56 protein-coding genes and 2 pseudogenes (2 of these 58 only partly in view) are annotated in these 56,026 nt (G+C 63.0%); 32 read left to right on the forward strand and 26 right to left on the reverse strand.

What is annotated here, in order from left to right:
- The 4 genes and pseudogenes from FJV77_RS21220 to FJV77_RS21230 form a co-directional block, all read right to left on the reverse strand.
- Window positions 1–46 carry the 5' portion of an aldo/keto reductase gene (locus FJV77_RS21220; protein ID WP_142868584.1) on the reverse strand. The gene continues 944 nt to the left of window position 1, outside the view, so only the first 46 of its 990 coding nucleotides appear in the window; it begins with the start codon at window positions 44–46; its stop codon lies beyond the left edge, outside the window.
- A 2-nt stretch (window positions 47–48) separates the two neighbouring features.
- Window positions 49–162: a hypothetical protein gene (locus tag FJV77_RS33040; RefSeq protein ID WP_348643829.1), complete on the reverse strand. Its 114-nt coding sequence runs from the start codon at window positions 160–162 to the stop codon at window positions 49–51.
- 68 nt (window positions 163–230) lie between these two features.
- A pseudogene (locus tag FJV77_RS33045) lies at window positions 231–383 on the reverse strand (carboxymuconolactone decarboxylase family protein); the annotation flags it as partial.
- Window positions 380–784 carry a cupin domain-containing protein gene (locus FJV77_RS21230; protein ID WP_142868585.1) on the reverse strand — a complete coding sequence of 135 codons (405 nt, stop codon included), beginning with the start codon at window positions 782–784 and terminating at the stop codon, window positions 380–382. The gene FJV77_RS21230 and the pseudogene FJV77_RS33045, both read right to left, overlap by 4 nt.
- 150 nt (window positions 785–934) lie before the next feature.
- On the opposite strand from FJV77_RS21230, the gene FJV77_RS21235 reads away from it, so the two are divergent.
- Together FJV77_RS21235 and FJV77_RS21240 are read left to right on the forward strand one after the other, a co-directional pair.
- Window positions 935–1,828, forward strand: coding sequence for a LysR family transcriptional regulator (locus FJV77_RS21235; RefSeq protein ID WP_142868586.1), 894 nt, complete (start codon window positions 935–937; stop codon window positions 1,826–1,828).
- Window positions 1,829–2,005: 177 nt separating this feature from the next.
- Window positions 2,006–2,434 carry a hypothetical protein gene (locus FJV77_RS21240; RefSeq protein WP_142868587.1) on the forward strand — a complete coding sequence of 143 codons (429 nt, stop codon included), beginning with the start codon at window positions 2,006–2,008 and terminating at the stop codon, window positions 2,432–2,434.
- On the opposite strand, the gene FJV77_RS21245 is transcribed toward FJV77_RS21240, so the two are convergent.
- The 3 genes from FJV77_RS21245 to FJV77_RS21255 form a co-directional block, all read right to left on the reverse strand.
- Window positions 2,385–3,116 carry a DUF2270 domain-containing protein gene (locus FJV77_RS21245; protein WP_142868588.1) on the reverse strand — a complete coding sequence of 244 codons (732 nt, stop codon included), beginning with the start codon at window positions 3,114–3,116 and terminating at the stop codon, window positions 2,385–2,387. The genes FJV77_RS21240 and FJV77_RS21245 overlap by 50 nt on opposite strands.
- 153 nt (window positions 3,117–3,269) lie before the next feature.
- Window positions 3,270–3,500 (reverse strand): hypothetical protein, encoded by a 231-nt coding sequence (locus FJV77_RS21250; RefSeq protein WP_142868589.1) that lies wholly within the window; start codon window positions 3,498–3,500, stop codon window positions 3,270–3,272.
- Between the two features lie 115 nt (window positions 3,501–3,615).
- The gene (locus FJV77_RS21255; RefSeq protein ID WP_142868590.1) at window positions 3,616–3,918 is read right to left on the reverse strand and encodes a hypothetical protein; all 303 of its coding nucleotides are present in this window, start codon (window positions 3,916–3,918) and stop codon (window positions 3,616–3,618) included.
- 302 nt (window positions 3,919–4,220) lie between these two features.
- Between FJV77_RS21255 and FJV77_RS21260 the strand changes: the two genes are divergently transcribed.
- The 8 genes from FJV77_RS21260 to FJV77_RS21295 all read left to right on the forward strand — a co-directional run bounded on the left by FJV77_RS21260 (window position 4,221) and on the right by FJV77_RS21295 (window position 13,757).
- Window positions 4,221–5,363: an AraC family transcriptional regulator gene (locus FJV77_RS21260; protein WP_142868591.1), complete on the forward strand. Its 1,143-nt coding sequence runs from the start codon at window positions 4,221–4,223 to the stop codon at window positions 5,361–5,363.
- Window positions 5,364–5,780: 417 nt separating this feature from the next.
- A complete protein-coding gene (locus tag FJV77_RS21265) occupies window positions 5,781–7,430 on the forward strand; it encodes a bifunctional diguanylate cyclase/phosphodiesterase (protein ID WP_142868650.1) in 1,650 nt (549 codons plus the stop codon).
- Window positions 7,431–7,695: 265 nt separating this feature from the next.
- Entirely contained in the window at window positions 7,696–8,217 is a 522-nt protein-coding gene (locus FJV77_RS21270; RefSeq protein WP_142868592.1) for a ubiquinone biosynthesis methyltransferase UbiE, read from the forward strand.
- Complete coding sequence (locus FJV77_RS21275) at window positions 8,214–9,392, forward strand: class I SAM-dependent methyltransferase (protein WP_142868593.1); 1,179 nt, start codon at window positions 8,214–8,216, stop codon at window positions 9,390–9,392. The genes FJV77_RS21270 and FJV77_RS21275 overlap by 4 nt, the downstream gene beginning before the upstream one ends.
- On the forward strand, window positions 9,389–11,755 hold the full coding sequence (locus FJV77_RS21280) for a SpoIIE family protein phosphatase (protein WP_142868594.1): 2,367 nt from the start codon (window positions 9,389–9,391) through the stop codon (window positions 11,753–11,755). The genes FJV77_RS21275 and FJV77_RS21280 overlap by 4 nt, the downstream gene beginning before the upstream one ends.
- Before the next feature lie 2 nt (window positions 11,756–11,757).
- Window positions 11,758–12,318 carry an ATP-binding protein gene (locus tag FJV77_RS21285; protein ID WP_185970386.1) on the forward strand — a complete coding sequence of 187 codons (561 nt, stop codon included), beginning with the start codon at window positions 11,758–11,760 and terminating at the stop codon, window positions 12,316–12,318.
- 18 nt (window positions 12,319–12,336) lie between these two features.
- A complete protein-coding gene (locus FJV77_RS21290) occupies window positions 12,337–12,675 on the forward strand; it encodes a hypothetical protein (protein WP_142868595.1) in 339 nt (112 codons plus the stop codon).
- A 413-nt stretch (window positions 12,676–13,088) separates the two neighbouring features.
- The gene (locus FJV77_RS21295) at window positions 13,089–13,757 is read left to right on the forward strand and encodes an RNA ligase family protein (protein ID WP_142868596.1); all 669 of its coding nucleotides are present in this window, start codon (window positions 13,089–13,091) and stop codon (window positions 13,755–13,757) included.
- 49 nt (window positions 13,758–13,806) lie between these two features.
- Here FJV77_RS21295 and FJV77_RS21300 read toward each other — a convergent pair whose 3' ends face one another.
- On the reverse strand, window positions 13,807–16,029 hold the full coding sequence (locus FJV77_RS21300; protein ID WP_142868597.1) for a diguanylate cyclase: 2,223 nt from the start codon (window positions 16,027–16,029) through the stop codon (window positions 13,807–13,809).
- 209 nt (window positions 16,030–16,238) lie between these two features.
- Window positions 16,239–16,427, reverse strand: a complete 189-nt coding sequence (locus FJV77_RS21305; RefSeq protein ID WP_142868598.1) for a hypothetical protein — start codon at window positions 16,425–16,427, stop codon at window positions 16,239–16,241.
- Window positions 16,428–16,606: 179 nt separating this feature from the next.
- On the opposite strand from FJV77_RS21305, the gene FJV77_RS21310 reads away from it, so the two are divergent.
- The 3 genes from FJV77_RS21310 (at window position 16,607) to FJV77_RS21320 (ending at window position 19,935) form a co-directional block, all read left to right on the forward strand.
- Complete coding sequence (locus FJV77_RS21310) at window positions 16,607–18,892, forward strand: cation:proton antiporter (protein WP_142868599.1); 2,286 nt, start codon at window positions 16,607–16,609, stop codon at window positions 18,890–18,892.
- Between the two features lie 18 nt (window positions 18,893–18,910).
- Window positions 18,911–19,477 (forward strand): GNAT family N-acetyltransferase, encoded by a 567-nt coding sequence (locus FJV77_RS21315; protein ID WP_142868600.1) that lies wholly within the window; start codon window positions 18,911–18,913, stop codon window positions 19,475–19,477.
- A gap of 155 nt (window positions 19,478–19,632) precedes the next feature.
- Entirely contained in the window at window positions 19,633–19,935 is a 303-nt protein-coding gene (locus FJV77_RS21320) for a DUF1330 domain-containing protein (protein ID WP_142868601.1), read from the forward strand.
- 154 nt (window positions 19,936–20,089) lie between these two features.
- Here FJV77_RS21320 and FJV77_RS21325 read toward each other — a convergent pair whose 3' ends face one another.
- Window positions 20,090–20,719: an ankyrin repeat domain-containing protein gene (locus tag FJV77_RS21325; RefSeq protein WP_246691322.1), complete on the reverse strand. Its 630-nt coding sequence runs from the start codon at window positions 20,717–20,719 to the stop codon at window positions 20,090–20,092.
- Window positions 20,720–20,855: 136 nt separating this feature from the next.
- Window positions 20,856–22,064, reverse strand: a complete 1,209-nt coding sequence (locus FJV77_RS21330) for an MFS transporter (RefSeq protein ID WP_142868603.1) — start codon at window positions 22,062–22,064, stop codon at window positions 20,856–20,858.
- A 246-nt stretch (window positions 22,065–22,310) separates the two neighbouring features.
- On the opposite strand from FJV77_RS21330, the gene FJV77_RS21335 reads away from it, so the two are divergent.
- Entirely contained in the window at window positions 22,311–22,739 is a 429-nt protein-coding gene (locus FJV77_RS21335) for a VOC family protein (RefSeq protein ID WP_142868652.1), read from the forward strand.
- 94 nt (window positions 22,740–22,833) lie between these two features.
- Here FJV77_RS21335 and FJV77_RS21340 read toward each other — a convergent pair whose 3' ends face one another.
- The gene (locus FJV77_RS21340; RefSeq protein WP_142868604.1) at window positions 22,834–23,418 is read right to left on the reverse strand and encodes a dihydrofolate reductase family protein; all 585 of its coding nucleotides are present in this window, start codon (window positions 23,416–23,418) and stop codon (window positions 22,834–22,836) included.
- A gap of 120 nt (window positions 23,419–23,538) precedes the next feature.
- Between FJV77_RS21340 and FJV77_RS21345 the strand changes: the two genes are divergently transcribed.
- A complete protein-coding gene (locus FJV77_RS21345; protein ID WP_142868605.1) occupies window positions 23,539–23,955 on the forward strand; it encodes a helix-turn-helix domain-containing protein in 417 nt (138 codons plus the stop codon).
- A gap of 64 nt (window positions 23,956–24,019) precedes the next feature.
- Here FJV77_RS21345 and FJV77_RS21350 read toward each other — a convergent pair whose 3' ends face one another.
- Window positions 24,020–24,454: an FAD-dependent oxidoreductase gene (locus FJV77_RS21350; RefSeq protein WP_246691323.1), complete on the reverse strand. Its 435-nt coding sequence runs from the start codon at window positions 24,452–24,454 to the stop codon at window positions 24,020–24,022.
- Window positions 24,455–24,504: 50 nt separating this feature from the next.
- On the opposite strand from FJV77_RS21350, the gene FJV77_RS21355 reads away from it, so the two are divergent.
- Together FJV77_RS21355 and FJV77_RS21360 are read left to right on the forward strand one after the other, a co-directional pair.
- Window positions 24,505–24,774: an FCD domain-containing protein gene (locus tag FJV77_RS21355; protein ID WP_246691330.1), complete on the forward strand. Its 270-nt coding sequence runs from the start codon at window positions 24,505–24,507 to the stop codon at window positions 24,772–24,774.
- A gap of 58 nt (window positions 24,775–24,832) precedes the next feature.
- A complete protein-coding gene (locus tag FJV77_RS21360) occupies window positions 24,833–25,936 on the forward strand; it encodes an NAD(P)/FAD-dependent oxidoreductase (protein WP_142868607.1) in 1,104 nt (367 codons plus the stop codon).
- A 26-nt stretch (window positions 25,937–25,962) separates the two neighbouring features.
- Here FJV77_RS21360 and gcvA read toward each other — a convergent pair whose 3' ends face one another.
- Window positions 25,963–26,868, reverse strand: a complete 906-nt coding sequence (gene gcvA, locus FJV77_RS21365) for a transcriptional regulator GcvA (protein ID WP_142868608.1) — start codon at window positions 26,866–26,868, stop codon at window positions 25,963–25,965.
- A 131-nt stretch (window positions 26,869–26,999) separates the two neighbouring features.
- Here gcvA and FJV77_RS21370 point away from each other — a divergent pair, with 131 nt between their 5' ends.
- Window positions 27,000–27,704, forward strand: coding sequence for an SDR family oxidoreductase (locus FJV77_RS21370; RefSeq protein ID WP_142868609.1), 705 nt, complete (start codon window positions 27,000–27,002; stop codon window positions 27,702–27,704).
- Between the two features lie 34 nt (window positions 27,705–27,738).
- On the opposite strand, the gene FJV77_RS21375 is transcribed toward FJV77_RS21370, so the two are convergent.
- The 7 genes from FJV77_RS21375 to FJV77_RS21405 form a co-directional block, all read right to left on the reverse strand.
- Window positions 27,739–28,641, reverse strand: a complete 903-nt coding sequence (locus FJV77_RS21375) for a carbohydrate ABC transporter permease (RefSeq protein WP_246691324.1) — start codon at window positions 28,639–28,641, stop codon at window positions 27,739–27,741.
- A gap of 5 nt (window positions 28,642–28,646) precedes the next feature.
- The gene (locus tag FJV77_RS21380) at window positions 28,647–29,585 is read right to left on the reverse strand and encodes a sugar ABC transporter permease (RefSeq protein WP_142868610.1); all 939 of its coding nucleotides are present in this window, start codon (window positions 29,583–29,585) and stop codon (window positions 28,647–28,649) included.
- A 106-nt stretch (window positions 29,586–29,691) separates the two neighbouring features.
- Window positions 29,692–31,017, reverse strand: coding sequence for an ABC transporter substrate-binding protein (locus tag FJV77_RS21385; RefSeq protein WP_142868611.1), 1,326 nt, complete (start codon window positions 31,015–31,017; stop codon window positions 29,692–29,694).
- 39 nt (window positions 31,018–31,056) lie between these two features.
- Window positions 31,057–32,142, reverse strand: coding sequence for a sn-glycerol-3-phosphate ABC transporter ATP-binding protein UgpC (gene ugpC, locus FJV77_RS21390; RefSeq protein WP_142868612.1), 1,086 nt, complete (start codon window positions 32,140–32,142; stop codon window positions 31,057–31,059).
- 194 nt (window positions 32,143–32,336) lie between these two features.
- The gene (locus FJV77_RS21395; RefSeq protein ID WP_142868613.1) at window positions 32,337–32,927 is read right to left on the reverse strand and encodes a DUF922 domain-containing Zn-dependent protease; all 591 of its coding nucleotides are present in this window, start codon (window positions 32,925–32,927) and stop codon (window positions 32,337–32,339) included.
- Window positions 32,928–33,006: 79 nt separating this feature from the next.
- Window positions 33,007–34,284 carry a D-tagatose-bisphosphate aldolase, class II, non-catalytic subunit gene (locus tag FJV77_RS21400; protein ID WP_142868614.1) on the reverse strand — a complete coding sequence of 426 codons (1,278 nt, stop codon included), beginning with the start codon at window positions 34,282–34,284 and terminating at the stop codon, window positions 33,007–33,009.
- A complete protein-coding gene (locus FJV77_RS21405) occupies window positions 34,281–35,267 on the reverse strand; it encodes a sugar kinase (RefSeq protein ID WP_142868615.1) in 987 nt (328 codons plus the stop codon). The genes FJV77_RS21400 and FJV77_RS21405 overlap by 4 nt, the downstream gene beginning before the upstream one ends.
- Before the next feature lie 229 nt (window positions 35,268–35,496).
- Between FJV77_RS21405 and FJV77_RS21410 the strand changes: the two genes are divergently transcribed.
- Both FJV77_RS21410 and FJV77_RS21415 read left to right on the forward strand, forming a co-directional pair.
- On the forward strand, window positions 35,497–36,126 hold the full coding sequence (locus FJV77_RS21410) for a glutathione S-transferase family protein (protein WP_142868616.1): 630 nt from the start codon (window positions 35,497–35,499) through the stop codon (window positions 36,124–36,126).
- A 148-nt stretch (window positions 36,127–36,274) separates the two neighbouring features.
- Complete coding sequence (locus FJV77_RS21415; RefSeq protein WP_112566670.1) at window positions 36,275–36,523, forward strand: hypothetical protein; 249 nt, start codon at window positions 36,275–36,277, stop codon at window positions 36,521–36,523.
- A 30-nt stretch (window positions 36,524–36,553) separates the two neighbouring features.
- Here FJV77_RS21415 and FJV77_RS21420 read toward each other — a convergent pair whose 3' ends face one another.
- From FJV77_RS21420 to FJV77_RS21440, 5 genes are all read right to left on the reverse strand, one after another.
- Window positions 36,554–37,051, reverse strand: coding sequence for an N-acetyltransferase (locus FJV77_RS21420; protein WP_142868617.1), 498 nt, complete (start codon window positions 37,049–37,051; stop codon window positions 36,554–36,556).
- Between the two features lie 10 nt (window positions 37,052–37,061).
- Entirely contained in the window at window positions 37,062–38,078 is a 1,017-nt protein-coding gene (locus FJV77_RS21425; protein ID WP_142868618.1) for an ABC transporter permease, read from the reverse strand.
- Entirely contained in the window at window positions 38,075–39,640 is a 1,566-nt protein-coding gene (locus tag FJV77_RS21430) for a sugar ABC transporter ATP-binding protein (RefSeq protein ID WP_142868619.1), read from the reverse strand. Before FJV77_RS21430 ends, FJV77_RS21425 begins: the two co-directional genes overlap by 4 nt.
- Window positions 39,641–39,877: 237 nt before the next feature.
- The gene (locus FJV77_RS21435; RefSeq protein WP_142868620.1) at window positions 39,878–40,825 is read right to left on the reverse strand and encodes a substrate-binding domain-containing protein; all 948 of its coding nucleotides are present in this window, start codon (window positions 40,823–40,825) and stop codon (window positions 39,878–39,880) included.
- A 207-nt stretch (window positions 40,826–41,032) separates the two neighbouring features.
- Window positions 41,033–42,040, reverse strand: coding sequence for an aldo/keto reductase (locus tag FJV77_RS21440; RefSeq protein WP_142868621.1), 1,008 nt, complete (start codon window positions 42,038–42,040; stop codon window positions 41,033–41,035).
- Between the two features lie 106 nt (window positions 42,041–42,146).
- Here FJV77_RS21440 and FJV77_RS21445 point away from each other — a divergent pair.
- The 12 genes and pseudogenes from FJV77_RS21445 to FJV77_RS21505 form a co-directional block, all read left to right on the forward strand.
- A pseudogene (locus tag FJV77_RS21445) lies at window positions 42,147–42,548 on the forward strand (AraC family transcriptional regulator); the annotation flags it as partial.
- Between the two features lie 282 nt (window positions 42,549–42,830).
- Window positions 42,831–43,055 carry a hypothetical protein gene (locus FJV77_RS21450; RefSeq protein WP_142868622.1) on the forward strand — a complete coding sequence of 75 codons (225 nt, stop codon included), beginning with the start codon at window positions 42,831–42,833 and terminating at the stop codon, window positions 43,053–43,055.
- A gap of 46 nt (window positions 43,056–43,101) precedes the next feature.
- On the forward strand, window positions 43,102–45,591 hold the full coding sequence (ligD, locus tag FJV77_RS21455) for a DNA ligase D (protein ID WP_142868623.1): 2,490 nt from the start codon (window positions 43,102–43,104) through the stop codon (window positions 45,589–45,591).
- 365 nt (window positions 45,592–45,956) lie between these two features.
- Window positions 45,957–46,877, forward strand: a complete 921-nt coding sequence (locus FJV77_RS21460; RefSeq protein WP_142868624.1) for a Ku protein — start codon at window positions 45,957–45,959, stop codon at window positions 46,875–46,877.
- Window positions 46,874–47,995, forward strand: coding sequence for a tetratricopeptide repeat protein (locus FJV77_RS21465; protein ID WP_142868625.1), 1,122 nt, complete (start codon window positions 46,874–46,876; stop codon window positions 47,993–47,995). The genes FJV77_RS21460 and FJV77_RS21465 overlap by 4 nt, the downstream gene beginning before the upstream one ends.
- Window positions 47,996–48,170: 175 nt before the next feature.
- Window positions 48,171–48,809, forward strand: a complete 639-nt coding sequence (locus FJV77_RS21470; RefSeq protein WP_142868626.1) for an alpha/beta family hydrolase — start codon at window positions 48,171–48,173, stop codon at window positions 48,807–48,809.
- Between the two features lie 270 nt (window positions 48,810–49,079).
- Window positions 49,080–49,850 carry an exodeoxyribonuclease III gene (locus FJV77_RS21480; RefSeq protein ID WP_142868627.1) on the forward strand — a complete coding sequence of 257 codons (771 nt, stop codon included), beginning with the start codon at window positions 49,080–49,082 and terminating at the stop codon, window positions 49,848–49,850.
- Window positions 49,851–49,955: 105 nt separating this feature from the next.
- Window positions 49,956–51,557: a WD40 repeat domain-containing protein gene (locus FJV77_RS21485; protein WP_142868628.1), complete on the forward strand. Its 1,602-nt coding sequence runs from the start codon at window positions 49,956–49,958 to the stop codon at window positions 51,555–51,557.
- 208 nt (window positions 51,558–51,765) lie between these two features.
- Window positions 51,766–53,508 (forward strand): alkaline phosphatase, encoded by a 1,743-nt coding sequence (locus FJV77_RS21490; RefSeq protein ID WP_142868629.1) that lies wholly within the window; start codon window positions 51,766–51,768, stop codon window positions 53,506–53,508.
- 123 nt (window positions 53,509–53,631) lie between these two features.
- The gene (locus FJV77_RS21495; RefSeq protein ID WP_142868630.1) at window positions 53,632–54,090 is read left to right on the forward strand and encodes a hypothetical protein; all 459 of its coding nucleotides are present in this window, start codon (window positions 53,632–53,634) and stop codon (window positions 54,088–54,090) included.
- Window positions 54,091–54,095: 5 nt separating this feature from the next.
- The gene (locus FJV77_RS21500) at window positions 54,096–54,806 is read left to right on the forward strand and encodes an ABC transporter ATP-binding protein (protein ID WP_142868631.1); all 711 of its coding nucleotides are present in this window, start codon (window positions 54,096–54,098) and stop codon (window positions 54,804–54,806) included.
- Window positions 54,807–54,827: 21 nt separating this feature from the next.
- Window positions 54,828–56,026 carry the 5' portion of an ABC transporter permease gene (locus tag FJV77_RS21505; RefSeq protein WP_142868632.1) on the forward strand. Its footprint extends 49 nt past the window's final position, so only the first 1,199 of its 1,248 coding nucleotides appear in the window; it begins with the start codon at window positions 54,828–54,830; its stop codon lies off the right edge, out of view.

Genomic DNA, 56,026 nt, shown 5'->3' on the forward strand with positions numbered 1-56,026 from the left:
TGGCAGAGACTTCGAGACCGCTTGTTCCAAGTGTGCGCTTTTGCATTGTCATTGTCCTTGTTTCTCGGCGTCGGCCTGTTCGAAAACCTTCCGGGCAATACCGATCGCCGTGGCTGCCGTAGGCCAGCCGGCATAGAAGGCGAGATGGGTAATGGTTTCGATGAGTTCGTCGCGGTCACGCCGTTGTCGAGCGCCCGCTTCATGTGGCCCGGCATTTCGTTGATCCGGTAACCTGAAATCAGGCTGGCGACGGTGATGAGGCTGCGGTCACGCGGCGACAGGCCGGGGCGCTTCCAGACGTCGCCGAATAGTACCTCGTCGGTGTATCCGCCGAGGGCAGGGGCGATGTCGGAGAACGGGTTCCTGGGAGATGCGCCGGTCATGATGGCTTGACCTCATATTGTTCGTCGCTGACCTTCTCCAGCCAGTCGACCACCTTGCCGTCCAGCGCTTCGGCGATGGCGATGTGGCTCATCGCCGTGGCTGGTGCCGCGCCATGCCAGTGCTTCTCGCCGGGCGCGAACCAGACGATGTCGCCGGGGCGGATCGCCTCGATCGGCCCGCCCTCGCGCTGCACCAGTCCGGTTCCCGACAGCACGATCAATGTCTGGCCGAGCGGATGCGTGTGCCAGGCGGTGCGAGCGCCGGGCTCGAAGGTCACGGTGGCGCCGCCGACCCGGGCCGGCTCGCTGCCCTTGAACGGTGCGTCGATGCGCACCGATCCGGTAAAATAGTCGGCAGGGCCTTTCGCCGAGGGCTGCGAGCCGCTTCGCTTGATGTCCATGGATTTGTTCCTTCTCGATGCCAGCGGGAGATGGCCGCCGTCTTTGCCCCCGCCTTGGACTGCCCGATTTGTGATGGAGCCTATTTAGGGCCTGCGATTATCCACGATTAGGTGCTATATCCGGCATGAACCTATGAGGAGAGCTCATCAATGCCGCGCGACAATCTGAATGAGCTCACCGCCTTCCTCGCCGTCGCGCGCGAGCGGAGCTTCACCAAAGCTGCGGCCAAGCTCGGCGTCTCGCAATCGGCGCTCAGCCACACGTTGCGCGCGCTGGAAGAGCGGCTCGGCGTGCGGCTTCTGACCCGCACCACGCGCAGTGTGTCGCCGACCGAGGCCGGCGAACGCCTGGTCCGCACGATAGGGCCGAGGCTGGACGAGATCGAAACCGAACTCGCGGCGCTCAGCGAACTGCGCGAAAAACCCGGCGGCAGCATCCGCATCACCGCCGGCGAACATTCGGCGGATGCAATCCTTTGGCCGGCCTTGGCGAAGTTCCTGCCCGATTATCCCGACATCAGGGTCGAAATCATCGTCGACTACGGCCTGACCGATATCGTTGCCGAGCGCTATGATGCCGGTGTGCGGCTTGGCGAACAGGTGGCGCGCGACATGATCGCCGTGCGCATCGGCCCCGACATGCGCATGGCGGTGGTGGGGTCGCCAGCATACTTCGCCACGCGGCCAAAGCCGCGCACGCCGCAGGACCTGACGACCCACAATTGCATCAATCTGCGCCTGCCGACCTATGGCGGACTCTACGCCTGGGAATTCGAAAAGGCCGGACGCGAGTTGAAGGTTCGCGTTGAGGGCCAGTTGGTCTTCAACACGGCGGCACTGCGCCTGAATGCCGTGCTGGCGGGGCTCGGGCTTGCCTATTTGCCCGAGGATCAGGTGGCGGCTCAACTGGCCGACGGTCGGTTGATGCGGGTACTGGCCGACTGGTGCCCGCCCTTTCCCGGCTACCATCTCTATTACCCCAGCCGCCGCCAGGCGACGCCTGCCTTCTCGCTGCTTGTCGATGCGCTGCGCCATCGCGGCTGAGCCACACGCGTCGGCATGCCTTAGGCGAAATAATCGCATCCTTCTCGGGACGCTGCAGCCAAGCCGGTGGGTTAGCGCGGGGTGCCGGGCCGCAACAGGAATTCGAACCCGGCATGTGAACGGATGCCGCGCCTGCAAGGAACGGTATGGGACGTCCGGCCTTACAGGGGGATTCGGATGACGCTAGCCGATCTGTCTTGCCATCTGTTCACCATTTTCAACGGCTTGCGAGTGGTTTCTTACCTGCCGCAGATCGTGCGGGTTGCGCAGGACAAGCATGGCGCGACGGCGATTTCCTACGCGACCTGGCTGTTGTGGACAGCCGCCAATGCCACGACCGGGCTCTATGCCCACATCAATCTCAACGATCCCGCGCTGGCAGCGATCAACTGGCTGAACGCCGCCTGCTGCGCATCGCATTCACCGCACACAAACGTCATCGCGCACGCCCTCGGGTTGAGGAGTCCACAACCCGGCCGAATCGACCGCAATGATGGTCGACAATGTCTGCTGAAGGTCAGCGCAGCAGAACCGGATTGCGCTTTCGCGACTATGTTCAGACATGCACGGTGCCATGCGACAGCTCGCCTTCGTCGCTCGAGATGAGGAAAGCGGCGGCAAGCATGCCGACATAGAGCAACCCGACCATGCATACCACATAGATGCCCGGAACAGCGCCGAGCTGCGCCACGCGCGCGGCATCGAGAAATGACGCACCGAAGCCGATCGGCGATCCTTCGCGCTGCAGGCTGGGCGTTGTGATTTTCAGCACCCAGGCCAGCATCAGGATCGTGTACATAAAAATGTAGTTGCGGCGCAGCCGGCGTACCAAAGCCGCGCGCTGCGAGATCAGAAAGCGTGGCGAACGCAGGCCTTCGCCGACGATGGCCAGCCAATTGGAGGCGTAGTCAGGCTGCGGCGAGAAGATTTGCGCGAAATAATAGCGCTCGAATTGGCGCACCCTGGCCCGGTAGACGTCGAAGAAGCGATAGCGCCGCGCCTCGATCCACAGAAGCAGCGTGATCAACAGCATGGCGAACAACAACACGCCGTGATGGGCGCTGGGTGTCGACAGCGACACAGAGAGCATGGCGGCGACGACGGTGATCGCCCAGTTGCTGGTGCGGTCCAGACGGTCGCGCCAGCCGGCCATGCGGGCGATTTCGGCGCGGTGGAAATGTGACATGGTGGTCGCGAGTTCCGATGAGGTGAGTTTCAGCGCAAACGCATCGGAAACCCGCGGCGCTGCTGCCGCTTCGGCTGGCTTCACAGTCTGGACCTGGGACATCCCTTTGCCATGCGCCTCCCAACGCCATGGCCGGCCGAAACGACGCCGGCCTTTACCCAATAGACGCAACGCGCGGCGGGCTGAAACGTTCCAGCCTGGAGGGGTTTATGCGCTCAGCCAGACCCGCTCGGCTACGCGATCGACTGCGGTGCGCTAATGCCCGCTTCCCGCGACCTTTTGCCGACGAGACCTGACCGCTTCCAGCAGTTCGCACTCGCCGGTGTGAGCATTTCGAAAAATGGCCACAACCATCACCGCCAGGATTTCGGCGTCCGGGTCCAAGGGGTCGAGATGTTCATCCGCGCAGACCTGATCGAACACGCGTTCGCAAACAGCGAGATCGTGAGGGCTGAGGCAGGTGCGATTGAAGTGGCGACGCAGCATCTGGGCGAACCTTTCAGCGCCCGCAGCCCGTTCTGCGGCGGGCTTTTCGCCGACGAATCGCTGAGGCGATGGAATGCTCCAGCGATAATATCGTCGAAGGTATATTGCGGTGAGTTTACTCGTTTCCTGATGATTGAACTGTCAGCAATCCCAAAATTTCTGCACACTCGCGAGCTTTATACTGACCGATGTTCATCAACTGGTAGTAATCCTGCCGCTTGTTTTCCGGGATATGAAAGCCGCGCCTAAAATCGGCCGCCTCCTTAGGAGTTCGAGTGCAGCCGATTTTACTGGCTGTTACTTTCAAACTTGCCAGTGAGCATCCGATCCTGGCTGCAATATCCTTCAACGGCTCGTTGTTAACGTATCCGTCAAGAATTATCTTGCGACGAACTTCGCTGTTGAGTTTTGCGTTCATTTACGGGGTCTCCCCAACTACGCTTCCACAATGCTCAATTCTATATGCAGCGGGCTGAAGAGTGTCGTTAGCGTCGCATCCAGAAACTTATCTGGGAATGCATTTCTTGCGGTTACTCACCGCGATCGCCGGCTCTGTCGACGCGAGTTCCGCTGTAGTTGGCAGGGTTGCGGCTGTGGTCATCGACGGCTGGATCTGGCTGGTCTGTCGATATCGGCCTCAAAGTCTTGCCAGATGCCCGAGGTACACCACATGATTGAGAGGGGCAGGGGGCATACCCGAATCGGATATGGCACCACGCGATGGACGCTAAAAAGCCAGACGAGGCACCTGCGAGGCAGCCGCCGGAGCGTGATCGACGTCGTTGGCCGCGCGAAGCCCAACCTCACAACGAGTCAGCTTCGCCACTCGCGCCGGCGCTCGAGCCTTTGTCCTTTTCAACGCTCGAACTGGCGCCAGAGGATCAATTCGCCGCCTGGCAAGCGCATATGGCTCCGCTTGTCGAGGTCAAGTTGCCGGATGGCAAATCGCCGGACGATGGCTTTCCCGCCGACCACACGGCCTGGAACCTCGGTGGCATGCTGATCGTTCAGCAGCGCGCAGCGGCACACAGTTACATGCGTTCTGCCGCAAAACTCCGGTCTAGTTCCATCGATCACTGGTGCATCGTCTTGCCCCATACTGGCCAGTCATGGACGGAGGTCGATCGTCGCGTTGCAGAAAGCGAACCGGGCAAATTGGAGATCAGATCGCTAGGCTATCCGTTTCGCGGGAGGGCAACGGACTCGGAAAGTCTCGTTCTCTATATGCCGCGTGATTTGTTCGCCGATGCGGCGGCAAGCCTCGACGCGAAGAACAATTCAATTCTTTCCGGCAACTTTGCCAACCTCCTGGTCGGCTACATCAACAGCATAGAGGCAAGACTGCGCAGCCTCACGGCTGACGATCTGCCTCGCATCGTACACGCAACGCGCAGCATGATCATCGCCTGCCTCGGGCCTGCGGCGGAACATGCTGCCGCTGCCGAACAACTGGCGAATGTTGCGCTCATGGAGCGGGCGCGCAGATACGTCCACCAGAATCTGGATGCGGCTCATCTGACACCGGATTCAATGTGCCGGGCGCTCGGCGTCTCGCGCTCCCGTCTCTATCAGTTGTTCGAACCAAGCGGTGGTGTTCTCCATTACATCCAAAGCCGTCGGCTTCTGGCAGCCCATATTGCGCTCAGCGATCCGGTGGACAGCCGGCGAATTGTTGAAATTGCCGAGGCCTTCGGGTTTAGTTCAGCGGCCAATTTCAGCCGGGCATTCAGCAAGGAATTCGGTTACAGCCCCCGCGAAGGCCGCAGCACGGTGGTGTTGCCCCGTCCCGCCCACTCTGTTTCGCGTGCTGAACACGAGAAGGCCTCTTCCTTTGAAGGTTGGCTCAAGGCGCTCGGAAGCTGAGTACGGGGATCGGCGATCTTTGGACGGAGCAGGCTCAAAAAAGGTGTGCCGGGGCGGGGCACGCCGCCGCATGGACCACAATATTTCGTGTCGCGTCCACGCGTCATCAATCATATGGCTAATTCCCACCAATTGCCCATTTATTAACGAACGGTGAATATTCATCATTATCGACAATTTGCCGCCAATCACTGCGGAGCATACATTGCAACTGCGCAGCATTAGGAACTTGTTAAGACTGCCGGTTGAAAGTTTGCCAAGCTTGGTAGTTATGCTATTTCTGGACTGGGGGACGCGAATTTGCACCGCCTATGGAGGTGGCTCTTGCACCCAGAGGCATCAGGCGTCGGCACGCAGAATGAGGGGTCTTCCTCAAGCGATGTTCCACGTGCCGGCGAAGCGCTTCTCGCTGACCTTTTGGCAAACACGACCGAACTTTTGTCGTTCTATGACCGCGACTTCTGTTTGACGCACTACGCAACCAAGCTCAAAGGCGTGTACGGAGGCGCGGTAGCGCCGGGTGCCGCCGTTTGGGAGATCTACCCGAGCTTCCTCGATGCGAGGTACCGCGACCAATTTCTTCGCGTGTTCCACGGCGGCACCCCGGCAAACATCGACTTGCCGCGATCATCGGACGAAGTGCCCTGTTCCGTTTTCGTCTTCGCCACCGCGAATGGTGTGGGAATCATCGAGACAAGGGGGCACGGCGAGCGAAGCGCGGCGGAGGAGCAGGAGCATGTAACTCTCCTCCATCACGCGACGCACGACGTGCTGACAGGACTGCAGAATCGGCGGCGATTCGGCGAGCGGCTACAGCAAGCGCTGGCGGCCATCGGCGAAGCAAAGCCGAAAGCCGCCCTGCTGCAAATCGACCTCGACGATTTCAAGGCGGTCAACGACACGCTCGGCCATGGCGCAGGCGACACGCTTCTTCAACTCGCGGCGGGTCGTATCCGCGACGCGCTACAGGACGGCGAATCCGCATACCGGTATGCCGGGGATGAATTCGCTGTCATCCAATTGGGAAAGGAACAGCCCGCAGAGGCTGAGCGCCTCGCAGGATCGCTGGTCGATGCGTTCAAGCAGCCATTCGTCATCAACGGCATTCCCGTCTTCGTCGGCTCGAGTATCGGAATTGCTTTCGGGCCGGAGCACGGGACCGATGGCGAACAGTTGATGAAAGCCGCCGACATTGCTCTTTACGCGGCCAAGACAGACGGACGCGGCTGCGCTCGAACATTCAACCGCTCGATGCTGCTCTTGCTCGAGCAACGCGAGAATCTGAGACGCAGCCTTCGAACCGCGCTGGAGCGGGGCGAGCTTTATCTGGAGTATCAGCCGCTCATTCGGCCTCCCTCCTCAGTGATCGGTTTCGAAGCTCTGCTGCGGTGGCGGCACCCGGAGGTCGGAATCATTCCGCCCGGCGTGTTCATACCGATCGCCGAGTCGGACGGTCTGATGGACGAGATTGGACGATGGGTGCTCGAGGAAGCCTGTCGCCAGGCATTGACGTGGCCCTCCTCGCTGACGATCGCAGTGAACCTGTCGCCGGCTCAGTTCCTTAGCGGTTCGCTGACGGATACTGTCGCTCAGGTCATCGACGCAGTTGGAATCCGGGCCGACCGACTTGAACTCGAGATAACCGAGACGGTTCTTCTCGAGAAGACGATCGACAATATCGACACGTTAAACACTCTGAACGTCTTGGGAATACGAATATCGCTCGACGATTTTGGAACGTACTACTCATCGTTGAGCTACCTTAAGAACTTTCCCTTCGACACGTTGAAGATAGATCAGTACTTCATTGCGGACCTGGAGACCGATCTCAAAAGCCAGACCATCGTGCGATCGATCATAAATCTGGCGCACGGCCTGGGAATAAGCGTCACCGCGGAGGGGGTCGAGACGTCGGCACAGGCGCGGTGGCTGATCAAGGAGAATTGCGATTGCCTGCAGGGCAATTTCCTGGGACGCCCGCTCGGAGCCGACGCAACCGGCAATTTCATCAAACGGTCCCCGCTGAGGGTGGTGCGAGCGATGGAGGAATCAAATCGGGCGGTTTAGAGTGGTTTGATAGAACCACGGAGCTAAGTATTTGTTTTTACACAAATCCGGGCGGAAAGCCGCTACGCACGTGTCCTGGGATTGCTTTGCACCTTGCACCCTTTGTTAACGGTGAAGTGGAGATTTGTAGAAACGATCGAGGCAGATACCGTTCAACTCTTCGGGTCGGTGCAAGAGTGACTCATCACGGCGCGCGGGGAAATTTTCGTCGCGGAGGCCATCGCCCAACCAGGGCACAACGCTGATGGAACAAGGGAGGATGCCTATGGGACCTGTTCATCATGAGCTTGCTGGCGAGCCGATTTTTGCGCCCATGATCCAGATCGACATGGAAATCAAGGCTTTCGTCTCCGCCTGGAGACACTGTGATTATGTCTCGACATACATGGCCCGGATGATCAGTCAAAACAGATCAGACTCGGTCCGGCATTCAAATCTCTTTTCCTCTGCCCTCAATGAATTGCTGGAAGTCGCCTCTCGTACGCGCCATGCCGGTGGTGACCTGGCATGCAGGGTGTCCCGCCACGGCGCGACGGACAGGATCGAGCTGACGTTCCCATGCGTGCCAGAAGAGCGCCAATTCTACGAAGAAGCTGTATCACACGTCACAGGAACAGAGGCCAGGGAGCGATACCTCAATTCGGTATCTGGGGATCTCGCGCCCAGCCGGGAGGTCGTGCTCCTGGAACTGGCTGTCGACTACAACGCGGCACTCAGGGTGGAGGAAGCCGATGGTGATGCAATCAAGCTTGTCGTGGATCTCCCGCTTGAGGGCCTGCAACATTGAGCCCTTACGACCTCCTCCCGCGCTTCAAGGCGCAATATGACGCCAACAACCAGGAGTTCTCCATAGCCGGGGTGGTCCGGCCTCAGGCAATCGACGAGCTTGGGCCCAGCATAGCATTGCTCCGCGATGCGATCGGCCGTGTGCGCGGCGTTCTCTACCTCAATGTCAGACGCCTGACGCAGATGAACAACGCCGCGTTTCACGCCTTTTCGAGGATCCTCATAGACACCTGCCGCGCTCGGCCCGATCTCAAATTCGTCGTCATCACGTCAAGCGTCGTCGGATGGACCTCGCGAAAATTCGGTCGCTTGAGCGGAATCGAGCCGAACATCACGGTCGAGGAGTATGACAGCGAATTCTATCCGGGACAGGGCTTCCTCGAGGAAGGCGGGTTCGTTCCGATCCTGCGTTCACAGACGAAGATGACCTGGCGCCACGAGCGCGCAATCTTGCCGCGACACGGCATGAGGCAGGGGATCGTCATGGCCGACATCTGTTGCGGGATCGGCGATTTCGCCGTGCTCGTGCAGAAGGAGTTCCAGCCATCGCGGATCGTCGCCCTGGACCACTCCATATCGAGCCTGAACTATGCTCGACAGGTGATGCGGGAGTTCGATATCCGGGGCATCGAATATACCTATGGCGATGCGTCGGAGATGCTGCTCGACGAAGCGCAGTTCGACCTGGTGACCTGCCGGCATTCCCTTCAGATATTCAATCGGCCTGAACTCATCCTCAAGGAGCTCTACCGCATATGCAAGCCGGGCGGGCGAGTCTACATCACCAACGAGAAGAATTCGCATTGCCTCGGCGAGCCGCGCGCCGAAAGCATCCGTTGGACCTACAACGAGGTGGCAAAGCTCTTCGGGCATTTCGAGATGGACGTCGAGCTTGGGCCGAAGAGCCGGCGATACCTGATGGAAGCAGGATTCGAAGACATCCGTGTGGAGACCTTCATGGTCACTAACCTGGACGGCGATCCGCAGGATTTCGCCGATGTCATTGCGGCATGGGCGGATGTCTATGCGGGCGAGATGGCGACCAGGCGCGGCGATGGACCGGAGTTCGTCGCACAGTTCCGGCAGGGTTTCGAGGACCACATTTTCGCTGCGCTCCACCCCAAAGGTTATGCGGGTTGGCCAATCTGGGTCGCATCGGGGCGACGGCCGCAATGAAAGCCGACAATGAGCCTACACCGCGCTTCGGCCTGCGCTCCTTTCGGGCGAAATTCGTGTTGGTCGTTGGCGGCGCCGTTCTGTTCGACCTCCTGCTGAGCGGTGGCCTGGCCCTTTGGAACGTTCAGAAGCTGTCGCGCGACGCAACATCGGAAGTCGGTGAGGGCCTGACGACCGCAAACCAGGAATACATTCGTTCCTATGCCGAATCGACAGCGTTGAGCGTCGATCTGCTGCTCGACCGGGTTCACGGCGACGTCAAGGCGCTGGCTGGCGTATTGCAGGCCCAGATCAACGAACCGACGAGGCAGCAAGAGGTCGGAGCGACGCTTTCGCATGAAGCGCCCGGCTCCGTGAAGGTCGTCTACGACGCGCAGGGCGATTGGGCGCAGAACCTGCCGGGCGCGCCTTCTGTGATCAGTGTCTGGGGCTACCTGCTGGGCGCCGACCACGCTCCGCTGCCGGGCGTTCAGAAGGAAATAGATGACAGTACCGTGATCGATCTCGTCGCGCCGACTCTCATGGCCAGCGGATCGTCCAAACTGCAAATGTACTATATTGGTCCAAAAGAACGGCCGATCTTCAGGACTGTGCCGTATACGAACCAGGCGCAGACCTTCGACAAGCTTTATCCGGGCCACAACAAGGCGGAGTTCTGGGAGTTCTTCTTTCCGGGAATCTATGGTTCATGGCAGCAATGGGCAAGGGATCCGGCGTCGCGTCCGGTCCCTGACGATATCACCCAGACAGCCCCTTACACCGATGCAATCACGGGAAAGCTGATCGTCAGCTTTTTCCACCCGTTGTGGACGCGCGATCGCACCGGCATCGCCGGCACGGCGGGAGCGGACATCACTCTCGATCAACTCGCGGAAGTCGTCGAAAGGGTGAAGATCGCTGAAACCGGGTTCGGCTTCCTCACCATGTCGACTGGCAATGTGGTGGCGATCAATCCGTCGGGCCAGGCGATCATCGGCCTGACTTCATCAAGCGACGCGGGCACGCAGGGCGTCACCGGCCTGGAGCGGTCCCTGCGGGGAAGTACGCAGCCGGCTATCGCATCGCTGCCTCTTGGCCAGAACAATGACGGTGTCATTCAGCATATCATGCTCGACAACAAGGGCGAACGCGTTCCCTACATTGTTGTCCTCAAGCGACTGAAGCCGACCAATCTGTGGAGTTCGGGACCGATCAAGTCCGAAACTATGTCGGTCGGGATCGTCGTTCCCGAACGGGAGATCTACGCGTCCCTGTTTGCCGCGCAGAAGAGCATTTCGCGCGCAACCAATCGTATCCTGCTCTTCCAGATCGGTGCGATCATCGTTTCGCTTCTGATTGTTTTCGCGGCCGTGCTCGGAATTTCGAAGCGGATCACCGCGGGCCTCAGGGCGCTTGCCAGTGCCGCCCAGCGGCTCCAGTCCAAAGACTATTCAGTCCGCGTCAGCATTCCAACGCGCGACGAGGTTGGAGCCGCTGGCATCGCTTTCAACCGCATGGCCGAGCAGATCAGCTTCCACACGGAAAACCTCGAGCAACTCGTCGACGAACGAACCAGAGAGCTCGGCGACGCCAATCAGGAGATTTCCGCTCTCAACGAAAAGCTGCAGGACGAGAACGTCCGTCTCGGCGCCGAGCTCGCGGTTGCCAAGCAGATCCAGTTGATGGTCCTGCCGAAACCATTCGAACTCGAAGCGATTCCGGGGCTGGAGATCGCAGCTTACATGCGGCCGGCCGACGAGGTGGGCGGTGACTATTACGACGTCCTGCAGAACGGATCACGGATCAAGATCGGCATCGGCGACGTGACCGGTCATGGTCTCGAGAGCGGCGTGCTGATGCTGATGGTCCAATCCGTTGCACGCGCGCTGCAGGAGTCCGACGAAGCGGATCCGCACCAGTTTCTGGACCGTCTGAACAGAGCGATCTACAAGAACATCGAGCGGACGAACACCGGCAAGCATCTCTCGCTGGCCTTTCTTGACTTCGAGGATGAGCGGGTAACGCTGTCCGGCCAGCATGAGGACGTTCTCGTCGTGCGTGCGGACGGGGAGGTCGAACGCATCGATACGCTCGATCTGGGTATGCCGGTTGGTCTGGAGAATGACATCTCGAAGTTCGTCGACACGCGTGACATCCAGTTCGAGAGTGGCGACGTGATCGTGCTGCACACCGACGGTGTGACCGAGGCGGAGGATCAGGACAAAAGGCTATTCGGGTTCGAGCGCCTCTGCCAGAGCGCAAAAAAACGTTACGGCGGGAGCGCCGAGGACATCAAGACCGGGATCATCGAGGATCTGATGGCCCATATCGGAGTCCAGAAGATCCATGACGACATCACCCTCGTGATCATCAGGCACACATAGCAATGACAACGCTGTTCGGGACCCCTGACATTGCAATCGGGATGAAGGAGAGCGTCAGTCGCGTTCGGCTGTTCGACGGACCTCTCGACTTGAGTTGGCGTCATTGTGCCACCACCTCGGACTTCATCGCCGATCTTTTCGCGTTGCGCTTCCGGTCGTCGCGCAATGACTACATCGAAGTGCGGCACAGCATAGGATATCTGGTCAACGAGCTAATCGAGAACGCAGTCAAGTTTCGTGCACCGGGCGAGATCGTGATCGAGGCGTCGATGGATTCGGAGTGCTTCAAGCTCAAGGTGTCGAATGACGTCGATGGTAAAGACGCCTCCGAGTTCAAAAACCTCCTGGCGGACATCACGGTTGGCGACCCCAGAGACCTGCTGATACAGCGAATTGAAGCGAATGCCGCGAGCCCCGACGTGTCACGCTCCGGACTCGGATTGCTGACGTTGATGAGCGACTATGGCGCACGCTTGGCCTGGATATTCAGCTCCGCCGACGAAAGCGATCGGATTTGCCTGGAAACCTATGCCTCCATTCCGATCTCGCAAGCGCACAACTAGAAGAAGCGAAGCCAGGCCATGGAAATCAAGACAGACGACTACCGCGTGTGGAACGAAGGAAGCGATATCTTCTTCGACGGCGCAATGCGGCTTGCCAGTTCCGAGGCCGGTGCACCCATCACGGCTTTGGCGACCAGTGTTCTTGCCTCAAGTCCCGCTTCTATTACACTCAATCTGAAGGACCTTCACTTTCTCAACTCTTCCGGCATCAACCTGCTGGCGAAATTTACCATCGAGGTACGCAAGCATCCCGATGTTCGACTCGTCGTGCGTGGAACGCCCGACATACCCTGGCAATCGAAATCATTGCCGAACCTGAAGAAACTGCATCCCGCCCTGGTGCTTTTGATGGACTAATGCATGAGCTCAGAAGTGTGTTGCGGTTCTGGGACAACGACATGCATCAAAACAAAGACTTAAAGCGCGTCGCTTGAATTCGTTTCAGCGCGACGCGCTTTAACGTCTGTTGGTCTTCAGGCCTGAAGACCAACAGACCTTAACTGGGTCGCCCGAATTTGGCCAAGGGACCGCATGAGCCAGTGGCAATCCTGGGCAGCATCGGCCAGTCGGTGCAAGATCGCCGCACCGAGAGCGAGATATGTACGCCAGGATAAGTATCTGGATGCGAAGCTAACGACATTCCGGCCTCGTCCGTAGATGTTCGCGATAGTCCGGCGGGGGCTCGGCACAGGCGGCAGGCGTCCAGATAGCTGGGGTGTCGCTGCCTGTGCCGACAACGCCCCCCGCTACGCGGTCAAAGGTGTCCGTCATTGAGTAAGCGTAGCAAGGTCAGCGGCGGCCGGCTGGAGTTCATTCCGCCGCAGATCCCGACTCTGGTCAAGCAACCGCCCGACGATGAGGGATGGGTTCACGAGGTCAAGTTCGACGGCTACAGGACGCAGCTCATCATCGATCAAGGCGGTGTGCGTCTTTTCAGCAAGAACGGCCATGACTGGACGGCAAAATACTGGCCCATCGCGCTGGCAGTCGAGCTGCCATGCAGGGCTGCCATTCTCGACGGCGAGGTCATTGTAGCCGGTGAGCAGGGCGCTCCCGATTACCCTGCGCTGGAAGCCGCGATCTGGAATGAGCCGAGCCGGCTGGTGTTCGTGGCGTTCGACATCCTCCATCTCGATGGTCGCAATCTTGCCCCCTTGCCCCTGCTGCAGCGCAAGCACGTGTTGTGGCAACTGGTTGAGCCTGGCGCCGGCAAGATCCGGTACAGCGAGCATTTCGACGGCGATGCGCTGGCGATCCTTCGCGCCATCGACAAGGTGGGGCTTGAGGGCATCATCTCGAAGCGCGCCGACAGCCGCTACCGGAGCGGACCGTCGACCACATGGCTGAAGGCCAGATATTTCGAGGAGGGCAATTTCCGAATTGCCGAGCGTCATTCGCCAGCCTGGCACGGCTCCAATGGCCCTGGTGGCCACGCTTGACGGCGAGAGACGGTATATCGGCAGTGCTGATTGCAGCTCGGACCGCCAGTTAGCCCTTGTTGTCCACGCTCGCTTTCGCGGCGGCCGATACCAGCTGGATCGCGGGCCGCTCGCCGGGAGCTGCGCTCTTGGCGACGACGACGCGGTCGCGTCCTTCGCCTTTGGCATCGTAGAGCGCGTGGTCGGCGGCATTGGTGATTTCTGCCCAACCCGACCCATGCTCGGGGTAGGCGGCGACACCGAACGAGACCGTCACGGTGCCCAGCGTGCGGCCGCGATGCGTCAGGTGAAGCAGCCTGATTGCCTGGCGCAGTGCTTCCGCCCGCTCGGCGCCTTCCTCGAGCGAGCATCCCGGCATGACGATGGCGAATTCCTCCCCGCCGTAGCGCGACACCACGTCGCTTTCGCGCGCGTGCTCGATCAATGTGGCGGCGACTTGCTTCAGCACGAGGTCGCCGGCTTCGTGACCGAACGTGTCGTTGAACTGTTTGAAATGATCGACGTCGAGCATGAGGATCGTCAGCGGCTGGGCCGAGCGCTCCATTCTGCGCAGCTCACGGCTGCTCGTTTCCTCGAGATAGCGCCGGTTGAACAGGCCGGTGTTCGGATCGCGGATCGATTGCTGCCGCAACGTCTCGCGCAGGCGCAGATTGGCCAGCGCCAATGCCAGCGTGTCGACGACGCCGCGCAGGATCTGCTGCCTTTCAGCCAGCCATTGCGGCTTCTCGGCTGCGTTCGGTTCGCACAGATGCAGGATGCCGAGCGTCTCGCCTTGCGCCGCCAGCGGCATGCAGACGTAGCCCTTCTTGCCATTCTCGGTGATATGGGCGCAGCGCGGCGTCAGCATGCCCGGGCCGGCGACATGCTCCTGGCCGCGCCGCAGCGCCCAGCAGTCTTCCGGCGCAAATTGCGTGGCGCTCGACCGAACGTCGCCCCAATGCGCCATCTCCTCGACCAGATTGCGCGAGGCGCTGGTCAAATGCACGGTTCCGCTCAAGCCGCCCAGGAACTCGGTCATGGCCGTGCCGACCACTGAGAAAGCTTCGGGGAAGGTCACGCAGGCCTGCAACAGCTCGCCAAGCTTGACCAGGCGGGTGGTGGTTTCCGACTTCTCGTGCAGCTCGCGGTTAAGCACCGCCAGCTGATCGGCACGCTCATTGACGACCCCTTCGGCGCGGCGCAGCTCGCTGATGTCGTTGAGGGTGAGGACCAGACCGCCGTCGGATCGGCTGAGCGGGCTGCAGCTGGCGATAGCCGGCAGATGAGATCCATCGGATTTGGTCAGGCGCACCTCGCGCTGGTGCTGGCGGCCGGTGGCCAAGGCCATTTCGATCGGTGAAGTGCCGGCTGCGAAGGCGCCACCTCTCGGGTCGCGCACCGTCAGCACCGAATCCCATTGCTGCCCGACGATCTTGTCGGCGCGGCGCCCGATCATCGTTGCGGCCGCCGGATTGGCGCTGGCGATGCGGCCGTCGCTGTCCAGCACCGCGATGCCTTCGGCCGCCGTCTCGACGATATCCTCGACATGCGCCCGCGCCGATGCAAGCTGGTCCGCCATGGTGTTGAACCCGTCGGCCAGCTGTCCGAATTCATCCTTGCGGGCATGGCTGATGCGGGTCATGGCATTGCCCTTCGCCAGCGCTTCCATGCCGCCCATCATATCCTTGAGGCCGGAGCCGAAACGGCTGAGCAGCATCCATGCAAACCCCACCGCGACCAGCACGGCCGCCGCCGCGCTGAGACCAACCAGCCAGAGCATGCTGTTGGTGCGCTGTTCGGCTGCATGCAGAACGGGATCATATTCCAGCAGCACGGCGCCGATGATCGTATCCTCGGGATATTCGATCGGCACGGCGAGTATGGCGTTGACTTCCTCCGGGTCGACGAATCTGCGCGGGACGCCGTCTTCCAGCGTCTGGCTGATCTCGTTGCCGGGATCGTGATCGAACTTGTCGCCGACTTGGTGCTCTTCGTCGGCCGCATGGGCGACGACAATCTTGTTGCGGTCGAGGACCAGGAAGTCCCGACGCATGCGGCGGTGCTGGTGCTCCATGAATTGCTTGAGCGCGTCAGGCCGCTCGAACAGCGAAGGCGTCCCGTCGGACGGCTTGAAGACGATGGTGTCGGCCAGTTCGCGCGCGACGTTGGTCGCTTCGGTCAGTCCAAGATATTTGGTCGCGGCGATCTGCGTGAAGATGGCAACGCCGCCAACCAGCCCGATCAAGGCCGCGGCGCTCACCATGCTGAGGATGATCTGGCTTCTAATGCGCATGACACGAATCCGCCGAGGATACCCGCATCCTATGCACTGGATCGAGCCTGTATTCCATTGTCTGTCTTTTATTACCAAATGCTTATCAACGTGCTAACGGCGAGCCCGAACCTTGCCCCGTCGGACGCGATCAAAGACGGGCGATTGCCGGCTCGTCCAGCCGATGGCACGCCGAGGCCGCTCCTACCCGAAGCGGCCTCCTCGTGGGACTACCGCAGCCTTGCCGACCGTGGAAAATCCACCACCTCCGCCACCGGCCGTGTGTACTGGGCCGCAACGATCGCCTCGATCAACAGGTCGAGCGCCGCAAGGGCCTCGCTGCTCGTTTCGTCGTCGCCGCGCAGATAGTGGCCGGCCCGCTCCAGATGCAGCCGGGCGGCGGCAAAGTCGCTTTTCATTAGCTTCTCCTTATTGCCCGCCGTGCGCCGAACATGTGCGACTCGCTTTACCCGAAAGCAAACATCCACAGCCGCCTTTGAATCGAATTGTCGTGACCTCGCCGGATGTGCTTGATGGGAGCGGCGCCCGTGCAACCGATGTCGCATGCAACCGTTATTTCCGGCAGAATGAGGGGTGCATGTCTTTATCGTTCCCGCACAAATGGCGCTGGCTTGTCGTGATCGCGGCGGCGAGCCTGTTGCTCACCCCGGGCGCAGCCTTGCCGGCTGAAAAGACCGGCATGTCCAGCGAAGGCATTTTCGTTCTGGAAATCATCCTGCTGCTGGTCGTCGGGCGCGGCCTCGGCGAGCTGCTCGAACGCATCGGCCAACCGGCCGTCATGGGTCAGCTCATCGGCGGCATCCTGCTCGGACCCTCGCTGCTCGGCTGGCTTTGGCCTGAGGCGGAGCGTCTGGTTTTCTCCGGCGACGCCTCGCAAAAGAGCATGATCAACGCCATCGCCCAGCTCGGCGTGCTGATGCTGCTCCTGCTCACCGGCATGGAGACCGACCTCAGACTGGTGCGCAGGGTCGGCCGCGCCTGCTTCTCCATCTCCGCCGCCGGCGTCGCGATTCCCTTCGTGCTCGGCTTCGCGGCCGCGCAGGCCATGCCGGCGTCGCTGCTCGCCGAGGGCAGCGAGCGCGTCGTCGCCGGCCTCTTCCTCGGCACCGCGCTGTCGATCTCCTCGGTCAAGATCGTCGCAATGGTGGTGCGCGAGATGAACTTCATGCGCCGCGACCTCGGCCAGATCATCGTCTCCTCGGCGATTTTCGAGGACACGATCGGCTGGGTGATCATCGCCATCACAATCGGCATCGCGACCAAGGGCCGCATCGACCTCGGCAGCCTTGCCTTCACGCTTGCGGGCGTCGCCGCCTTCATGGCCTTTTCCTTCACCATCGGCCGCCGCATCGTCTTCGACGCTATCCGCTGGACCAACGACAGTTTCAGCAGCGAATATGCCGTCGTCACCGTCATCCTCGCCATCATGGGCGTGATGGCTTTGATCACCGACCTGATCGGCGTCCACACCGTGCTCGGTGCCTTCGTTGCCGGCATCCTTGTGGGCGAGTCGCCGATTCTGTCGCGCCACATCGAGGGCCAGTTGCGCGGCGTCATCACGGCGCTGTTCATGCCGGTGTTCTTCGGTGTCGCTGGTCTCTCGGCGGACCTCACCGTGCTCCTTGATCGGCAGCTTGCGCTGCTCACCGTGGCGCTGGTTGCCATCGCCAGCTTGGGCAAGTTCGCCGGCGCCTTCATCGGCGCGGAGTTGGCCGGCATGAGCCGCCGCGAGGGCATCGCGGTCGGCTGCGGCATGAACGCGCGCGGCTCGACCGAGGTCATCGTCGCCTCGATCGGCCTTTCGATCGGCGTACTTTCGCACAACCTCTTCACCATGATCGTCACCATGGCCGTCATCACCACCCTAGCGATGCCGCCGACGCTGCGCTGGGCACTTGGTCGCCTGACACTCGGCGAGGCCGAAAAGAAGCGGCTGGAGCGCGAGGAGGTCGACCAGCGCGGCTTCGTCGCCAATCTGGAGCGGCTGCTGGTGGTAGCCGACGAGGGCGTCGTCGGCCGCTTCGCCGCCTACATGGCCGGCGTGATCGGCGCCGGCAAGCCGATGACAGTGTTGCATGCCGGCGGCGAGAACGAGGCCGAGCCGGGAGTGGAACTGGAGGAGATCGAGAAGGGGGCCGAGCACAACCGCGAGGCGGCGAAGGAGGCCGACGAGCGGCCCGCCGCCAGGGCTCCTGTCACCCGCAGGCACGGCAGGCACGTATCGGCCGAGACCGTGGCGAGGGAGGCGCGCAAGGGTTACGGCATGCTGATTGTCGGGCTCGGTCGCGCGCTTGCCGCCAAGGGCAGCTTCACCCGCCGCCTCGATGAGATCGCCGGCGCTTTCGACGGCCCGCTCTGCCTGGTTTTGAAACCCGCCGCCGCCGGCCGGCAGATGCCGAGGCTCGGAGCCGGGGCCGGCCGGATCCTGGTGCCGGTCAACGGCACGTCAGTCGCCCGCCGTGGCGCCGAGCTGGCGCTTGCCATTGCCGCCGTCACCGGCGCGCCGGTCAAGATGCTCTATGTCGCGCGGGTCGGCCGCGACGAGCCGCGCGACACCGTCTCGCATCGTCGCAGGGAGGCGGTGCTGAAGGACATCGTTGCGCTTGCCGACCGCTACGGCGTAGAGGTCGAGACTGCCATCCGCAGCAGGGCCGCCGCCGCCGATGCCATTGCCCGCCAGGCCGGCAGGGGGGTGGCGATGATCGTCATGGGCGTGGCGCGACGGCCTGGCGAGGAATTGCTGTTCGGCGAGACGACCAGCAGCGTGCTGCAACACTGCCGCTGCCCGGTGGTGCTGATCTCCGACGAACGGTTGCCCCGCGACGACGCCGCCCGCGAGGCGCTGCGCTCCGGGACGGGTTGACAAGCCAAGGAGGTCACGATGAGCTTCAGCGCAAAACCCCTCGACGAGACCACATGGCCGCATTTCGCCACGCTGGTCGAGCGGCACAATGGCGTGTGGGGCGGCTGCTGGTGCATGGCCTTCCACGCCAAAGGCGTCGGCGCTGCCGGGAACCGCGCCGAGAAGGAGGCCCGGGTCCGCGAGGGCCATGCACATGCGGCGCTCGTTTTCGACGGCGTGGCCTGTGTAGGCTGGTGCCAGTTCGGGCCGACCCAGGAGCTGCCGCGCATAAAGCACCGGCGCGCCTATGAGGAAGGGCTGACGAGCCTACCGGACTGGCGCATCACCTGCTTCTTCTCCGACAAGGCCTATCGCGGCAAGGGGGTGGCTGCGGCAGCACTTGCCGGCGCGCTCGCCGAGATCGCCCGCCTCGGCGGCGGCACTGTGGAAAGCTATCCCGAAGACGCAGAGGGACGCTCGGTCGCTGGAGCCTTCCTGCACAATGGCACGCTGGCGATGTTTGAACGCCAAGGTTTTCAGCGCGCCCGCAAGATTGGCAAGCATCGCTGGGTGGTCGCAAGGACGGTGGAGGCCGGCGGCGCCTGATAGCTTGGTTCACCAAGCCGTCTCCTCGGATGCGCTTAATATGATTTGATACTAATATGATTGCCGCATCAGTAGCGGCGGGCGCCGATGCCGTTGCTGATGATGTGCAAGGCAATTTGAGAAGGGACGATTGGCACACGGGGAGGACACATGGGATGGCAGCCTATCTTATTGCCGATGTCGATATCACCGACGCGGCCGTATTCGATCAATACAGGCGTGAGGTTCCGGCCACCGAGGAGCGCTACGGCGGCCGCTATCTCGCGCGCGGCGGCGCGACCAAGGTGTTCGAGGGCGACTGGCACCCGCACCGTCTCGTCATCATCGAATTTCCCGACATGGCATCGCTTTCGGCCTGGTATGACTCGCCGGAATACGAGCGCTTGAAGGAGATCCGCTTTCGCAGCGCCAGGACACGCATCCTGGCTGTCGAAGGGATCGCGTTGTCGCCGACCTAATGCATGTCGCCCAGAAGTGTGCTGCGGTTCTGGGACAACGACATGCATCAAAACAAAGACTTGAAGCGCGTCGCTTGAATCCGTTTCAGCGCGACGCGCTTTAGGCCCGTGAGATGTCGCGCTGGGAGAAATGTGGCGGAGCGATCTGACGCGCTTACTTGCCTTCGAAGAAGGCGTGGATCGCTGCTTCCAGTGTCTCGATAAGCTCGGCATTGCGGGTGCTGCCGGCCCAGATCAAGGCATTGAGCCGCATGTCCTTGTTGAGGAAGTTCACCTTCCTCGTTTCCAGCAGATATTGCGCCACGTCGTAGTGCCGCCCCTTGATCGCCTCGATGAGCGCGCTGTTGCGGCCGGTCTTGTCGGCCGCATTGACATCGGCGCCGTGTTCGGCGAGCAGCTTGACGATATCCAGATGCCCGGTCCTTGCCGCCTCGATCAGGGCGGTCCGGCCATAATAGTCGGCGCGCGCGTCGATATCGATGTCGGGATGCTTGACCAGCGCCGTTATGGCGGCGTGGTGTCCCTTGGCCGCGGCGAGGCTGAGCGGCGTGCTCTTCCACTTGTTCCTTGAATTCACGTCGATCTGCGGATGCGAAATCAGCGCTTCGAGCACCGGGCCGCGGGCGTTGTGGGCCGCCAGATGCAACGCCGACCAGCCGCCCTCATCCGTCTGGTTGACGTCAGCCCCCGCCGCCAGCTCGGCGCGGAGGGTCTCGATGTCGCCTTTCTCCGCCGCACCCAACAGGGTCGACCAGCCTCTCGCGTCCTCGGCTTCCAGGCCCACTGCAGCTGCCTCCGTGAACAGACTTGGCTAGGATCGCACGCCGGCCTGGCCGGCGTGCGGTGTCTTCGGCCGGAAGCCTTTCATAATCGCATGCATGGGGCAAACAGATTTCCGCGCCGGGCGGGAACCAGGGATTTCAAGCCGCTTGCAGCTGCTCCCGGCCGGGCTGCGGCGGGAAGGCGATGGCGATGCCGGCGGCACCCAGGCCAACCAGCGCCGAGCCGATGAACAGCCAGGAATAGCTGGCATAGGCATCGAAGATCATGCCGCCGGCGAGCGGCCCGAACGACATGCCGAGGCTGGACAGCAGCGTGGCGGCGCCGAGCACCGTGCCGATGATGCGCGGCCCGAAATAGTCGCGCGCCAGCACGGCATAGAGCGGCATGACGCCGCCATAGGTGGCGCCGAAGATGATGGCCAGGAGATAGAACTGCTCGAGATTGCCGACGGCGAGATAGGCGGCAATCACCACCGCCTGGATGGCGAGGCCCACGATCAGCACCGGCTTGGCGCCCAGCCTGTCGCCGAGCACGCCGTAGAGCACGCGCCCGCCAAGGCCGGCAAGGCCCTCGACGCTGTAGATCGACACGGCGGCCATGGGTGCTACGCCGCACGACATGGCATAGCTCACCATGTGGAAGATCGGTCCCGAATGCGCCGCGCAGCAGGCGAAGAAGGTCATGCCCAGCACCAGGAATTGCGGCGAGCGCAGCGCCTGGCCGACGCTCATTCCGGGATCGGCGGCAGGCGCCGGCGCGCTGCCATCCGCTGCCGCGACGGCCGCCGACGGCTGGCGCACCAGCAACACGGCTGGCAGCAACAACACCCAGGCCATGATGCCGATGTCGAACATCGCCGTGCGCCAGTCATAGGCCGTGATCAGCCAGCGCGCGAAGGGCGAGATGGTCATCGGCGCCACGCCCATGCCGGCCGACACCAGCGACACGGCAAGGCTGCGATGAGTGTCGAACCAGGCGGTGGTCAGCGCGATCATCGGCGCGAAGAAGGCGCTCGCCGCCAGCCCGACGATGACGCCGTAGCTGAGCTGGAAGACGATGAGCGAATTGGCGCGGCTCGCCACCACCAGCGACAGGCCAAGCAGCACCGCGCCGGCAAAGACGACGGGGCGGGCGCCGACGCGATCATAGATGGCGCCCCAGGCGAAGCCGCCGGCGCCCATCACCAAAAAGTTCAGCGTCATGGCGCTCGAAATGCCGGTGCGCGACCAGCCGGTGTCCAGCGCCATCGGCTCGAGAAAGATCGCCAGCGAAAACATCGCGCCGAGCGCCACACAGGTCATCAGCGCCCCCGCCGCGACGATGACCCAACGATAGGAATTGTTCATGGTCTTCTCCTGAATTCGGTTCGATGCGGCGCGACTTTTTCCAGCCTCGTCACGCCGCTTGCGTCCGAAGGACGTTGGCGGGATTTCGAATCCGACAATCCGGTTGCATTTTTTATCCGGTTTGTGCGGAAGTCTACCGGATGTCGTGAAGGTAGGCGGCGCAAGGACTGCGCGTCGCCGACAAAATGCGCTGCCGAATTGACGAGCCGCTCTGCGGCGCTAGGTTTGTGGTCTCGTGAACGGGAGATATCGCTCATGGAGCTGCATCGCGGCCGCCTCATCGACCACATTCAGCTGGTGGTCAGGGATCTCAAGGCTAGCCGGCGCTTCTATGAAGCGGTGTTCAAGGTGCTTGGTGTTCCGATCGGTGGCGAGGCCGAGGACTATTTCTGGGCCGACGAATTGTTCATATCCAGTCTCGACAGCCGGGCGGCGAGGGGGCAACTGACCGGGCGCCATCATCTGGCCTTCCAGGCCAGGGACAACGCCATGGTCGATGCCTTCTACAAGGCGGGCCTCGATGCCGGTGGCACCGACAATGGTGCGCCGGGCGAGCGGCCCTACCATCCCGGCTACTACGCAGCCTTTCTGCTCGACCCCGACGGCAACAACATCGAGGCGGTGTTTCATGGACAGGCGAAGCGGAGTGCTGCCTCGGTCGAGATCAATTTCTAGAGCAGTTCCCAGGAAAGCACCAGCGGTTCTCCGCCCGGAATTCTCTTGAAAACAAGGAGTTGCAGCGGTTCACAGATTCAAACCTTGAACCAGATCAAGCCGGGGCGTAGCGGTTGACCACCATGCCGCAGGCATAGGCTTTCGTGCCGAGCAGGCGCAGTTTTCTGAAGCCGCCCTGGTCAAATATCCGCTCGCCGTCGCCGAGCGCTGCCGGATTGATGAACAGCTGGAGTTCGTCGACCAGCCCCGCCGCAATCAGCGCCGAGGCAAAGCCGGCGCCGCCGAACACGGCCATGTCGCTGCCGCCCTCGGCTTTCAGTGCCTTGACCTCGCGCGGCAGGTCGCCGCTGGCCAGCGCCGTGCGCTCCCACCGCGATGCCGTGAGCTTGTCGCTCAGCACCACCTTGCGCGCCTCAACGATGCGTTGCGCAAAGGCGTAGAAGGGATCGCGCGGATAGTTCTTGGCGGCATTGCCCCAATGGGTGAGGTAACCCTCTTCGGCCATTTTGCGGCTGAGCAGGATGGTGTCGATGCCGGCGAACACGGCGTTGAAATCCTGCTTCAACTCGTCGTCCCACGGGCAGTTGCCGCCCCATTCCCAGAGCTGCCAGTGCTCGTCGCCGGCCGCGCCGACAAAACCGTCGACCGACATCTGCATTTGCAGGATCAGCTTTCTCATCGTCTCTCTCCTCATTCGACCTGGGTGGCGTCCAGGTGGAAAATGGTTTACTTTTGAAATCATTGACGCAAGGGAAAAATGATGTCAATAGTAAAGTGATTTAAAAATGGAACCATAGTAATGTCGACCAGGGAAAGATCCGGTTGCCCCATCAGCCTGTCGCTCGAGCTGCTTGGCGACCGCTGGACGCTGCTGATCGTCCGCGACCTTGTTTTCGCCGGGAAGACGCACTTCAGGGAGTTCTTGCAGTCCGACGAGGGCATCTCGTCGCGCACGCTGGCCGAGAGGCTGCAGACCTTGCAGGATGAGGGCATTGTCACCAAAAGCGACGACCCCACCCACAAGCTCAAGGCGATCTACCGGCTGACCGAGGCCGGCATCGATCTGTTGCCGGTGCTGGCGACGCTCGGCGCCTGGGGGAGCAAATACCGCAACGCCGATAACGAACTGGCCAGGATCGCCGACGAGCTGGCCGCAGGCGGCGAGGTTGCCCTTGAGCAGATGAAGAAGAAGCTGCGCGCCGAGCATATCGGCTAGGGCGCAACGCTGGCTTCCTCTTCGCGATGATGGCCCGGATACATCGACACGAGGTCGCCCAGCCTCATCCTTCCCATCCCGCAAATCGCTGCGGCCTGAGCCAAGTCTGCTTCGGATTGCCGTCGCCTGAAAGCACGGCCTCTGCCAGCCAGCGCGCGGTGGCGGGGGCGGCGTGCATGCCGATCGAGCCCATGCCGCCATGCACGTACAGCCCCTCGATCGCGGTCCGGCCGGCAACGGGCAGCCCGTCCGACAGCATCGGGCGGTTGCCGGGATAGACATTCATTACCCGGGGCGGGCCGAGACCGGGCAGCATGCGCAGCGTGCGCGCCGCGATGCGGGCGGCCATGTCGGTGTTGCGCACCAGATCGCGAAAGGCCGGCTGCAGCGAGGCGCCGAGCCTGGCGTCGCCGCCGCGCATCGGGTTGAGGCAGATAGCTTCCACCGCGGGCTGGTCGTCGCGCTGTGTAGCGACATCGGTGAGACCCGACAGGCTCATGCGCCGCCGCCCGCATCGACGCCGAGCCCGATGTCGCCCGTTGGGGAGCGCTGAACCGGACCTTCCATCAGGCGCTCTACAGCGGCTGCGGCAACGCCCGGCTGCTCGGCCTGATCGAAGCGCACCACAATGCCGCCGACCGTTATGTCCGCATGCTCCTGTCCAGCCTCGACTATCGCGGTGTCTCGCAGGCCGAACACCGCGAACTGCTCGCCGCCTGCCGCAAGCGCGATGCGGCGGAAGCCGTGCGCGTGCTGAAGAAACATCTCTGCGACGGCATGGAGACGCTGGCCAAGGCGGGGATATTGCGGAACAGGTGACTTGTCCCTCCTGCGTCTCTGCGCATAGCCTCAGCCAGCCCGGCGGGAGGAGAATCGCTTGGACACGACTGTCGTGATTGTCGGTGCCGGCCCCGCCGGCCTAGCGGTCGGCGCCTGCCTGAAGCGGGTAGGGGTGGATTTCGTTATCCTCGAAAAAGCCGCGGAGGTGGCGCCCGCCTGGCGGCATCACTATCGGCGGCTGCATCTGCATACGGTCAAGTCGTTCTCCTCGCTGCCGTTCTTGCCATTCCCGAAGCGCTATCCGCGCTACGTGCCGCGCGAACTGGTGGTTCGTTACCTCGACGACTACACCAGAAAATTCGACCTCCGCCCGCGCTTCGGCGTGACGGTGAAAGCCATTCGTCGCGACGACAGCGGTTTTCTGGTCGAGACGGGATCGGAGAGCCTGATGGCGCGTCATGTCGTCGTCGCCAGCGGCAACAATGCCGAGCCGATCATCCCTCGGCTCGCCGCCATCGAGGCCTTCAAGGGCGAAATTCTGCACAGCGCCGACTATACGCAGGCCGCGCCCTTTGCCGGCCGTTCGGTGCTGATCGTCGGCATGGGCAACACCGGCGCCGAGATCGCATTGGACCTTGCCGAAGGTGGCGCCAAGCCCACCATTTCGGTGCGCAAGGGCGTCCACATCGTGCCGCGCCAGCTGTTCGGCGTGCCGATCCAGATGGTCGGCATCGCCAGCCGGCCAATGCCCCAGGCGCTGAACGACTGGATGTTCCCGATCATTCTCGATTTCGCACTGGGCAAGCTCGAAAAATACGGCATCGTGCGGCCCCAGCAAGGCATCCTGCAGCAGATCGACGAGGTTGGCCGCATCCCGGTGATCGATGTCGGCACGGTGGACGCGATCACCAACGGCGCCATCAAGATCGCGCCCGACATAGCGCGCTTCACCGAACACGGCGCTGCGTTCGCCGACGGCAGGCAGCAAGCGTTCGACGCCGTCATCCTCGCCACCGGCTACCGCCCGGGCTACGAGAAATTCATTCCGGCCGAGCTGCAACCGGAACGCAGCGGCGTCAACGCTCGCTCCTCGCAACTCGGCCTTTACCTCGTCGGCTTCTACAACCCGGTCACCGGCCTGCTCCGGGAGATCGGCCGCGAGGCGAAGGCGGTAGCGACCGACATTGCGCGCAGAGGCTGAACGCTGAGGCGCTCGATGTGCGGCGCTCACAGCGGAGGCGGCAAAACATCTCCCTCATCCAGCAGCCATTGCCGCACGGCTTGAGTTGGTTCGGGGTGGCGCTGCTTGCGCGGGATCACGACATAAAAATCCTGCGTGCCGCGCATTTCCGCGTGGATCGGCTGCACCAGCCGGCCAGCGGCGATGTCGGCGGCGACGAGAAACCGGCTGGCCAGCGCGATGCCCTGGCCGGCAATGGCGGCGTCGATCGCCAGGCCGGTCTGGTTGAAGCGCATGCGTTTGGCCTCAGTGGCCATCTTCAGGCCAAGCGCCTTTTCCATGAACTCCGGCCACAGATTGTGCGCGTCGTGGAGCAGCACGTGATGCTGGATGTCGGTCGGCGCGATCCCGGTCGTGCCGGTCGGCAGCAGGGAAGGGCTGCAGATGGCGACGATCTCCTGTGGGAACAACAGGTCCACCATCAGTCCGGCGCCGAAGGGCGGGCGGCCTTGCCTGACCGCAATGTCGACGCCGTCGGCCTGGAAACTCGACAGGCTTTCGCTGGCCAGAATGCGCAGATCGACCAGCGGATTGTGCGCCACGAACTCGGGCAGTTTCGGGATCAGCCATTTGGTGGCAAAGCTGGGCGTCACGCTGATCGTCAGCCGCGCGGGTTCGGGCCGCAACAGCAAAGTGGCCTCCGAGATCAGATCGAAGGCGCGGCGGATGTTGGGCACATAGGCGCGGCCTTCGTCGGTCAGCGCCAGGCCGCGCGGCAGACGCTCGAACAGTTTTGCACCGAGATCGGCTTCCAGCCCGCGTATGTGCTGCGCCACCGCCCCTTGCGTCACGTTCAGCTCTTCGGCGGCAATGCGGAAGTTGAGATGACGTGCGGCGGCCTCGAACGCGCGCAGCGCATTCAACGGCGGCAGGCTGAGGAAGGCTTCGGGCATGCAGTAGTTTTTCTACAGCTTGATTTCAGGCTTTCTGGTTCGAACCAGATAGCAAAACCGGTTATAGCATTGCTTAGACCTCGGAAACATGGCTTTCAGAGCCTCGCCAACCTGCGCGAAGGAAAATCAACATGAGTGTAGAAAAAGTGGCAGTGGTCGTGGCCGGTGGCAGCGGCATGGGTGCGGCAGCGGCAAAGCGCCTGGCGGCGGACGGTTTCAAGGTTGCGATCCTGTCGTCCTCCGGCAAGGGCGAGGCGCTCGCCAAGGGGCTTGGCGGGCTCGGTGTCACCGGCTCCAACCAGTCGAATGACGATCTGCAGCGGCTTGTCGACTTGACGCTCGATCGCTACGGCCGCATCGACGTGCTGGTCAACAGCGGCGGCCACGGGCCGCGCGCGCCGATCCTCGATATATCGGACGAGCAATGGCACACCGGCATGGACGTCTATCTGCTCAACGTCATCCGGCCGGTGCGCATCGTGGCGCCGCAGATGGTCAAGCAGAAGGCCGGCGCCATCATCAACATCTCGACGGCCTGGGTGGTCGAGCCGAGCCCGATGTTCCCGACATCCGCCGTGTTCCGCGCCGGCCTTGCCGCCTACACCAAGATCTTCGCCAACACCTACGCCGCGGACAATGTGCGCATGAACAATGTGCTGCCCGGCTGGATCGACAGCCTGCCGGCCACCGAGGAGCGCCGCGACAGCGTGCCGATGCAGCGCTACGGCACCTCGGATGAGATCGCAGCCACCATCGCCTTCCTCGCCTCGGAAGGCGCCGGCTACATCACCGGCCAGAACATTCGTGTCGACGGCGGCATCATCCGCGCCATCTGACGCATCGGCTTGCCTGCCAATGGACCCCGGCGCGTTATTCCTTCACCGCGCCGGTCATCGAGGAAACATAGTGCTCGACGAAGAATGAATAGAGCACGACGACCGGCAGCGAGCCGATCAGCGCGCCCGCCATCAGCGCCCCCCATTCGTAGACGTCGGAGCGCACAAGCTCCGTCAGCACGCCCACCGGTACCGTCTTGTTTTCGGACGACTGGATGAACGTCAAGGCATAGATGAATTCGTTCCATGACAGGGTGAACGCGAATATGCCGGCTGAGATCAGGCCGGGCACCGACAGCGGCAGCACGATCTTGGTGAGAATCTGCCACCGGCTCGCCCCGTCTATCAGCGCGCATTCTTCCAGCTCGAACGGGATGGAGCGGAAGTAGCCCATCAAAAGCCATGTGCAGAAGGGGACCAAGAAGGTCGGGTAGGTAAGGATGAGTGCGAAGGGCGTGTCGTAAAGTCCAAGGTTGAACACCATCACCGACAGCGGAATGAACAGGATCGAGGGCGGTACGAGATAGGCGAGGAAGATGGCGAGGCCGACCTGCCGCGCCCCGGAAAATCGCAGCCGCTCGATCGCATAGGCAGCGAAGACCGACGCCAGCAGCGACAGGAACGTAGCGGCGGTCGAGATGATGATCGTGTTGAGCAGCCAGCCCGGATAGGATGTCTCGAACAAGAGATAGCGGATGTGCTCGAGTGTCGGATGGACCACCCAGAACGGATTGAACTGGGCATAGTCGGTCATTTCGAGATTGGGCTTAACCGCCGTGATCGTCATCCAGTAAAACGGAAACAGCAGCACGATCATGAACACCAGCAACGGCAGATAGACCGTCACCACGCGGCGCGGCACGCTTTGCAGGTAGCCCATGCCGCCTTCGTCGATGTTCGAATGTTTCGTCGTCTTGGTCATGGCTGTCTTGGTCATGACCATCAGTCTCTTCCACCCTGCTGCCATTTGCGGCGTTGCAGGCCGAAATAGCTGAACAGGATCGCCGCCAGCAGGAACGGGATCATGGCAACCGCGATTGCCGCGCCCTCGCCAAGCTGGCCGCCGGAAATGCCGCGCTGGAAGGACAATGTCGCCATCAGATGCGTGGCATTCACTGGCCCGCCACGGGTCAGCACATAGATCAGCTGGAAATCGGTGAAGGTGAACAGCACCGAGAACGTCATGGTGATGGCGATGATCGGCGTCAGCAGCGGCAAAGTCACATAGCGAAACAATTGCCAGCGCGTCGCGCCGTCGAGCGTGGCGGCCTCGTAAAGCGACTGCGGGATCGTCTGCAGGCCGGCAAGCAGCGTGATGGCGACGAAAGGAATGCCGCGCCAGACATTGGCTGCGATGACCGAGGCTCGCGCGTTTGTCGGATCGCCGAGGAAATTGATGCGATGGTCGATCAGCCCCATCTGCTGCAGCGCCCAGGACAGGATGGAGAACTGCGAATCGTAGATCCACCAGAAGGCGATGGCCGACAGGACGGTCGGCACCACCCATGGCAGCAGGACTATCGCGCGGAAGAACGATTTGAACGGCAGGTTTTCGTTGAGGATAAGAGCCAGCCAGAGGCCGAGCACGAACTTCAGGATCGAGGCGCTGATCGTGTAGAGCAAGGTGTTGAAGACGGAGAGCCAGAAGACCTTGTCATTCCACAGATATTGGTAGTTCTCGGTGCCGATGAAGATGCCAGGGCGGCCGATGCGGGCGTCGGTGAAGCCGAGCCAGACGCCGAGCCCGAGCGGATAGGTCAGGAAAACCAGGAGCAGCGCCGCGGCCGGCAGCATGAAGCCGAAGCCAAGGGCATTGCGGCTTTCGGACAGGCGCGAAAAGATCGACGGACGCGGCTGGGCGGCAACGGACGGCACGGCCATGGACGGCTTCCTTAGGAGGTCTCCTTGGTCGGTCCGGGCGGCCGCCAAGCGATTTCAGGAACCGGGCCGGGCAGGCCGATGGCGGCTGCCCGGCTCGGTTGTGCTCTTAGACGCGGTAGTAGCGGTTGGCGCGCTTCTCCGCCTCTTCCATCGCCTCCTGCGGCGTCGCCTGGCCGGTTACGGCCTTGGCAAACATGTCAACCAGGACATAGTCGGCCATGGTCGCCGCCGAGGCATAGCCGAGCGGCCCGGCAAAGCCGTTGGGACGCAGCGTCGCCGAGGCTTTCGCGTAAGCGGCATTGTTCGGGTCGGCGGTCCACACAGGGTTGCTGTCGAAGGCCTTGAGCGTCTGGCAGCAATAGCCCGCCGAGGAGGTGATCCAGTCCGTCATTTGCGGATCCTCGAACATGAACTGCAGATAGGCCTTGGCGGCATTGGGGTAGGGCGTGTAGTCGAAGATGACGGCGGTTGTCACCTGGAACAGTTCGACGGATTTTCCGACAGGACCGATCGGCAGGTTTGTCGTGCGGATGTCCTTGGCGATCTCAGCCAGCTTCGGATCGTTGTCCTTGTTGATCTTGGCCGTGTTGTAGGCGGAAATGCCGTTGGCGATGACACCCAGTTCGCCGGCCAGGAAGGCGCGGTTGTTGTTCACGTCGAGCCAGCTCTCAGTCCCGGGAATGAAGGTCTTGTAGAGCGCCTGCGCGTACTCGATCGCCTTTAGCGTCTCGGGGCTGTTGATGGCCACCTTGCCGCTCTCGTCGACCATCTGGCCGCCATGACTCCACAACAGCCAGTGAGCGTAGTTGTTGCCGTCGCCGACGCCGTGACCGTGTGTGAAGCCGGCCGGATGTCCCTTTGCCTGCAACGCCTTGCAAAGCTCGAGGAAGCCTGCCGTGTCCTTCGGAAACTCCGAGAAGCCAGCCTCCTTCACCCAGCTTTCGCGATAGACGATGGCATTGCCGATCGTGGCCAGAGGAAGGCCGATAAATTTGCCGTCCCGTGTCGCATATTGCTTGGGCCCGTCGTGCCAGCCGCCGTATTTCGAACCCAGATACTCACCCAGTTCCGTCACGTCGTGCAGCTTGTCGGGATACTGGTGCGGGTCGTCGAACCAGACGAACATGAGGTCCGGGCCGGAGCCGACATTGGCGGCAACCGCCGCCTTGGGGCGAATGTCCTCCCAGCTTTCCTTGTCGACGCGAACCTCGACACCTGTCGCCTCGGTGAACCGCTTGGTGTTGGCCAGCCATTGAGTCTCATCGCCGGAGACGAAAGGCGACCAGCGAAGCAGCCGCAGCTTCGCGCCGTCCTCAGGCTTGTACTTCAATCCCTCCTGGGCAAAAGCGGGCGAACCGACGAAGCGGCTTCCCAAGGCTCCCGCCGCAACACCTGCAGTCGTGCGGATTACATCCCGTCTCGTGAATTTCATGGTAGTCTCCTCCGGTTTATTTTCCTTGCAGTGCGGTCCTTACCATCCAGTGCGCGTTTCGAATCGTGTTCCGGTTTTGCCGTCAAACAGATGGATCAAACCAGGTTCGGCGGCGAGCCGTATGGTTTCGCCCGGAGTGAAGGAATGGCGTTCCCGGAAATTCGCGACGATCTCATCACCGCCGGCGGTGCGGCCGATCAACTGTATTTCCGACCCGGTCGGCTCGACCACCACGACGGTGACCGGAATGCCCTGATCGGGCGACAGGCGCAGGTGCTCGGGCCGTATTCCCAGCACCACGGGATGACCATTGGCGACGGCCGGCGCGGCGGCCAACGGCACGGAAATTCCCCCCGGGCCGCGAAAGGACGGGGAGCCGTCGGTTGCGATTTCACCCTTGATCAGGTTCATGGCCGGCGAGCCGATGAAGCTTGCAACGAAGAGATTGTTCGGCCTGTCGTAGAGTTCCAGCGGCGGCCCGATCTGCTCGACGATGCCGTCGTGCATGACGACGATCTTGTCGGCCATGGTCATGGCCTCGATCTGGTCGTGAGTGACATAGACTGTCGTGGTCTTGAGACGCTGGTGCAATTCCTTGATCTCGGCGCGCATCTGCACCCTGAGCTTGGCATCGAGATTGGACAGTGGTTCGTCGAACAGGAAAACCTGCGGATCGCGTACGATCGCCCGGCCCATGGCGACGCGCTGGCGCTGGCCGCCGGAAAGCTGACGTGGATAGCGCATCAGCAATGGCAGCAGCCCCAGAATTTCGGCCGCGCGCTGAACGCCGGCATCGCTTTCTGCTTTCGAAACACCCTTGAGCATGAGCGAGAACGCCATGTTCTCAGCCACGGTCATATGCGGGTAGAGCGCATAGTTCTGGAAGACCATGGCGACGTCGCGCTCTTTTGGCGCAACGTTGTTGACGACACGCTTGCCAATGGCGATCTGGCCGCGCGAAATCTTTTCCAGGCCGGCGATCATCCTGAGAAGGGTCGATTTCCCGCAACCCGACGGCCCGACCAGCGTGACGAACTCGCCGTCATTAATGTTCACACTGACACCATGCAGAACCTCGACGGTCCCGAACGATTTGTAAACGTCGCCGATCGCGACAGACGCCATCGATTTCCTCCCGAACAGCTTCTTGCGACGCCCCGAAGGAAACCGCTCCTCTCCCGCCTCGCGACCGTCTCCCATTCCCCCAATAGGTCGCGCTACAAGCAGACGGTAGCGCTACCAAGCCTGCCTGTAAAGCGGCCACGCGGCCGGTCCTCTTGTCGTTCGAAGGCTCGGCGCAACGACTGGCAGCTCGGCAACTACCCTCCATTCACAAAAGCCAGCACCAGCTTCTGCAAATTGCCACCAGGACCGAATTCGACCTTGTCGAAGTCGCGGCTGGCCTGCCGCTGCGCCAGTGAGATCTGGGCAAGCTGCTGGGTCAGCTCGGTCCGGATCTTGCTGCAGCCGGGATCGTCGGCGACGGTGAGGCCCACGCTGATCGCCTCGATCTTGCGCACCATCTCGACGATGGCTACGCCATGCACTTTTTCATGGGCGGCGAGCCCGGCGGCGAAAATCTCCCAGCTCTTCTGCACGGCAGGCGACAGCGGCGCGGCCGGCTTGGGCAAAGTGTAGGTGATGATGAGTTTCGGCCGCGCCGATTTGAGCACGCAGGCGCCGCCTTGCGGCTTGTAGTCTCTGGTCCAGGTCAGCTTGAAATTGGTGTGTGCAATGACGCGGCCTTTACCCAGCAAAGGACCCGCTTCGCCGATCGACGCGTAGAGTTCAGGGCCGCTCTGGCCTGATATGGCGTAGGTCTCGACCTTCTCGACTGGCTTCCAGTCGGCATGTGCGGGCGAGGCGAGCAGCGAAGCCGCCAGCAGGACGAACAAAACGACTGGTTTCATGCTGATGTCAAAGTGCTGCCAAGGGTTACGCCCTTCGCTCTAGCATTGGGTGCGACGGCTGACAAAGCCGTCGCAGGATTCAACCGCCCCGGCAAGCGGCGTCGTAATCCGCCAGCACCTGGCCGACCGCCGCATGAAAAATCGTCTCGGGATTATCGGCTCGTCCAAGCCCGGCCGACAGCGTCGGCAGGAACTGCCGTATCAGCGTTTCGGGAATAGCCACGTCGGTGAGCGCCTTGCGCAGGCGGTCGACGGCGGCGATGGCGGTGGGGTTGCTCCAGTAGTAGCGGATCCGGTCGCTGTAGCTGTAGTGCCGCTGCAGATAGAGGCTCGCCTTGTCGCCATGATAGTGGCTGTGCCAATGGCCGGGTGCTGCCAGCATCACGCGCTCCATCGTGCGGGCAAGCGGCCGTTCGCCATAGTCGGCAACCATTTCGGAGGCGATCAGGTCGAGACCGTAAAACGCCTCGCGCAGGGCAAATGTCAGGCCCGGGCCGACCTTGAGGATCGGAAAGCCGTTTGCGACGAGTGCTGTCAGCGCCGTGCGGCTCTGATAGTCGGTGGAATGCGCCTCATAGACGAGCGCGGGTTGCTCCTCGAGCAATTCGGTCAGGCCTTTCGATTTTTCCGGCGCATAGGCGACGACATTCTGGCTGCCGAATTCCACGCCCGGCTGTACCACCACGGCGATGACGCGGCCAAAGGCGTCCGTCAGGCCTTCGCGGGCAAAGATGTCGCGATGAATCTCGATCGTGTGGCGCGCCGCTGCCGCTTCAGTAGGCTTCAACTCGCCGATCGCGTGATCGACGCCGCCCGGAGCGGGAACCTCGGCGCCGATAATGTAGATTGGCAATGCGCCACCGCGCGCGAGCGCTGCCTTTTCAGCCGCCTTGGCCAACCGCGCCGCTCTGATAGCGATGGTCTCGTCATCCAGGGCCGCCGGCTCGCCGGCGCAGCCCATCGAGGCGTCGAGATGGATCTTGCTGAAGCCGGCCCAGACGTAAGCCGTGACCATGGCTTCGGCCTTGCTCATCGCCTTTGCGGCCGGCTCCGCACGCCACGGGTTCGGTCCGAGATGGTCGCCGCCAAAGATGATGCGCCGGGGGTCGAGACCTTCCCTGCTGGCGATCTCCAGTACGAAGGCGACGAACAGGTCCGGGGTCATCCCGGTGTAGCCGCCGAACTGGTTGACCTGATTGCAGGTTGCCTCGATCAGCAGGGTGGCTTCCTTGTCCGCGACGGCGCGCCTGATCGCCGTCTGGATCACGACAGGATGGGCCGAGCAGATCGAGGTGATGCCGTAGGGCGATCCGTTTCTGCGCGCGGCGGCGAGACCTGCAAGCGGGTTGGTCTTCATGTCGCTCTCGCGGTCCCGGCGATGAAATCGTCAAGCACGTCGAAGCCGGCGGTGCCTTCCATGGGGCCGCGCCGCGTGACGTTGCGGGCGCCGGCGGCATTGGCATAGAACAGCGCCTTGCCGGGCTCCATGCCCTTGCGCCGGCAGGTCAGATAGGTCGCGCCAAAGCAGTCGCCGGCGCCGGTCGGGTCGACTTCTTCGACCAGGAAGCCGGGACAGTCGATCCTGCTGCCGTCGCTGCCGAAATAAGAAGAGCCGGCAGCGCCGCGCTTGAGCACTATCTCGCCGACACCTCGGGCGATCAATGCCTTCACTGCCTGGCATTCGTCATCGACGCCTGCCGCGGCAAGCAATTCGTCGCCGGAGGGCAGCAGCAGATCGGCATCGTCGACCAGAGCTGTGAATTGCTCGCCGTCGGCACCGTCGATCAGTTCCTTGCGCATATTCGGATCGAAAGAAGTCGAGCCGCCGCGGGCGCGCACCGCTTTCAAGGCATAGGCGACGATCTCCTTCAGTCCGGCCACGGACAAAGTGGACCCCATGACATGCAGATGCCCGGCCCGGTCCGCCAACAGGCGCGCCTCGGCGGTGAGGCGGATTTGCCCGGCGGCGGATTCGGCGATGTTGTAGACGAAGTCCCGGCCGCCGTCGGGCCGGTAGCGCACGAACGCGCTTCCGGTGGGGTAGCGGCCGCTGACATTAACGGCCGAAACATCGACGCCGTCGCGCTTCAGTCTCTCCAGATTGATCGTTCCGAAATCGTCGCGGCCGACGCAGCCGATGAGCCCGGCGCCGCCGCCCAGCCTTGCCACCTGGTCAATGAAGATCGCCGGTGCGCCGCTCGGGTAGGGGCCAACAAGTGTCAGCGGTTCGAGGAAACCCGTGCCCCGGTCGGTCGCCATGATCTCGACCAGGATTTCGCCGGCCACAATCGTTGGCCCCGTGGCCTCGGCGGCGATCTCGCTGCGGCGCGAAAGGCTCATGCTTGCAATTCCTTCTCCTCCCACCCAGACTGGCCACCACCCAGACTGATTGCTTGCCGGCGCAGCTGTCCGGCACAAGCGGTTATCGGGTAAATCGCGCATATGGCGAAGTCAATAAAACTTTACGCGCGTATAATTTATTTTTTCAGCGTGCTCATATGTCAGGATTCGGGTGGCTGATATGGCGGGGCCGTGCAAATCAGGCGGCGACCGCAGCGAAAGGACAGCCATGCTCACGCTTCACGATTATCTGCCGTCGCAAAATGGCTGGAAGGCGAGGGTGCTGCTCGGGCTGTTGAATATCCCGTACGACAGCCGCCTGGTGTCGATCTTCGAGGGTGAGAGCCACACAGACGCCTTCCTGAAGCTCAACCCGGCCGGCGCCGTCCCGGTGCTCGAGCTAGAGGATGGCCGCGCGATTGCTGAATCGAATGCGATCCTCATGTACCTCGCCGAAGGCACGCCGTTTCTGCCGGCCGACCGCTATGTCAATGCCAAGATCATGCAATGGCTGTTCTTCGAACAGTACCATGTCGAGCCGGTCATCGGCTCGCTGCGTTTCTGGACGCTGACCGGAAGGCTGGAGCGGAACCAGGCTATGGTCACGGCCAAGCGCGAGGCCGGGGCCCGCACGCTCGCCGCGCTGGAGCTCAGCCTGACCGGCACGCCGTTCCTTGTCGGCGACACGCTCACCATCGCCGACATCGCCGTCTATGCTTACGGCCATCTGGCCGAAGATTGCGGCTATGCGTTGGCGGATTTTCCGGCGGTCCTCGCCTGGATGGGTCGGGTGGCGGATGCCATCGGTCCCGGCTATCCCGTGCATGTCTACGGCATCGATCCGCATTCGGGTGCCTGACGGCAAAAGCCGCACGTTCACCTTGTCTGGTCGAAAACAAGACCCAGATTCTGCTTTGTCGGCGGTTTTCGAGCTCGCAATCCGCCGGCTGGATGCCGGATCCCGGCGTCATTTCGACGACAGGCCGGCACCTTGCATGGAGGTGACCATGACACGCGACGACATCATTTCGGTGTTGGGCCCGGTAGACGAGGCGGTTATTGCCGACATCGCGCTGACCGACGCCAGCCTTGAAGAGCTGCGCGAGGCCTTCGCCTGGCTCAGTGCCGACGAGGCGCTGGTCAACGAGGGCCGCCCCTTGCCGGGAACGAAGGTGGCGCGGCTGATCGAAATTCTCGATATGCCGGATGACGAGGACGGGCCACGGGCGTTGGCGGCCCAGGGGTTAGGGCAGTAGGGTCCGGCTACCTTATTTCTTCCTATTCCCTCACGCCCTCGACAGCAGCCTGCGCATGATCACTGAGGCATGGCCGCCGACGCCGTGCGCGGCCGGCCGGCGCTCGACCGCTTCGAAGCCGTGCTTGCGGTAGAAGGCGATCGCCCGGTCGTTGCCTTCGATCACTTCCAGCGCAATGCTGGGAATCCCGGCATGGGCGGCGAGTACTGCGTGCAGCAGGTCGGTGGCGAGCCCGCTGCCGAATTTGGCCTTGTCGATATGCAGCCGGTCGAGCAGGACGTCGCCGCGATCGTCCATCGCCGCCATCGCATAGCCGGCGATCGAACCGTCCGGCCGTTCGGCGACGAAGGACATCTTGTTGTCATCCAGCAATTCAGCGGCCAGCCGCGCGGGCGCATGCTTGTCGTCCGAGAGCCGCGCGGTGGTCTCGGGCCCCATGATCGGTGAATAGGTGCGCCGCCAGGATTCGCCCAACAACCGTGACACCGACGGCACGTCTCTTGCGGTCATGGTTCTGATCTGGGTCATCGTCGAACCTTCACCGCCTCACCCGCGACTTCAGCCAACGGTCGAAGGCCACGGCCAGGATCAGGATCAGGCCGATGACGATGCTTTGTGTGTAGGACGAGACATTGTTGAACTGCAGCCCGTTCTGCAGCACACCGATGAGCGCTGCGCCCACCACCGTGCCGCCGACCGAGCCGATGCCGCCGAACAACGAGGTGCCGCCGATGACGACGGCGGAAATCACCGTCAGTTCGTAGCCAATGCCGGCGACGGCTTCGGAGGAATTGAGCCGCGCCGACAGCACGAAGGCCGCCAGCCCGGCAAAGAAGCCGACAATGACATAGACCGAGATCAGGATGCGGTCGACGCGCAGGCCTGACAGCCTTGCCGCCTCGGCATTGCCCCCGACGGCATAGACGGCGCGTCCATAGCGCGTGTAGCGAAGCACGATGTGGCACAGGATCGCGGCCGCCGCGAAGATGATCGCCGGCACCGGCACCGGCCCGATCAGCCCAGTGCCGAACCAGCGCATAGAGGCGTCGAAGCCCGAGATCGGGCCGCCATTGGAGATGGTCAGCGTCAGGCCGCGAAACACCGTCAGCCCGCCCAGCGTGACGACGAAAGGCGGCACTTTCAGCCGGGTGATGGCGAAGCCTTGCACACCACCGGCGAGAGCCCCGACGATGACGGCGGCAAGCAGGGCGGCGAACCAGCCATATCCCTGAGTGCCCGAGGTCGACAGCGACAGCGTATTGGCGGCGCCGCCCTTGGCCACCACCGCCGCCACCATGCCGCAGAAGGCGAGCAACGAGCCGACCGAGAGATCGATGCCGGCGGTGAGGATGACGAAGGTCATGCCGAGCGCGATCAGGCCGGTGATCGAGATCTGCCGCAAGATGTTGAACAAGTTGATCGGGTCGATGAAGCTCGGCTTCAAGACGGTGAAGATGACGATCAGCACCGCCAGGAACATCAGCGGCCCGAAGCTCATCAGGAGCCGCGCGATGTTGATGCCGCTACGCTCGGTCTGTTCGGTGGTGCTGGTCATTGCGTCGCTTCCTGCTTCCGGTCGAGCGCCATCAGTTCCATCAGTTTTTCCTCGGTCGCCTCGATGCCGGGCATCTCGCCGGTGATGCGGCCGCGCCGCATGGTAACGATGCGGTCCGACACCGCCAGCACTTCGGGCAATTCCGACGAGATCATCATGATGGCGATGCCGCGGGCTGCCAATTGCACCAGGATCTGGTGCACCTCAGCCTTGGCGCCGACATCGACGCCGCGCGTCGGCTCGTCGACGATCAGCACCTTTGGGTCGCGCGCCAGCCAGCGGGCAAGGATGACCTTTTGCTGGTTGCCGCCCGACAGGCCCTCGATCGCCTGTTCGGGCGAGGCCATGCGGATCGATAGCGCCTTGCGGTAGCCGGCCAGCGCCTCGCGCTCGCGCCGCTCGGCCATGAAGCCGGCGCCGTTGCTGTAGCGGCTAAGAGAGGCGATGGAGAAATTGTTGAGAATGCCAAGTGCTGCAAAGATCGCCTGGTGCTTGCGGTCCTCCGGCACCAGGCCGATGCCGAGTTTGATGGCATCGGCGGGCGAAGCCGGCGCGATCGGCTGGCCGTCGAGCGCAATCGTGCCGGCAGCGATGCGGTCGGCGCCGAAAATGGCGCGCGCAAGCTCGGTGCGGCCGGAGCCGACGAGGCCGGCGACGCCAAGGATTTCACCGGCCTTCAGATCGAGGTCGACGCCTTCGAGTACGATGGCATGCGGCGCCAGCGGATCGCGCACTGTCCGCAGACGGCGCACCGAGAGCCTGACCGCGCCGGCGACGTCGCGCTGCGTCGGCCGGGCGTAGAGTTCGGAAGCGGCGCGGCCGACCATCTTCTCGATGATTTTAGGAATCTGGATCGGCTGGCCGTCGCGATCGAGATGGCCGGCCAGCCTGCCATCGCGCAGCACGGTCATGCGGTCGCAGATAGCCGACGCCTCTTCCAGCCGATGGGTGACGAACATGATGGCGACGCCATCCTTGCGCAGCCGGTCCATGATCGACATCAGCTTCTGCACCTCGGTCTCGGTCAGCGCCGAGGTCGGCTCGTCCATGATAATGAGGCGGCTTTTCAGCGACAATGCACGGGCGATCTCGACCAGCTGCTGTTCGGCTACCGACAGCGACGACACCGGCGTCGAGGGATCGATGGCGAGGCCGACGCGGGCGATGATCGCGCGCGAGGCGTCCTCCATCTTGCGCCAGCTGACCAGCCCGAGCGGCCCGAGCGGCGCGCGGCCGATAAAGATGTTTTCCGCCACCGTCAGCGTCGGGATCAGGCTGAGTTCCTGGTAGATGGTGACGATGCCATGGCGCTTGGCGTCTTGCGGACTGGAGGGCGCGTAGTCGGCGCCGTCGAAGACGATACGGCCGCTCGACGGCGGCATCACGCCGGACAGGATTTTCAGCAACGTCGACTTGCCGGCGCCGTTCTCGCCGAGCAGGCCAAGGATCTCGCCCGGCCGGACCTCGAGCGAGACGTCGCTGAGCGCGGTAACGCCGGAAAAGTGCTTGGTCACGCCTTCGACGGCAAGGAGCGGGGGCGATGATGCGGTGGGTTCAGCCATGAACAAGGACGGCTCTCCGATTGCGATCGGCAGCGGGACAGCGCCCCCCTCTGTCCTGCCGGACATCTCCCCCACGAGGAGGGAGATTGGCTGCCGCGTCTGCTTTCGCCAATCGCCAGCCTCGCAGAAAAGGCGCTGCCGGCAAAACTGCCAATCTCCCCCCGTGTGGGGGAGATGTCCGGCAGGACAGAGGGGGGCGCGACAAAGCGCGGCCTCCATCCGTCATGCGCCTGGCTCTCACTTCGTCTCGTTCAGCCTCTCGGCCTTGTCGAGATTGTCCTTGCCGATGACGATCGGCGTCAACAGCACCAGCTTTTCCTTCGGCTCGGCCTTGTCCCTGGCGAAGGCGACCGCGATCTGCACGGCGGTGCGCGACTGCTGGCCGGGGAACTGTTCGACCGTGCCGGCGAGCTTGCCGTCACGCACGGCGACGAGTGCTTCCGGCAGCGCGTCAAAACCGTAGATCTTGACGTCGTTGAAGTTGCGCGCAGCACATGCCTCGAGCGCGCCGAGCGCCATGTCGTCATTGGCGCAGATGATCGCATCCGGCTTGCCGTTGGCGGCAAGGCCGGCCTCCGTCACGGACAGCGCTTCGGCGCGGGCGAAATTGGCGGTCTGCTCGAAGATGATCTGGTATTTGTCCTTGAGCGGATCGAGCACGTTATGCACGCCCTTGTTGCGGTCGATCGCCGGACCGGCGCCCGGCTGGCCCTGCAGATGGAACAGCTTGGCGCCGTTCGGGAACGCCGCCACCATGGCCTGCGCCTCGGCCTCGCCGCCCTTGACGTTGTCGGCGCCGACATGGGCCAGAATGCCTTCGACGCCGTCGACGCGGCGGTCGATGGTGACCACAGGAACGCCGGCCTTGACTGCTTCCTCGATCGCCGGCGCCAGCGCGTTGACGTCAAGCGGCGAGATGACGATGGCGTTGACCTTCTGCACCAGTGCCGCCTCGATATCGGCGGTCTGCTTCGGCGCCGAGTTCTGGCCGTCGCTCTCGGTCAGGTTGACGCCTTGCGCCTGCGCCTCCGCCTTGATCTCGTTCAGCATGTGCACGAAGAACGGAAAGCCGAGATTGGGCACCGAACCCAGTATGGTCAGCTTGTCGGCGGCGAAGGCCACGGGTGCGGCCAGCGCCATTGCGCCGGTCGCCACGGTCGACAGCAGAAATTCACGTCTGTTCATCTGGTATCCTCCACAAAGCGCACGACCCCCGAACCGGGAGCGGTTCGGGACCATCTTGCGTCGATTCAAAAATGGAGTGTCCTGAGAGCGCCCAAAGGGACGCGACGGCGCTCCAGCCGGTCCACCGCACGTCTCCTCCGCTCGGCGCCGACGCGGGATGCTAGCCAAGGAAAATCGATTACGCAAGAACGGTTGGGACTGCGCCCCTTACCGATCGATCGTCGTCATCACCCGCTCATTGTAGCGCGGGCCTGCGACCTTGCCCGGCGCAAGCGCCGCGTCGAGCGCAGCCATCTGGGCGGGTTCGAGCCGGATCGCCGCCGCCGCGACATTCACCTCCAGATACTTGCGCCGCTTGGTACCGGGGATCGGCACGATGTCGATGCCGAAATCGTCGCCCTTGCCGAGCACCCAGGCTAGCGCGATTTGCGCAGGCTTTACCCGCTTGGCGCTGGCCACCTCCTGCACCGCGGCGGCTGCGGCGACGTTGGCGTCGAAATTGGCGCCCTGGTAGCGCGGGTCGCCGCGGCGGAAATCGCCTTCGGGATAGTCCTCGGCGCGCTTGACGTCGCCGGCGAGGAAGCCGCGGCCGAGCGGCGCAAATGGCACCAGGCCGATGCCGAGCTTTTTGAGCAACGGGATGATCTCCGGCTCCAGGTTGCGCTCCCAAAGCGAATATTCGCTCTGCAGCGCCGACACCGGGTGCACGGCATGCGCGCGGCCGATGTTGGCGGCACCTGCCTCCGACAGGCCAAAGAAGCGCACCTTGCCCTCGGCGACCAACTGCCCGATCGTGCCGGCGACGTCTTCCATCGGCACCGCCGGATCGACGCGGTGCTGGTAGTAGAGGTCGACATGGTCGGTGCCGAGCCGCTTCAGCGAGCCTTCCAGCGCCTCGCGGATATGCGCCGGCCGGCTGTCGCGCTCCGTGCCGACCTGTCTGCCGTTTTCGATGCGGAAGCCGAATTTTGTGGCGATCGTCACCGCATCGCGGCGGCCCTTCAGCGCCCGCCCGAGCAATTCTTCATTGGCATAGGCGCCGTAGACTTCGGCGGTATCGAGGAAAGTGCAGCCGAGTTCGATGGCGCGGTGCAAGGTGGCAATCGTTTCCGCTTCGTCCGCCGGCCCGTAGGACTGGCTCATGCCCATGCAGCCGAGGCCGATCGCTGAGACCTGCAGCCCCTGGCTGCCGAGTTTGTGGGTTCTCAATGTCATTGTCTGTGATCTCCGGGAGGATAGATGGAGTTATAGGAGCCGCTCGCCCAACTTCCAGAGACGCTCGGCGGATTCCGCATCGATCGCATAGGGCATTCACGCCAGCGAGCCTGACCGCGTCTGGCAACTCAGTGAACTGGCTGCCGCCGCCGCCATGTCGCGCACCAGCTTCGCGCTGCATTTCAAGGCCGTGGCTGGTGTGACGCCGCTCGCCTACCTCACGCAATGGCGCATGCGGCTGGCCGAACGGGCGCTGCGAGGATAATATCGCTGTCTCCAGCATCGCCCGCCGGCTCGGCTACACCTCCGACAGCGCCTTTTCCAACGCCTTCAAGCGCATCACCGGCAGCGCGCCGAAGATCTATCGCAGTAGGGTGAGAGCGCGGCGCGAGTTGGCGGCGGAATCAAGGTAGTGTCTCAGGTTGAAATCAGGGCAAACGCCCTAATTCCTTGGTCGAGTTGTGCAAAAGCCCTATATGCTTGGCGGAAAGCATGGGAGACGACATGATCGCCAATCGCACAACCGCCGAAGATATGGCTCGAACTGTAGGTGTTGACCCGGACACATTCCGCGCAGCGTTGCGGAGCGTGAAGCACCCTCGGAAACGCAACACAGATTGGGAAGTGAAAATTGGCAGCCCATCGTATTCGGGAATGCGCACCGTTCTGGCCAGTCTGATACAGCGGAAGGCTGCCTGACGCCGACAAGCGGTCAAAATTGACAGAGCACCTGATCTCCAGCATCCTTAGGTAGCCGTTATATCCTGCGGCTGTTGTGGATGAGCGTCGCATGGTCAGTCCTACTACCAGCCAGAATTCCAAGCGCGCCGCTGTGCGCAAGGCGCTCGATCGCCACAAGGTCTACATCACCGCACAAAGCTTTTCCGGCGGCGTCTACTCTGCCCGCGTGCTGGTCGATGGCGAAGCCTACTGGGTCGACGAGTTCCGGCTGAGCCAGCTTCAGGGCGGTCTTTCCCCGGCCGAGCTGGAGCTGACGCCGGCCGCCGACGATTGAGCTGCCATCGATTGAGCCGCCGCCGCATCCCGCCTAGCATGCGGACATGACCACCCCGCCCAAGCTCAGAGCTTATCGCGCCAAGCGTGAATTTTCGAAGACGCCGGAACCGGCGGGCGGGCTGGTTTCAGGCGATGGCAACCGCTTCGTCGTCCACAAGCATCACGCCACCGCCGACCATTACGATTTGCGCCTGCAGGTCGGCGGCGTGCTGAAAAGCTGGGCGGTGCCGCGCGGACCCTCGCTCAACCCGGCCGACAAAAGGCTCGCCGTCGAGACCGAGGACCATCCGCTCGAATATATCGACTTCGAAGGCGTCATTCCCGAAGGCGAATATGGCGGCGGGCCGATGATCGTCTGGGACACCGGCATCTGGGCGCCGATGGACGATGTCGACAAGAGTTTGAGGACCGGCGCGTTCAAGTTCCGGCTGGCGGGCGAAAAGCTCAATGGTGGCTGGATGCTGACCCGACTGAAGCCGAAACCCGGCGAGGACGAGAACAAGAAGAACTGGCTGCTGTTCAAGGAGCGCGACCTTGCCGCCGATACCAAGCTCGACATTCTGGAAGCGCGGCCGGAAAGCGTGAAATCCGGCAGGCGCATCGAGGAACTGGTGGCGCCGCCAAAGAAGCCGGCGCGCCTGCCGCCCAGTCCCGGCTCGCTGAAACCCGGCGCACTGCCCGGCGCTGTCAGGGGCGATCCGCCGTCGCGCATCGAGCCGCAGCTCGCAACCCAGGTGCCGAAACCACCGGGCGGGCCGTTGGAGGATACGGGCGAGCTCTGGCTGCACGAAATAAAATTCGACGGCTATCGCACCATGGCGCATATCGTCGATGGCGAGGTCCGGCTGATCACGCGCGGCGGCATCGACTGGACCAAGCGCTATGGCGACCTGCCGCAGGCCTTTTCGCGCCTGCCGCTCAGCCAGGCAATCATCGACGGCGAGATCATGGTGCTGGACGAGAAGGGCATTTCGCGTTTCGCCCTGTTGCAGGATGCGCTGTCGGCGGGTGCGGGCTCCAAATTGCATTTCTACGCCTTCGACCTGCTGCATCTCGACGGCTGGGATCTGCGCAAGGCACCGCTCGCAAGGCGCAAAGCCCTGCTCGCGGAGCTGCTCGCAGGGATGGGCGCCAACTCCGCCATCCAGCTGAGCGATCATGTCGAGGGCGACGGGCAGGGGCTTTACGATCAGGCGACCGAACACGGGCTGGAAGGTATCGTCTCCAAGCGCGCCAACGCGACCTACCAGAGCGGCCGCACCAAGAGCTGGACCAAGGTCAAGGCACTGCAGAAGGGCGATTTCGTCATCGCCGGCTATACCATCTCCGACGCGGCCGAAGGGCTGGCCGCGCTCGGCATGGCCGAATTCGAGGATGGCGAATTGCACTATCGCGGCAAGGTCGGCACCGGCTTCGATGCCGCGACGGCTGCCGAATTGCTGGCCCGGCTGGAGCCGCTGCGCGATGGCGCGACGCCACCCGAGGGCGTGCCGCGCGAAATCATGCGCGAGATGAAATGGGTGCGGCCGCTGCTGTCGGCCCGCATCCACTACGCCAACCGCACGGCGGACAATGCGCTGCGCCACGGCGTGTTTCGCGGCCTGCGCGATGTCGGCTTGTCGACGCCAGTATCGCCGAAGCGCAAGCGGCTGATCGCCGAGGCCGATCTCGCCACCATCTGGGTGACAAATCCGGAGCGGCGGCTGTTCGGCAAGACCGGACCGACCAAGCTCGACATCGCCGTCTATTACGCGCTGGTCGGCGACTTCATGCTGCCGCACATTATGGGCCGGCCGGTGTCGCTGGTGCGCTGCCCGACCGGCCTGCCGAAGGATTGCTTCTTCCAGCGCCACGCCTTCACCGGCATGCCGCCCTCGGTGGTGACGTTCGAGACGGCCAACTCCGAGGGCGAGACCAAATCTTATCTGTCTGTTGAGGGGGCGAAAGGCTATTTGGCGCTGGCGCAGTTCGGCGTCGTCGAGTTCCACACCTGGGGCACGCACCGCGCCAGCCTCGACAAGCCCGACCTGATCGTCTTCGACCTCGATCCGGGCGAGGGCATCGCCTGGCGCGAAGTGGTCGAGGCCGCCATTCACATCAAGGGCGAGCTGGAGAAGCTGGGGCTGGTGCCGTTCGCCAAGACATCCGGCGGCAGCGGCATCCACATCACGGTGCCGGTCACGCAAAAGCAGAATTGGAAAAAGCTGCATCAGGCGACCAGCGCCATCTCCACTTATCTGGCGGCCACCGCGCCCGACACTTTCACCACCACAATGGGCAAGGAAAACCGCAAGCGCCGTATCTTCATCGATTATCACCGCAACGCACGCGGCCACACCTCGGCTGCCCCCTATTCGCTGCGCGCCCGCACCAATCTGCCGGCCTCGACGCCGGTGAGCTGGAGTGACCTGGAGACCATAGATGCGCCGCAGGATCTGAACTATTCCTCGCTACCGGGCCTGTTGGCAACGTCGGGCGATCCCTGGGCGGACATGGAGGATTTCGCAAGGGATTTGCCGGCTTTCAAGATCTAGGTTCCTCGCCCCCACAAAGTGGGGGAGAGGTGTCCGCGAAGCGGACGGAGAGGGGGCTGCGCCAACATTCCAAGGTGGAGGCGTGCCCCCAGAAACACTCAGGTCCGCGCCAATCCCCCTCTCCGTCTCGGCTTCGCCGAGCCACCTCTCCCCCGCCTTCGCGGGGGCGAGGAACCCAAGTGCATCGACGCTTCCGACAATTTGAATTATTCTCCGATGCCGAGCCTCAATCCGTCCCTAAAACATTTCGCTAGGGATTTGCCGGTATGTTTGGGGCCAGTGTAGGATTTTCGCAGCGCCATTCGTCCTCCGGACGAACAGCGCTGTATCGGTGTGTCAGTGCATGGCCGCGTAGGAGAGAGTTCATGGCGCCCAGGGCAAGTTGGAAAGGTTACCTCAAGCTCAGCCTCGTCAGCTGTCCGGTCCGGCTCTATCCGGCAACGACGACCAGCGAGCGCATCACGTTCAATCAGCTGCACAAGAAGACCCACAACCGCATCAACATGAAACCGGTCGACCCCGAACTCGGGCTGGTCGAGCGTTCGGATCTGGTCAAGGGCTACGAGTACGAGGACAAGCAGTACATCATCATCGATGATGCCGACCTCGAAGCGGTGCGCATAGAATCCAACCACACGATGAACATCGAGGCCTTCGTCGACGAAGACGAGGTCGACGTCATCTATCAGGACGCGCCGTACTACATGGCGCCGGATGGCGCCATGGCGGAAGAGACCTTCGCCGTGCTGCGCGAAGCCATGCGCAAATCCGGCAAGCTGGCGATTGCCCGCCTTGTCCTGTCCAGCCGCGAGCGCGTGGTGACGATCGGTTCGCGCGAGAACGGCATGTTCGTCTGCACCTTGAGAAATCCGAACGAAGTGCGTGGCACAGCTGAATATTTCGGCAATATTCCTGCCGGCAAGCCCGACCCCGAAATGCTGCAATTGGCCGAAGCGCTGATCAAGCAGAAGGAAACCACCTTCGACCCGAAGAACTACGAGGACCGCTACGAGATCGCGCTGATGACGATGATCCGCGAGAAGCTCAAAGGCCACAAGCCGATCATTGCGGCGGCCCCTGAGCGCGGCAATGTCATCAACCTGATGGATGCGCTGAAGGCGAGCCTGTCGCAGTCCGCCAAGCCGCCGGCCAAGTCCAAGAGCAAGGCCGACGAAGCCGAAAAGCCTGCCGCCAAGGCAAGTGCTGCCAAGGCTGGGGCGGGCGCTGCCAAGGAAAACCCGTTGAAGGCCAATCTGCTCAAGGCCGTCGGCAAGAGCAAGGGGTGACGGCGCCCACCGGTATAATCCCTGGCGCCGTCTTCGGCACCATCGGCGCGCTGGCGGCATTTCCGCTGCGGCTGGCCGCGCGCGAGGTCGAGCGCCGGCACGGCCAGTTGCGGCGCGGCGTCACCAGGCGCACCAGCCATGTCGTGTTCGGGCGCACGCTGCTTGCCAAGGCCGGCATGGCGAAGGCCGGCGATGCCGAAATCGAGCGCCGTGTCGCGGCCGAACGCGCCGCCGGTCGTGTGGTAATCAGCGAAAACGGCTTTCTGCGCCTGCTCGGCCTGATGAAGGCGCCCGAGGCGTCGTCGCTGTCCAGGCAGTCGCTCATCGACCAGTCGAAACTGTCGGGCGCCGATCTCGACCTGCTCAGCCTGTTCGACGCTTTCGAGCATGATTCAGAACCCTACTCCTTCCGCGACCTGATCCTCGCCCGCAAATATGCCGGGCTGGTCGCCGGCGGCGCTTCATGGGGCGCGATTGCGCGCTCCGTGCACCGCTCCGGCCCGGTCGCCTCGCTCACCGCCAAATCGCTCAATGTCGGCTCGCAACATGGCCGGCCCGATGCGATCTATCTCGAAGGCGGCCAAAGCGAACTCGACGGCCAGCTGCTGTTCGATCTCGGCAGTGCAGCCGGCGACGACACGTTGGAGGACTTGTTCGCCGAGGCTGAAAGCGCGGAAGAGCAGGGCGACCACGAGCAGGCCGCGTCCCTTTACCAGCGCTGCCTCAGCATCGATCCGAGCGACGCCATCGCCGCCTTCAACCGCGCCAACTGCCTGCGCGGCGCCGGCCGTGTCAGCGAGGCCGCACATGACTATGCAAGGGCGATAAAGCTCGACCCGGCCTTCGTCGAGGCGTGGTTCAACCTCGCCGGACTGATGAGTGATCAGGGCAAGGTGGCTTCGGCGCGCCGGCACCTGCAAAAGGCGATCGTGCTCGACAAGAGCTATGCCGATCCGGTGTTCAATCTTGCCCGTCTGGAGTTTGACGCCGGCAATCTGGCCGAAGCCCGGCGGAACTGGGTGCGCTATCTCGAACTCGATGCGGAAAGCGAATGGGCGCGCACGGCGGCCAAGGGGATACAGTTCGTGGATCTGCAGACGGCGCGGACGGCGGGGTGAGTTCTTGCCTTCTCCCCCTGTGGGAGAAGGTGGATCGGCGCGTAGCGCGGAGACGGTTGAGGGGTGCTGGAAGGAATGAGACACTGGCGTTCCCTGAACACCCCTCATCCGACCTCGCTTCGCGAGGCCACCTTCTCCCACAAGGGGAGAAGGTGTCACCAAGGTTAGAGCCCCCATGACCACCTTCCTCTTCGACGGCTACGACACGGCACCCGTCACCATCCTGCTCGCGCACGGCGCCGGCGCGTCGATGGATTCACCTTCGATGACCGCCACGGCCAAGGCTTTGGCCGCCGCCGGCTTCCAGGTCGCGCGCTTCGAATTCCACTATATGGCGGCACGCCGCTACGGCCAGCGCAAGCCGCCGCCGCGCGCCGAGACGGTGAACCCGGAATACATCAAGGCAATCGCCGATCTCAGGGCGAGGGGCGTCACCGGTCCGCTCATCATCGGCGGCAAGTCGATGGGCGGACGCGTCGCCTCAATGGTCGCCGACGAGATGTTTGCCAAGGGCGAAATTTCGGGCCTCGTCTGCCTCGGCTATCCCTTCCATCCGCCGGCAAAACCTGAGCAACTCAGGACAAAGCATCTCGCCGGGCTGAAGACGCCGACACTGATTTTCCAGGGCACGCGCGACGAGTTCGGCACCAGGGAAGAGGTCGCAACCTACGGTCTTTCCAAAGCCATCGAAGTGATCTGGCTGGAGGATGGCGACCACGATCTGAAGCCGCGCAAGAGCATTTCGGGATTTTCCACCGCGGATCATTTGAAGACGCTGGCGGAGACGGTGTGGGATTGGGCGAACAAGCCATAGGGCGGGCACATTGAAGGAATTGTTTGCTTTCGACGTTGGCGCTGCCCCTCATTGTCCTACCGGACATTTCTCCCCGTATAGTGACGGGGAGAAAGAGGCTGTGGCCGATGATTTCGCTAGTCGCCAACCTTGCAGAACAAAAAGCGACATTCGCGATAGTCTCCTTCTCCCCGTCACTATACGGGGAGAAGGTGCCGGCAGGCGGATGAGGGGCGGCGCGAACATTGATTGGTTAGTGGCGTCCACCCAGTTTGTTGCTTTCCGCGCCAGATGAAAATCGCCTCGTTCAACATAAACAACATCAACAGCCGGCTGCAGAACCTGCTGGTCTGGCTGGCGGCGGCCAAACCCGACATCGTCTGCCTGCAGGAGTTGAAGGCGCGCGACATGCAGTTTCCGCGCACAGCGCTGGCCGATGCCGGCTATGGCGCGGTGTGGAAGGGCGAGCCTACCTGGAATGGTGTCGCCATACTGGCGCGAGGATCCGAGCCGGTGCTGACCGCGGACGCGCTACCCGGCGATGACGCCGACAGGCAGAGCCGCTACATCGAGGCGGCCGTCAACGGTGTCGTCATCGCTTGCCTCTACGCGCCCAACGGCAACCCGCAGCCGGGGCCGAAATTCCAGTACAAGCTGGCCTGGCACGAGCGACTGGAGGCGCATGCCGAACAGCTGTTCGACACCGGCCTGCCGGTGGCGCTGGTCGGCGACTACAACATCGTGCCCGAGCCGCGCGACATCTACGCCACCCACTCCTATGACGACAACGCGCTGGTGCAGCCCGAAAGCCGCGCATCCTTCCAGCGCCTGCTCGAGCAGGGCTGGACCGATGCGCTGCGCAAGAAGCATCCGAAGGAAACGCTCTACACATTCTGGGACTATCGCCGCAACCGCTGGCCGCGTGACGCCGGCTTGAGGCTCGACCACATTTTGCTGTCGAAGAAACTGGCGCGCCGCCTCACTGCTGCCGGCATCGATCGCGATGTTCGCGGCGAGGACGGCGCCAGCGACCACGCGCCGGTTTGGGTGGAATTGAAGTAGCAGCGTGATGTCAGCCACTTTCATACTTGGCATTTTGCGTTACGCGTTTCGTTGCTAGTTTCGTGACAGGGGGCCGCACAGCACGCGGCCTGGGGAAGAGAGCCAATGAACAGGGGTGCCGACAGGCTGCTCGCGCTGGTCTTGCTGGTTATCGGCGTCGGTTGCTTCGCCATGCTGGGTCTGGCGCAGGGCGACGCAAGCATCGCGGCATCCTTCGCGTCCATGCGCTCCGTAGCCATTTTCGTGGCAGGCGTGGTCTGCGTGATCGGCGCGCTGTTGTTCTTTGCCGGCCTGTTGCCGGGACGGCCGAACCAGCTGTCCGGAACACCGCTGTTCGGTCGGGCGGCGGAGGTGCAAAACCCTGGCAGGCCGCGGCTGCGGCAAGTTTTCCTGGTTCTGCCGGCGCTTGTCGTTCTGGCGCTGCTGGCCGACCAGTTCGGCCCTTGGCGTGTTGCCGGCCCGGGTGCGGAGGTAGCCGTCCCAAACAAACCCAAAGCCGAGCCGAAGAGTCAGGATATCGCCGGCGTTCCGCCGGACCTGGCGGCGCCGCCAACTCCGCCGAGTTCGCCACCGGTCGCTATCCCGCCTGAGCCAACTCCACCCGTACAGGCAGCCAACCCGCCAGAGCCTCCGGTCCAACCGCCTTCGGCACCTGCACAGCCGCCCGCAGTCGCGCTCGCTCCGGCGACCTCGCCACCGGAAGCAGCTTCGCCACCAGCTCCGGCGTCACCACCTCAGGCCGCACTTCCGTCGCCACCGGAAACCGTGGCGCCCTTGCCGCCGGCCGAACCACCACTGCCGACCGAGCCCGACGGTCACCGCGACGCCGTCGTCTGGCTCGCCGTGTCAGCCGATGGCCGCGACATCATTAGCGCCAGCGCCGACCACATGATCAAGCTGTGGGACATTGCCGGCAAGCGGCTGATCCGCAATCTCGGCGAGCACAAGGACATGGCGCGCACGGCGCTGTTCATGCCCGACGGCGCCACCGCGCTGACCGCCGGCGACGACGGCGAAATCGTGCTGCGAAAGCTCGCCGACGGCACGGTGCTGCATGTCTTCTCGTCGGGCGAAAATGGCGGTGTCCGCAAGCTCGCCGTCAGCCAGGACGGCAAGCGCGCCGTCAGTGGCCACGACACCGGCAACGTCATCGTCTGGGACCTCGTCGACAAATCCGCGCTGCACGTGATGACGGGGCACGACTGGCCGATCAGCACGGTGGCCATCTCGCCCGACGGCACACGCGCGCTGAGCGGCTCCATCGACGGCACGCTGAAACTCTGGGACGTCGAAAGCGGCAAGCAATTGCGCAGCTGGCACGGCCACGAGCAAGGCACCTACGGCGCCGTCTTCACAGCCGACGGCCATCACGTCATCACCGGCAGCGGCGATTACACGATCAAGCTCTGGGATCTCGACACGTTCAAGGAGGTGCGCCGCTTCGAAGGCCACGAAGGCACAGTCTACACGCTGGCGCTGTCGGCCGACGGCAAGCGACTGGCCTCCGGCTCGCTCGACGGCACGGCGCGGCTGTGGGATGTCGACAGCGGCAACCAGACCGCCATGTTCGACAGCCGCACCGGCCCGATCTACGCCGTCGCCTTCGCCCCCGACGGCACGCTGCTGACCGGCGGCTACGACCGCACCATCAGGGACTGGCCGGCCACGGGCGATGGCGAAATCCTTTTCGCCGGCGCGCCGCAGTGAGGATGCTGATTGGGTCGCATATTCCCCGTACAGAAATATGGCCGGCAGACGAGGCGCGCGCCCCATCGGCAGCTTCGTTCAATCCCGAGTCTGAACCGGCCCGGATGACGCAGAAATGTGAGCGCCCCAGGCAAGGTCGTGTCATATAACTTACATCGGCGGCGAATACCAAAAACTGTCTTTTATCAGTCAATTTTGGAGGTCACTTATGCTTCGCTCCCTCATCGCGCTTGCCGTAACGACAAGTCTTTCCAGCGCTGCTGGCGCAACCACGATCTATCCTCTCGACCGCGCCACCATCCTCGCCCAGTCTCCTTTCGACCTGAAGGTCGAATTCGACAAGGTCGTCACCCCCGACCAGGTCACGGTGACGATCAACGGCAAGCCGGCCGAAGAGGTTCTCGGCAAGAAGGTCGAGTTCGTGGAGAAGGAAGAGGGGGTCGATGCCTCCGCGATTCTGATCCGCGCCGCCAGCATCGCCCAACCCGGCGAATACACGATCGAAGCCAAGGCCGGCGATGAAGTCAAATCCGTCAAATGGGAGGTGTTCGGAACCTCGGCGACGCCGCGCGCCAAGAACGTCATCTTCCTGCTGGGCGACGGCCTCTCGGTCGCGCATCGCACCGGCGCGCGGATCATGTCCAAGGGCATGACCGAAGGCAAGGCGAACGGCCGGCTCAACATGGACGATCTCGACCATATGGCCTTTATCGGCACGTCGTCGACCAACGCGATCGCCACCGACAGCGCCAACACCATGTCGGCCTACATGACCGGCCACAAGACGGCGGTGAACGCGCTCGGCGTCTATGCCGACCGCACCAAGCCGAGCCAGGATGACCCGAAGGTCGAGACCATCGCCGAGGCTCTGCGGCGCACCGGCAAGAAGTCGATCGGCGTCGTCTCGACGGCCGAGATCGAGGACGCCACGCCGGCAGCCGTCGTCTCCCATACCCGCAGCCGCAGCGACAAGGCCGACATCGTCGGCATGTTCTACCGGACGCAGCCTGACGTCATCCTCGGCGGCGGTTCGGCCTATTTCCTGCCACAGAGCACGGCCGGATCCAAACGCAAGGACGACACCGACTACATCGCGAAATTCCGCGACGCCGGATACGCCCTTGCCACCGACAAAACCGAACTCGAGGCCGCGTCCAAGACCAACACCGGCAAGATCCTCGGCCTGTTCCATACCGGCAATATGGATGTCACGCTTGACCGCGAGTTCCTCAAGAAGGGCACCGTGGAAACCTTCCCCAATCAGCCGGGTCTCGTCGAAATGACTAATGTCGCGCTCGGTGAGCTTTCTAAGAACCCGGACGGCTTCTTCCTGATGGTCGAAGGCGCCTCGGTCGACAAGATGTCGCATCCGATGGACTGGGAGCGCTCCATGGTCGAGGTCATCGAGTTCGACAAGGCGGTGGGCGTTGCCATGGAATTCGCCAAGACCCATCCCGACACCATGATCGTCGTCACCGGCGACCACACCCACAGCGTGTCGATCGTCGGCACCATCGACGACAACAAGCCGGGCCCCGAGATGCGAGACAAGGTCGGGGTGTATGCCGACGCCGGCTTCCCGAACTACGAGGACAAGAATAGCGACGGCTATCCCGACAGCGTCGATGTCTCGCGCCGTCTGGCGATCTTCGGCGCCAGCTTCCCCGACTACTACGAGACGTTCCGTCCCAAGCTCGACGGTCCGTTCGTGCCGGCGGTGCAGAACGAGAGCAAGCAGTATGTCGCCAACGAGAAGTACAAGGACGTGCCCGGCGCCGTGCTGCGCATCGGCAATTTGCCGAAGAATGCCGAAAGCGCCGTCCATGCCGTCGACGACGTTGTGCTCCAGGCCACGGGTCCGGGCGCGGAAGGCTTCAAGGGCTACATGGAAGAGAGCGACGTCTACCGCGTGCTGGCCGATGCGCTCGGATTGGCGCCGGCGACGAACTGAGCCGCGCGGGCTATGATTGATCCCGGCCGCTCCATTCGTTTCCGCAGGGATCCGGATGGGGCGGTTCGGGACGATGGTTCGGGCGCTGACGGCGCCCGTCTGTCGACAAGGAGGAACAAGACCATGGCGTGCAGACCGATCACCCGCCGCGACGCGCTGCTCGGTTCGGCTGCGGTCGGTTTTTCCTGGGCTTTGCATGGCGCGTCGGCAGCCGCGGCGCCGCTCACCTTCGATGACCTCTACGGCAAGATCGGCGTGCTGGGCATGAGTTTCTCCGACAAGGTCAAGATGCTCGCCGGCCAGGACGTCACCATGCAGGGTTTTATGGCGCCGCCGCTCAAGGCCGAGGCGAAATTCTTCGTCCTGACCGAGATTCCGATGGCGCTGTGCCCGTTCTGCTCATCCGACGTCGACTGGCCCGACAACATCGTCGTCATCTATCTCGACCAGGCGCAAACCTTCGAACAGGCAAACGCTCTCATCGAAGTGGCGGGCAGGCTGGAAACCGGCTCCTGGACCGATCCGGAAACCGGCTTCGTCAGCCTTTTGCGCATCGTCGACGCGCATTTCCAGCGGGCGTAGCGATCATGCTCGGCCTGTCCGTCCGCGATTTGCGGGTCTCCTTCCGCGACCTTGAGAAGCCTGCGCTCACCGTGCCTGCGCTGGACATCCGGCCCGGCGAAAAAGTCGCCGTCACCGGGCCTTCGGGGTCGGGCAAGACGACGTTCATCAACATTGTGACCGGGTTGGAAAGGACACGCCACGGATCGGTGCGCTGGAGCGATACCGAGCTGTCCAGCCTCTCCGAGGCCAGGCGCGATCGCTGGCGTTCGGCCCATGTCGGCCTGGTCATGCAGGAGTTTTATCTCTGCCCCGGCCTGTCGGCGCTGGAAAACGTGCTGCTGCCCGGCAGATTGTCGAGGGTCCGCCCCGTGGCCGAATTGAAGGCGGAAGGACTGCGGCTGCTCGAAAGGGTCGAAATCGAGCGCCCCGGCCAGCCGGTCGAAACCATGTCACGCGGGCAGATGCAAAGGGTCGCCGTTGCCAGGGCGCTGGTGACAAGACCAGCCATTATCGTTGCCGACGAGCCGACCGCCAGCCTTGATGCCGATTCCGGAATTGCGGTGGCGAACCTGTTGCTGCAATTGGCGGGCGAGGCGGGAACCACCCTCATCGTCGCCAGCCACGAGAAACGGCTGATAGAAAGGCTGGATCGGATCATCCGCCTGGAAGCCGGTCAGGTGACGCGCGATACCGGCGCGTCGCAGGAGATGGCCGAGCGCGATGAAGCCTTCTGAGCTGGAAAAAAGGAATAGCCGATGCTCCGCTTCATCGCCGCGGATCTGAGGCGACACTGGATCGGCGTGGCTGCCGTTGCCTTGCTTATCGCGCTGGCGACCGCGCTCGGCGTCGCGGTGACGCTCAGTGAGCGGGCGCTGCGGCTGGGGAGTGCTCAGGCGGCGGATGCGTTCGACCTTGTGATCGGCGCGCCGGGCAGCGAAACCCAGCTGGTGCTGTCCTCTGTGTTTCTCCAGGCGGCGCCGCTGTCGCTGATGCCGGGCGATGTGCTCGCCGGTCTCAGCAGAGATAAGCGGGTGGCTTGGGCGGCACCTGTAGGCTTCGGTGATTTTGTCGAAAACTTTCCGATCGTCGGAACCACGCAAGCACTTGTCGACGGACTGGGTGGCATCTCCGAAGGTCGCACATTTGCGCTGCTTGGCGATGCGCTGATTGGCGCGTCGGTGCCCAAAAGCGTCGGTGCCCGCTTTCACCCCGCGCACGGACAGCTGCATGCGGCGACCGAGATCCACAATGATTTCACCTATACGATTGTCGGGCGCCTCAGCCCCACCGGCACGGCCTGGGATCGGGCGATCATCGTTCCGATCGAGGCGGTCTGGCATATTCATAAACACGAGAACGGACGCGCCGGAATTGCAGCACTTGTCGAAGAGGTTGACGCACAAGACGGTGCCGAGCCGCACGGTTTCGAAGCGCCAATCAACCCCGATGCCGTTCTCGATCCTTCGGCGCCCGGCCTGCCGGCAATCGTGGTGAAACCGCACACCATCGCCGACGCTTACAAGCTGCGCCAGCAACACCGCAGCGACCGTACGCAGGCCGTCTTCCCCGGCGAAGTGCTGACCAGGCTCTACGGAACCCTCGGCGACGCCCGCCGCATCCTTTCCGTGGTGGCCGCCGGCGCGCAATTCCTCGTTGCGGCGGCAATCCTTCTGGTGGTCATCGTCCATGTTCTCCAGCGTAGGCATCAGATCGGCGCTCTTCGCGCCTTCGGAGCGCCGCGCGCGGTGGTGTTCGGGATCGTCTGGGTGGAAACCTTTGTCATCGTCGGCGCCGGCGTTCTGCTCGGGTTCCTCTTCGGCTATCTCGCCGCCCGAACGATCGCGCATACGATGGGCGAAATGAGCGGCTTTTCCATGCCGGTGACGTTCCGCATCGAGGATATGCGCTCAGTGCTGATCCTGCTTGGCGTGGCGGGCCTTGCCGCAGTGGTGCC

Origin of the sequence: Mesorhizobium sp. WSM4306 (assembly GCF_007003975.1) — a bacterium.
GTDB lineage: Bacteria > Pseudomonadota > Alphaproteobacteria > Rhizobiales > Rhizobiaceae > Mesorhizobium.

Coding starts and splice junctions, on each gene's coding strand:
- FJV77_RS21230 (WP_142868585.1), bottom strand. CDS start 784: ATGGACATCAAGCGAAGCGGCTCGCAGCCCTCGGCGAAAGGCCCTGCC.
- FJV77_RS21235 (WP_142868586.1), top strand. CDS start 935: ATGCCGCGCGACAATCTGAATGAGCTCACCGCCTTCCTCGCCGTCGCG.
- FJV77_RS21240 (WP_142868587.1), top strand. CDS start 2,006: ATGACGCTAGCCGATCTGTCTTGCCATCTGTTCACCATTTTCAACGGC.
- FJV77_RS21245 (WP_142868588.1), bottom strand. CDS start 3,116: ATGTCCCAGGTCCAGACTGTGAAGCCAGCCGAAGCGGCAGCAGCGCCG.
- FJV77_RS21250 (WP_142868589.1), bottom strand. CDS start 3,500: ATGCTGCGTCGCCACTTCAATCGCACCTGCCTCAGCCCTCACGATCTC.
- FJV77_RS21255 (WP_142868590.1), bottom strand. CDS start 3,918: ATGAACGCAAAACTCAACAGCGAAGTTCGTCGCAAGATAATTCTTGAC.
- FJV77_RS21260 (WP_142868591.1), top strand. CDS start 4,221: ATGGACGCTAAAAAGCCAGACGAGGCACCTGCGAGGCAGCCGCCGGAG.
- FJV77_RS21270 (WP_142868592.1), top strand. CDS start 7,696: ATGGGACCTGTTCATCATGAGCTTGCTGGCGAGCCGATTTTTGCGCCC.
- FJV77_RS21280 (WP_142868594.1), top strand. CDS start 9,389: ATGAAAGCCGACAATGAGCCTACACCGCGCTTCGGCCTGCGCTCCTTT.
- FJV77_RS21285 (WP_185970386.1), top strand. CDS start 11,758: ATGACAACGCTGTTCGGGACCCCTGACATTGCAATCGGGATGAAGGAG.
- FJV77_RS21290 (WP_142868595.1), top strand. CDS start 12,337: ATGGAAATCAAGACAGACGACTACCGCGTGTGGAACGAAGGAAGCGAT.
- FJV77_RS21300 (WP_142868597.1), bottom strand. CDS start 16,029: ATGCGCATTAGAAGCCAGATCATCCTCAGCATGGTGAGCGCCGCGGCC.
- FJV77_RS21305 (WP_142868598.1), bottom strand. CDS start 16,427: ATGAAAAGCGACTTTGCCGCCGCCCGGCTGCATCTGGAGCGGGCCGGC.
- FJV77_RS21310 (WP_142868599.1), top strand. CDS start 16,607: ATGTCTTTATCGTTCCCGCACAAATGGCGCTGGCTTGTCGTGATCGCG.
- FJV77_RS21315 (WP_142868600.1), top strand. CDS start 18,911: ATGAGCTTCAGCGCAAAACCCCTCGACGAGACCACATGGCCGCATTTC.
- FJV77_RS21320 (WP_142868601.1), top strand. CDS start 19,633: ATGGCAGCCTATCTTATTGCCGATGTCGATATCACCGACGCGGCCGTA.
- FJV77_RS21330 (WP_142868603.1), bottom strand. CDS start 22,064: ATGAACAATTCCTATCGTTGGGTCATCGTCGCGGCGGGGGCGCTGATG.
- FJV77_RS21340 (WP_142868604.1), bottom strand. CDS start 23,418: ATGAGAAAGCTGATCCTGCAAATGCAGATGTCGGTCGACGGTTTTGTC.
- FJV77_RS21345 (WP_142868605.1), top strand. CDS start 23,539: ATGTCGACCAGGGAAAGATCCGGTTGCCCCATCAGCCTGTCGCTCGAG.
- FJV77_RS21350 (WP_246691323.1), bottom strand. CDS start 24,454: ATGAGCCTGTCGGGTCTCACCGATGTCGCTACACAGCGCGACGACCAG.
- gcvA (WP_142868608.1), bottom strand. CDS start 26,868: ATGCCCGAAGCCTTCCTCAGCCTGCCGCCGTTGAATGCGCTGCGCGCG.
- FJV77_RS21370 (WP_142868609.1), top strand. CDS start 27,000: ATGAGTGTAGAAAAAGTGGCAGTGGTCGTGGCCGGTGGCAGCGGCATG.
- FJV77_RS21375 (WP_246691324.1), bottom strand. CDS start 28,641: ATGACCAAGACAGCCATGACCAAGACGACGAAACATTCGAACATCGAC.
- FJV77_RS21380 (WP_142868610.1), bottom strand. CDS start 29,585: ATGGCCGTGCCGTCCGTTGCCGCCCAGCCGCGTCCGTCGATCTTTTCG.
- FJV77_RS21385 (WP_142868611.1), bottom strand. CDS start 31,017: ATGAAATTCACGAGACGGGATGTAATCCGCACGACTGCAGGTGTTGCG.
- ugpC (WP_142868612.1), bottom strand. CDS start 32,142: ATGGCGTCTGTCGCGATCGGCGACGTTTACAAATCGTTCGGGACCGTC.
- FJV77_RS21395 (WP_142868613.1), bottom strand. CDS start 32,927: ATGAAACCAGTCGTTTTGTTCGTCCTGCTGGCGGCTTCGCTGCTCGCC.
- FJV77_RS21400 (WP_142868614.1), bottom strand. CDS start 34,284: ATGAAGACCAACCCGCTTGCAGGTCTCGCCGCCGCGCGCAGAAACGGA.
- FJV77_RS21405 (WP_142868615.1), bottom strand. CDS start 35,267: ATGAGCCTTTCGCGCCGCAGCGAGATCGCCGCCGAGGCCACGGGGCCA.
- FJV77_RS21410 (WP_142868616.1), top strand. CDS start 35,497: ATGCTCACGCTTCACGATTATCTGCCGTCGCAAAATGGCTGGAAGGCG.
- FJV77_RS21415 (WP_112566670.1), top strand. CDS start 36,275: ATGACACGCGACGACATCATTTCGGTGTTGGGCCCGGTAGACGAGGCG.
- FJV77_RS21420 (WP_142868617.1), bottom strand. CDS start 37,051: ATGACCCAGATCAGAACCATGACCGCAAGAGACGTGCCGTCGGTGTCA.
- FJV77_RS21425 (WP_142868618.1), bottom strand. CDS start 38,078: ATGACCAGCACCACCGAACAGACCGAGCGTAGCGGCATCAACATCGCG.
- FJV77_RS21430 (WP_142868619.1), bottom strand. CDS start 39,640: ATGGCTGAACCCACCGCATCATCGCCCCCGCTCCTTGCCGTCGAAGGC.
- FJV77_RS21435 (WP_142868620.1), bottom strand. CDS start 40,825: ATGAACAGACGTGAATTTCTGCTGTCGACCGTGGCGACCGGCGCAATG.
- FJV77_RS21440 (WP_142868621.1), bottom strand. CDS start 42,040: ATGACATTGAGAACCCACAAACTCGGCAGCCAGGGGCTGCAGGTCTCA.
- FJV77_RS21450 (WP_142868622.1), top strand. CDS start 42,831: ATGGTCAGTCCTACTACCAGCCAGAATTCCAAGCGCGCCGCTGTGCGC.
- ligD (WP_142868623.1), top strand. CDS start 43,102: ATGACCACCCCGCCCAAGCTCAGAGCTTATCGCGCCAAGCGTGAATTT.
- FJV77_RS21460 (WP_142868624.1), top strand. CDS start 45,957: ATGGCGCCCAGGGCAAGTTGGAAAGGTTACCTCAAGCTCAGCCTCGTC.
- FJV77_RS21470 (WP_142868626.1), top strand. CDS start 48,171: ATGACCACCTTCCTCTTCGACGGCTACGACACGGCACCCGTCACCATC.
- FJV77_RS21480 (WP_142868627.1), top strand. CDS start 49,080: ATGAAAATCGCCTCGTTCAACATAAACAACATCAACAGCCGGCTGCAG.
- FJV77_RS21485 (WP_142868628.1), top strand. CDS start 49,956: ATGAACAGGGGTGCCGACAGGCTGCTCGCGCTGGTCTTGCTGGTTATC.
- FJV77_RS21490 (WP_142868629.1), top strand. CDS start 51,766: ATGCTTCGCTCCCTCATCGCGCTTGCCGTAACGACAAGTCTTTCCAGC.
- FJV77_RS21495 (WP_142868630.1), top strand. CDS start 53,632: ATGGCGTGCAGACCGATCACCCGCCGCGACGCGCTGCTCGGTTCGGCT.
- FJV77_RS21500 (WP_142868631.1), top strand. CDS start 54,096: ATGCTCGGCCTGTCCGTCCGCGATTTGCGGGTCTCCTTCCGCGACCTT.